General features: G+C 69.6%; 54 protein-coding genes and 1 tRNA gene (2 of these 55 running past the window's edge). 44 read left to right on the forward strand and 11 right to left on the reverse strand.

Annotation, left to right across the window (positions count from 1 at the left end):
• From ACIA5G_RS25010 to ACIA5G_RS25035, 6 genes are all read left to right on the forward strand, one after another.
• A protein-coding gene (locus ACIA5G_RS25010; protein WP_395927163.1) for a CD225/dispanin family protein crosses the window boundary here: on the forward strand, positions 1-451 show its 3' portion. The gene continues 14 nt to the left of window position 1, outside the view; the window shows 451 of its 465 coding nt (coding positions 15-465); its start codon lies beyond the left edge, outside the window; the stop codon is at positions 449-451.
• Positions 452-500: 49 nt separating this feature from the next.
• Positions 501-1262: a DNA repair protein RecO gene (gene recO, locus ACIA5G_RS25015; RefSeq protein ID WP_395927165.1), complete on the forward strand. Its 762-nt coding sequence runs from the start codon at positions 501-503 to the stop codon at positions 1260-1262.
• Between the two features lie 41 nt (positions 1263-1303).
• Positions 1304-2119 carry an isoprenyl transferase gene (locus ACIA5G_RS25020; protein ID WP_395927167.1) on the forward strand — a complete coding sequence of 272 codons (816 nt, stop codon included), beginning with the start codon at positions 1304-1306 and terminating at the stop codon, positions 2117-2119.
• A complete protein-coding gene (locus ACIA5G_RS25025) occupies positions 2116-2541 on the forward strand; it encodes a YbjN domain-containing protein (protein ID WP_395927169.1) in 426 nt (141 codons plus the stop codon). The genes ACIA5G_RS25020 and ACIA5G_RS25025 overlap by 4 nt, the downstream gene beginning before the upstream one ends.
• Positions 2542-2719: 178 nt before the next feature.
• Complete coding sequence (locus ACIA5G_RS25030; RefSeq protein ID WP_395927996.1) at positions 2720-3727, forward strand: permease; 1008 nt, start codon at positions 2720-2722, stop codon at positions 3725-3727.
• Positions 3724-4452, forward strand: a complete 729-nt coding sequence (locus tag ACIA5G_RS25035; protein WP_395927171.1) for a TIGR03943 family putative permease subunit — start codon at positions 3724-3726, stop codon at positions 4450-4452. The genes ACIA5G_RS25030 and ACIA5G_RS25035 overlap by 4 nt, the downstream gene beginning before the upstream one ends.
• Here the strand turns inward: ACIA5G_RS25035 and ACIA5G_RS25040 are convergent.
• Positions 4449-4862: a Fur family transcriptional regulator gene (locus ACIA5G_RS25040; protein ID WP_395927173.1), complete on the reverse strand. Its 414-nt coding sequence runs from the start codon at positions 4860-4862 to the stop codon at positions 4449-4451. The genes ACIA5G_RS25035 and ACIA5G_RS25040 overlap by 4 nt on opposite strands.
• Positions 4862-5227 (reverse strand): ArsR/SmtB family transcription factor, encoded by a 366-nt coding sequence (locus ACIA5G_RS25045; protein ID WP_395927175.1) that lies wholly within the window; start codon positions 5225-5227, stop codon positions 4862-4864. The genes ACIA5G_RS25040 and ACIA5G_RS25045 overlap by 1 nt, the downstream gene beginning before the upstream one ends.
• Before the next feature lie 285 nt (positions 5228-5512).
• Here ACIA5G_RS25045 and ACIA5G_RS25050 point away from each other — a divergent pair, with 285 nt between their 5' ends.
• The 12 genes from ACIA5G_RS25050 (at position 5513) to ACIA5G_RS25105 (ending at position 18162) form a co-directional block, all read left to right on the forward strand.
• A complete protein-coding gene (locus ACIA5G_RS25050) occupies positions 5513-6598 on the forward strand; it encodes a hypothetical protein (RefSeq protein ID WP_395927177.1) in 1086 nt (361 codons plus the stop codon).
• Complete coding sequence (locus ACIA5G_RS25055) at positions 6599-7237, forward strand: class F sortase (RefSeq protein ID WP_395927179.1); 639 nt, start codon at positions 6599-6601, stop codon at positions 7235-7237. It abuts the gene before it with no gap.
• A gap of 79 nt (positions 7238-7316) precedes the next feature.
• Positions 7317-7970, forward strand: coding sequence for a class F sortase (locus ACIA5G_RS25060; RefSeq protein WP_395927181.1), 654 nt, complete (start codon positions 7317-7319; stop codon positions 7968-7970).
• Positions 7971-8062: 92 nt separating this feature from the next.
• Positions 8063-9451 carry a glycine--tRNA ligase gene (locus tag ACIA5G_RS25065; RefSeq protein ID WP_395927183.1) on the forward strand — a complete coding sequence of 463 codons (1389 nt, stop codon included), beginning with the start codon at positions 8063-8065 and terminating at the stop codon, positions 9449-9451.
• Between the two features lie 94 nt (positions 9452-9545).
• Positions 9546-10478, forward strand: a complete 933-nt coding sequence (locus tag ACIA5G_RS25070) for an ABC transporter ATP-binding protein (protein ID WP_395927185.1) — start codon at positions 9546-9548, stop codon at positions 10476-10478.
• Complete coding sequence (locus tag ACIA5G_RS25075) at positions 10475-11215, forward strand: ABC transporter permease (protein ID WP_395927187.1); 741 nt, start codon at positions 10475-10477, stop codon at positions 11213-11215. The genes ACIA5G_RS25070 and ACIA5G_RS25075 overlap by 4 nt, the downstream gene beginning before the upstream one ends.
• A gap of 27 nt (positions 11216-11242) precedes the next feature.
• Positions 11243-12448 carry a sensor histidine kinase gene (locus ACIA5G_RS25080; protein ID WP_395927189.1) on the forward strand — a complete coding sequence of 402 codons (1206 nt, stop codon included), beginning with the start codon at positions 11243-11245 and terminating at the stop codon, positions 12446-12448.
• Entirely contained in the window at positions 12445-13050 is a 606-nt protein-coding gene (locus ACIA5G_RS25085; RefSeq protein WP_395927191.1) for a DNA-binding response regulator, read from the forward strand. Before ACIA5G_RS25080 ends, ACIA5G_RS25085 begins: the two co-directional genes overlap by 4 nt.
• 32 nt (positions 13051-13082) lie before the next feature.
• Positions 13083-13736, forward strand: a complete 654-nt coding sequence (locus ACIA5G_RS25090; RefSeq protein ID WP_395927193.1) for a YdcF family protein — start codon at positions 13083-13085, stop codon at positions 13734-13736.
• A gap of 34 nt (positions 13737-13770) precedes the next feature.
• The gene (locus ACIA5G_RS25095) at positions 13771-15048 is read left to right on the forward strand and encodes a deoxyguanosinetriphosphate triphosphohydrolase (RefSeq protein ID WP_395927195.1); all 1278 of its coding nucleotides are present in this window, start codon (positions 13771-13773) and stop codon (positions 15046-15048) included.
• A gap of 211 nt (positions 15049-15259) precedes the next feature.
• Positions 15260-16354 carry a serpin family protein gene (locus ACIA5G_RS25100; RefSeq protein WP_395927197.1) on the forward strand — a complete coding sequence of 365 codons (1095 nt, stop codon included), beginning with the start codon at positions 15260-15262 and terminating at the stop codon, positions 16352-16354.
• Complete coding sequence (locus ACIA5G_RS25105; protein WP_395927199.1) at positions 16351-18162, forward strand: glycosyl transferase; 1812 nt, start codon at positions 16351-16353, stop codon at positions 18160-18162. The genes ACIA5G_RS25100 and ACIA5G_RS25105 overlap by 4 nt, the downstream gene beginning before the upstream one ends.
• 4 nt (positions 18163-18166) lie before the next feature.
• Here the strand turns inward: ACIA5G_RS25105 and ACIA5G_RS25110 are convergent, their stop codons facing one another.
• Complete coding sequence (locus ACIA5G_RS25110) at positions 18167-18847, reverse strand: alpha/beta fold hydrolase (protein WP_395927201.1); 681 nt, start codon at positions 18845-18847, stop codon at positions 18167-18169.
• Positions 18848-18896: 49 nt separating this feature from the next.
• On the opposite strand from ACIA5G_RS25110, the gene ACIA5G_RS25115 reads away from it, so the two are divergent.
• Positions 18897-19436 carry a DinB family protein gene (locus ACIA5G_RS25115; protein ID WP_395927203.1) on the forward strand — a complete coding sequence of 180 codons (540 nt, stop codon included), beginning with the start codon at positions 18897-18899 and terminating at the stop codon, positions 19434-19436.
• A gap of 1 nt (position 19437) precedes the next feature.
• Here the strand turns inward: ACIA5G_RS25115 and ACIA5G_RS25120 are convergent, their stop codons facing one another.
• From ACIA5G_RS25120 to ACIA5G_RS25135, 4 genes are all read right to left on the reverse strand, one after another.
• Positions 19438-20856, reverse strand: coding sequence for a protein kinase (locus ACIA5G_RS25120; protein ID WP_395927205.1), 1419 nt, complete (start codon positions 20854-20856; stop codon positions 19438-19440).
• 98 nt (positions 20857-20954) lie between these two features.
• Complete coding sequence (locus ACIA5G_RS25125) at positions 20955-21344, reverse strand: VOC family protein (protein ID WP_395927207.1); 390 nt, start codon at positions 21342-21344, stop codon at positions 20955-20957.
• The gene (locus tag ACIA5G_RS25130; RefSeq protein ID WP_395927209.1) at positions 21337-21681 is read right to left on the reverse strand and encodes a VOC family protein; all 345 of its coding nucleotides are present in this window, start codon (positions 21679-21681) and stop codon (positions 21337-21339) included. The genes ACIA5G_RS25125 and ACIA5G_RS25130 overlap by 8 nt, the downstream gene beginning before the upstream one ends.
• Positions 21682-21733: 52 nt before the next feature.
• Positions 21734-22336: a TetR/AcrR family transcriptional regulator gene (locus ACIA5G_RS25135; protein WP_395927211.1), complete on the reverse strand. Its 603-nt coding sequence runs from the start codon at positions 22334-22336 to the stop codon at positions 21734-21736.
• 102 nt (positions 22337-22438) lie between these two features.
• Here ACIA5G_RS25135 and ACIA5G_RS25140 point away from each other — a divergent pair, with 102 nt between their 5' ends.
• On the forward strand, positions 22439-23122 hold the full coding sequence (locus tag ACIA5G_RS25140; protein ID WP_395927213.1) for a carboxymuconolactone decarboxylase family protein: 684 nt from the start codon (positions 22439-22441) through the stop codon (positions 23120-23122).
• On the opposite strand, the gene ACIA5G_RS25145 is transcribed toward ACIA5G_RS25140, so the two are convergent.
• Entirely contained in the window at positions 23119-23574 is a 456-nt protein-coding gene (locus ACIA5G_RS25145; protein WP_395927215.1) for a MarR family winged helix-turn-helix transcriptional regulator, read from the reverse strand. The genes ACIA5G_RS25140 and ACIA5G_RS25145 overlap by 4 nt on opposite strands.
• Positions 23575-23598: 24 nt before the next feature.
• On the opposite strand from ACIA5G_RS25145, the gene ACIA5G_RS25150 reads away from it, so the two are divergent.
• The 3 genes from ACIA5G_RS25150 to ACIA5G_RS25160 all read left to right on the forward strand — a co-directional run bounded on the left by ACIA5G_RS25150 (position 23599) and on the right by ACIA5G_RS25160 (position 26372).
• The gene (locus tag ACIA5G_RS25150) at positions 23599-24951 is read left to right on the forward strand and encodes an MFS transporter (RefSeq protein WP_395927217.1); all 1353 of its coding nucleotides are present in this window, start codon (positions 23599-23601) and stop codon (positions 24949-24951) included.
• Between the two features lie 21 nt (positions 24952-24972).
• The gene (locus ACIA5G_RS25155) at positions 24973-25539 is read left to right on the forward strand and encodes a carboxymuconolactone decarboxylase family protein (RefSeq protein ID WP_395927219.1); all 567 of its coding nucleotides are present in this window, start codon (positions 24973-24975) and stop codon (positions 25537-25539) included.
• Positions 25540-25601: 62 nt separating this feature from the next.
• Positions 25602-26372, forward strand: a complete 771-nt coding sequence (locus ACIA5G_RS25160) for a hypothetical protein (protein WP_395927221.1) — start codon at positions 25602-25604, stop codon at positions 26370-26372.
• On the opposite strand, the gene ACIA5G_RS25165 is transcribed toward ACIA5G_RS25160, so the two are convergent.
• Positions 26344-27297, reverse strand: a complete 954-nt coding sequence (locus ACIA5G_RS25165) for a sigma-70 family RNA polymerase sigma factor (protein ID WP_395927223.1) — start codon at positions 27295-27297, stop codon at positions 26344-26346. The genes ACIA5G_RS25160 and ACIA5G_RS25165 overlap by 29 nt on opposite strands.
• Before the next feature lie 41 nt (positions 27298-27338).
• On the opposite strand from ACIA5G_RS25165, the gene dnaG reads away from it, so the two are divergent.
• Genes dnaG through ACIA5G_RS25180 form a run of 3 tightly spaced genes read left to right on the forward strand, consistent with a single transcriptional unit; the run spans position 27339 to position 30581 of the window.
• A complete protein-coding gene (dnaG, locus tag ACIA5G_RS25170) occupies positions 27339-29246 on the forward strand; it encodes a DNA primase (RefSeq protein ID WP_395927225.1) in 1908 nt (635 codons plus the stop codon).
• A 3-nt stretch (positions 29247-29249) separates the two neighbouring features.
• Positions 29250-29771 (forward strand): hypothetical protein, encoded by a 522-nt coding sequence (locus ACIA5G_RS25175; RefSeq protein WP_395927227.1) that lies wholly within the window; start codon positions 29250-29252, stop codon positions 29769-29771.
• Between the two features lie 48 nt (positions 29772-29819).
• On the forward strand, positions 29820-30581 hold the full coding sequence (locus tag ACIA5G_RS25180) for a trans-aconitate 2-methyltransferase (protein ID WP_395927229.1): 762 nt from the start codon (positions 29820-29822) through the stop codon (positions 30579-30581).
• Here the strand turns inward: ACIA5G_RS25180 and ACIA5G_RS25185 are convergent.
• Positions 30578-30748 carry a hypothetical protein gene (locus tag ACIA5G_RS25185; protein WP_395927231.1) on the reverse strand — a complete coding sequence of 57 codons (171 nt, stop codon included), beginning with the start codon at positions 30746-30748 and terminating at the stop codon, positions 30578-30580. The genes ACIA5G_RS25180 and ACIA5G_RS25185 overlap by 4 nt on opposite strands.
• Before the next feature lie 168 nt (positions 30749-30916).
• On the opposite strand from ACIA5G_RS25185, the gene ACIA5G_RS25190 reads away from it, so the two are divergent.
• The 13 genes from ACIA5G_RS25190 (at position 30917) to ACIA5G_RS25250 (ending at position 51473) form a co-directional block, all read left to right on the forward strand.
• A tRNA-Asn gene (locus tag ACIA5G_RS25190) sits at positions 30917-30989 on the forward strand.
• Positions 30990-31473: 484 nt separating this feature from the next.
• Positions 31474-32928, forward strand: coding sequence for a DUF3375 family protein (locus tag ACIA5G_RS25195; RefSeq protein ID WP_395927998.1), 1455 nt, complete (start codon positions 31474-31476; stop codon positions 32926-32928).
• Positions 32925-33587, forward strand: coding sequence for a DUF4194 domain-containing protein (locus ACIA5G_RS25200; protein WP_395927233.1), 663 nt, complete (start codon positions 32925-32927; stop codon positions 33585-33587). Before ACIA5G_RS25195 ends, ACIA5G_RS25200 begins: the two co-directional genes overlap by 4 nt.
• Positions 33584-36985, forward strand: coding sequence for an ATP-binding protein (locus tag ACIA5G_RS25205; RefSeq protein ID WP_395927235.1), 3402 nt, complete (start codon positions 33584-33586; stop codon positions 36983-36985). Before ACIA5G_RS25200 ends, ACIA5G_RS25205 begins: the two co-directional genes overlap by 4 nt.
• Positions 36985-38166, forward strand: a complete 1182-nt coding sequence (locus tag ACIA5G_RS25210; RefSeq protein ID WP_395927237.1) for a Wadjet anti-phage system protein JetD domain-containing protein — start codon at positions 36985-36987, stop codon at positions 38164-38166. Before ACIA5G_RS25205 ends, ACIA5G_RS25210 begins: the two co-directional genes overlap by 1 nt.
• Positions 38167-38817: 651 nt before the next feature.
• A complete protein-coding gene (locus ACIA5G_RS25215; protein ID WP_395927239.1) occupies positions 38818-39705 on the forward strand; it encodes a hypothetical protein in 888 nt (295 codons plus the stop codon).
• The gene (locus ACIA5G_RS25220; protein ID WP_395927241.1) at positions 39705-44102 is read left to right on the forward strand and encodes a caspase family protein; all 4398 of its coding nucleotides are present in this window, start codon (positions 39705-39707) and stop codon (positions 44100-44102) included. The genes ACIA5G_RS25215 and ACIA5G_RS25220 overlap by 1 nt, the downstream gene beginning before the upstream one ends.
• A 101-nt stretch (positions 44103-44203) precedes the next feature.
• Entirely contained in the window at positions 44204-44353 is a 150-nt protein-coding gene (locus ACIA5G_RS25225) for a hypothetical protein (RefSeq protein WP_395927243.1), read from the forward strand.
• A 622-nt stretch (positions 44354-44975) separates the two neighbouring features.
• The gene (locus ACIA5G_RS25230) at positions 44976-45680 is read left to right on the forward strand and encodes an NUDIX domain-containing protein (protein WP_395927245.1); all 705 of its coding nucleotides are present in this window, start codon (positions 44976-44978) and stop codon (positions 45678-45680) included.
• Between the two features lie 24 nt (positions 45681-45704).
• Positions 45705-46841, forward strand: coding sequence for a purine phosphorylase (locus ACIA5G_RS25235; protein ID WP_395927247.1), 1137 nt, complete (start codon positions 45705-45707; stop codon positions 46839-46841).
• A gap of 242 nt (positions 46842-47083) precedes the next feature.
• Positions 47084-48856: a hypothetical protein gene (locus ACIA5G_RS25240; protein WP_395927249.1), complete on the forward strand. Its 1773-nt coding sequence runs from the start codon at positions 47084-47086 to the stop codon at positions 48854-48856.
• A gap of 192 nt (positions 48857-49048) precedes the next feature.
• Positions 49049-50737 (forward strand): tetratricopeptide repeat protein, encoded by a 1689-nt coding sequence (locus ACIA5G_RS25245; RefSeq protein WP_395927251.1) that lies wholly within the window; start codon positions 49049-49051, stop codon positions 50735-50737.
• Between the two features lie 292 nt (positions 50738-51029).
• The gene (locus ACIA5G_RS25250) at positions 51030-51473 is read left to right on the forward strand and encodes a hypothetical protein (protein ID WP_395927253.1); all 444 of its coding nucleotides are present in this window, start codon (positions 51030-51032) and stop codon (positions 51471-51473) included.
• 51 nt (positions 51474-51524) lie between these two features.
• Here the strand turns inward: ACIA5G_RS25250 and ACIA5G_RS25255 are convergent, their stop codons facing one another.
• The gene (locus tag ACIA5G_RS25255) at positions 51525-52370 is read right to left on the reverse strand and encodes an ANTAR domain-containing protein (protein WP_395927255.1); all 846 of its coding nucleotides are present in this window, start codon (positions 52368-52370) and stop codon (positions 51525-51527) included.
• Between the two features lie 225 nt (positions 52371-52595).
• On the opposite strand from ACIA5G_RS25255, the gene ACIA5G_RS25260 reads away from it, so the two are divergent.
• From ACIA5G_RS25260 to ACIA5G_RS25280, 5 genes are all read left to right on the forward strand, one after another.
• The gene (locus ACIA5G_RS25260; protein ID WP_395927257.1) at positions 52596-53486 is read left to right on the forward strand and encodes a universal stress protein; all 891 of its coding nucleotides are present in this window, start codon (positions 52596-52598) and stop codon (positions 53484-53486) included.
• A gap of 146 nt (positions 53487-53632) precedes the next feature.
• Positions 53633-54547: a hypothetical protein gene (locus ACIA5G_RS25265; RefSeq protein ID WP_395927259.1), complete on the forward strand. Its 915-nt coding sequence runs from the start codon at positions 53633-53635 to the stop codon at positions 54545-54547.
• A 4-nt stretch (positions 54548-54551) separates the two neighbouring features.
• On the forward strand, positions 54552-55229 hold the full coding sequence (locus ACIA5G_RS25270) for an SRPBCC family protein (RefSeq protein WP_395927261.1): 678 nt from the start codon (positions 54552-54554) through the stop codon (positions 55227-55229).
• Positions 55230-55697: 468 nt separating this feature from the next.
• Positions 55698-56573: a slipin family protein gene (locus tag ACIA5G_RS25275; protein WP_395927263.1), complete on the forward strand. Its 876-nt coding sequence runs from the start codon at positions 55698-55700 to the stop codon at positions 56571-56573.
• A gap of 124 nt (positions 56574-56697) precedes the next feature.
• On the forward strand, positions 56698-57671 hold the 5' portion of the coding sequence (locus tag ACIA5G_RS25280; RefSeq protein ID WP_395927265.1) for an Acg family FMN-binding oxidoreductase. 250 nt of this gene lie beyond the right edge of the window; the window shows 974 of its 1224 coding nt (coding positions 1-974); the start codon lies at positions 56698-56700; its stop codon lies beyond the right edge, outside the window.

The raw sequence follows: 57671 nt of genomic DNA on the forward strand, positions 1-57671 counted from the left end.
CGGCCAGCAGCCGCCTTACGGCCAGCAGCCGCAGCAGCCGCAGCAGCCCGGCTACGGCCCGCCCTCCGGCGGCATGCCGGCGCCCTACGGCCAGCCCGCACCGTACGGTCAGCCGGCGCCCTACGGCCAGCCGGCCACCGGCGGGTTCGGCGCCCCCGGCTACGGCATGCCCGGTGGTGGCGACATCAACCAGATCAAGGACTACAAGGGCTGGGCGATCGGCTGCATCTTCCTCTGCTGGATCCTCGCGATCTTCGCGATCATGAAGTCCAACGAGGTCCAGACGTACAAGATGCAGGGCAACTACATGATGGCGGAGCAGGCGTCGAAGACGACCAAGACGCTCTGCCTGGTCGCCTCCATCATCGGTGGCCTCGGCTGCGTGTTCGCGATCATCTGGATCATCATCGGGATCGCCGCCGCCAGCTCGTGTTACGGCTACTACTGCTGAAACCGGGTCGGTCCGCCCCGGCGTCGTCCGAAAGTGGGACGATGTCGGGGTGGTGAACCTCTACCGCGACACCGGGGTGGTGTTGCGCACGCACAAGCTGGGTGAAGCCGACCGGATCGTCACCCTGCTGACCCGGCGGCACGGCAAGGTCCGTGCCGTGGCCAAGGGTGTGCGGCGCACCTCGTCCCGCTTCGGCGCCCGGCTGGAGCCCTTCGGCCACGTCGACGTCCAGTTCTACACCGGCCGCACGCTCGACGTGATCACCCAGGTCGAGACCGTGGACGCGTTCGCGCTGCCGCTGGTCGCCGACTACCAGCGCTACACCGCGGCGAGCGCGATCGCCGAAACCGCGGACCGGCTCTCGGCCGAAGAGGGCGAGCCGGTGCTCAAGCTCTACCTCCTCGTCTGCGGCGCGCTGCGTTCGCTCGCCGCGGGGGAGCGAGACGCCTCCCTCGTGCTCGACGCGTTCTTCCTCCGCGCGATGTCCTACGCCGGCTGGGCGCCCGCGCTCACCGAGTGCGCCCGCTGCGGCCTGCCGGGCCCGCACGTCGCGTTCAGCGTCGCGGCCGGCGGGTCGATGTGCCAGGACTGCCGTGTGCCCGGCTCCGTGCACCCCGCGCCCGAGGTCCTGGACCTGCTCACCGCCCTGCTCCACGGCGAGTGGACGATGGCCGAGTCGACGTTGCCGGGCACCCGCCGCGACGCGAGCGGCCTGGTCGCGGCGCACCTGCAGTGGCATCTGGAGCGTCAGCTCCGGTCGCTTCCCCTGGTCGAGCGACGCGCCCGGGAACCCGTGGCGCGCGGGCAGTAGGGTCGAGCCTGATCGGTTTCACCCATCCAGGGAGGCTCGCTGTGCTGCGCAGGGGACGCGAGAACAAGGCGTCGCGATCCGAGCTGCGGGCCCCGGATCCGCACCCGTCGGGCGCGGTGCCGCCGGAGATCCCGCGTGAGCTCGTGCCCAAGCACGTCGCGCTGGTCATGGACGGCAACGGCCGCTGGGCCAACCAGCGTGGCCTGCCGCGCATCGAAGGCCACAAGCGCGGCGAAGCGGTGATGATCGACGTCGCCGCCGGTGCCGTCGAAATCGGCGTCAAGTGGCTCTCGGTGTACGCGTTCTCGACGGAGAACTGGAAGCGCAGCCCCGAAGAGGTCCGGTTCCTGATGGGCTTCAACCGCGACACCATCCGCCGTCAGGTCGACTACCTCGGCTCGATCGGCGTGCGCATCCGCTGGGCCGGGCGCCGGCCGAAGCTGTGGGCGTCGGTGATCAAGGAGCTGCAGGCGGCCGAAGAGAAGACCAAGCACAACACGGCGCTCAACATGACGATGTGCGTCAACTACGGCGGCCGCGCCGAGCTGGGCGACGCGATGCAGCGGATCGCGCGCGACGTCGCCGACGGCAAGCTGAACCCGGACAAGGTCACCGAGAAGACCATCGGCAAGTACCTGTACCAGCCGGACATGCCGGACGTCGACCTGTTCCTGCGGCCCTCGGGCGAGCAGCGGACGTCGAACTTCCTGCTGTGGCAGTCGGCGTACGCGGAGATGGTCTACCAGGACACGCTGTTCCCGGACTTCGACCGCACCCACCTGTGGCGCGCCTGCCTGGAGTTCGCGAAGCGGGACCGCCGCTTCGGCGCGGCGATCGACCAGGCGGCCTCTTCATGAGCGCGACGGAGGCGGCCGAGACCGCCGAACTGCTGACCCAGGCCAAGGAAGCCCTCGAGCGCTACCTCGAGGTCCACGTCGACGACGACGGCGCCCTGACCTTCTCCCACGGCGACGTCCCGTGCGTGATCCAGGCGACCCGCCTCGGCGAGGGGCTCACGGTGCTGACCCTGACCTGCGTCGTCGGCTGGGACCTGGCGGACGGCCCGGAGCTGTCGATCGCCGTCGCCGAGCGCGCGGGCCAGGGCCTGTTCGGCACGCTCGGCGTCGGGCACTCGGACAACGGCGTCGACGTGACCCTGCGGTACGCGTTCCCGGCGGCGGGCCTGGACGCGGCGGCGCTGGGGACGTTGCTGATGCTGGTGGTGTCGACGGCGTCGCAGCTGCGGACCGATCTGCCGGGGATCGTGGCCGGCGAGTAGCTCCTCGGCCGTTCATGACGTTGCCGGCCGGGTCCGGATCGGCCGTCGCGAGCGCGCCGAGGCGTGAATTTTCGGTGCGAACGGTGAATTCCGGTCCGAAACGGACTGCATCCGACCGTTCGCGCCCCGTGCGGGTCGTGGGCTGTCGGCCGGCCCTGGCATCATCGGCGACGTGAACATGGTTTCCACCTCCGCGACCGAGCGTGGCCGGCGCACCCGCCGGTTCCGGATCAGCTCGGTCGAGGTGCTGTGCGCGATCCTGCTGGTCGCGATCCTCGGCCAGGGCTGGCTGCAGCAGCTGTTCGACGTGCCCGCGCTGCGCACCGGGTCGACGGTGTTCGTCGCCGTCTGCGTGCAGGCGCTGCCGTTCCTGGTGCTGGGCGTGCTGATCAGCGGGGCCATCGCCGCGTTCGTGCCCGCGCGCGTGCTGGAGAAGGTGCTGCCGAAGCGCTCCGGTGCGGCGGTCGGCGTCGCCGGGCTCGCCGGGGTTGCGTTGCCCGGCTGCGAGTGCGCTTCGGTGCCGGTCGCGCGCCGGCTGATGGGGCAGGGCGTGGCGCCGGCCGCGGCCTTGACGTTCCTGCTGGCCGCACCCGCGGTGAACCCGGTGGTGCTGGTGGCCACCGCGGTCGCGTTCCCGGGCAAGCCGGAGCTGGTGCTGGCGCGCTTCGCCGGCTCGCTGGCCACCGCGATGGTGATGGGCTGGCTGTGGGCCCGCTGGGGCAAGCTCGAATGGATCACCGAACGCGCGTTGCGGCGCCTGCCCGACGTGGCGGGCGGCCGGCGCTGGCGCGTCTTCGCCGAGACCGCGCGCACGGATCTGGTGGAGGCCGGCGGTTTCCTGGTGCTGGGCGCGCTGATTTCGTCGGCGCTGAACGTACTGGTGCCGGCGAAGTGGTTCGGCGTGCTGGGTGACCAGCTGGTGCTGGGCGTGCTCGTGATGGCGATCCTCGCGGTGGTGCTGGCGCTGTGCAGTGAGGCGGACGCGTTCGTCGCGGCTTCGCTGACGGCGTTGCCGCTGCTGCCGAAGCTGGTGTTCCTGGTGGTCGGCCCGGCGGTGGACGTCAAGCTGTTCGCGTTGCAGGCGGGCACGTTCGGCAAGTCGTTCGCGGTGCGGTTCGCCCCGGCGACGTTCGTGGTGGCGGTGGCCTGCGCGGTCGTGGCCGGGATGCTGGTGGGGCTGGCGTGAAACGGGAAACCCAGAACATCCTGCTGCTCCTGCTCGGCGGCGCGCTGGTCAAGATCGCCGTCAACGGCGACTACCTGCGGTACGTGAAACCCGCGCAACAGCCGTGGATCATCGCCGGTGGCGCGGTCATGGTGCTGCTCGGCGCCGTCGCCATCGTGCGTGACCTGCTCGCCGCGCGCGTGAAAACCGCCCCGGACCACGAAGAAAGTCACGACCACGCCCACTCGGCCCGGCCGGCCTGGCTGTTGCTGGTGCCGGTGCTGGCGGTCTTCCTGGTCGCCCCGCCCGCACTGGGCGCCGACTCGGTGATCCGCACCGAAGCCCGGGTGCCCGCGAGCGCCGCCGCGGCCAACGCCGCCGCTTTCCCGCCGCTGCCGGCGGGGAACGTGGTGCCGCTCGCGGTGAACGAGTTCGTCAGCCGCGCGGGCTGGGACAAGGCGGGCACGCTCAACGGCCGCACCGTTTCCCTCACCGGCTTCGTCGTGCACACCGACGGCGGCACCCTGCTCGCCCGCCTGGTGATCAGCTGCTGCGCGGCCGACGCCTTCCCGGTGACGGTCCGGCTCCGCGGCGGCGAAGCCGACCACCTCGCGAGTGACGCCTGGATCCAGGTGACGGGCCAGGTCGTCCCGGGCACGGCGACCAGGGCCAACAGCTACACCCCGGACCTGACACCGGCGTCGCTCGCGAGCGTCCCGGCGCCGAAGGATCCTTACGAGTACTAGTGCTCCGCGCAGGTGCCGGTGATCTCCACGGTGTGCGAGATCTCCGAAAAGCCGTGCTCGGCCGCGATCTTCTCCGCCCAGCGCTCGACCGCCGGCCCTTCGACCTCCACCGTGCGGCCGCACACGCGGCACACCAGGTGATGGTGGTGGTGCGCCGAACACCGCCGGTAGATCGCCTCGCCGGAGTCGGTGCGCAGCACGTCGATCTCGCCGGCTTCCGACAGCGACTGCAGCGTGCGGTAGACCGTCGTCAGGCCGATGCCGTCGCCACGCTTGCGCAGCTCGTCGTGGAGCTCCTGGGCCGAGCGGAAGTCGTCGACAGCGCTCAACAGCTCGACCACTGCGGCCCGCTGGCGCGTCGATCGGCGCCCGGGCACCGGGGCCTGGCTGCGCGGTGCGACGGGAGTCATCACTTTCCTTCCTGCACGTGGGCGACGGCGTCGACGACGATGTGGGCCAGGTGGTCGTCGGCGAGCCGGTAGACGACCTCGCGGCCGCGGCGCTCACCCTGGACCACCCCGGCCGTCTTCAGCACCCGCAGGTGCTGGCTGATCAGGGGCTGCGCGACGTCGAGGGCGTCGACCAGCTCGTGGACGCACCGGTCGGCCGCGCGCAGCTGCAGCACGATCGCGATCCGGACCGGCGCCGCCAGCGCGCGCAGCAGGTCACCGGCGTCGGACAGGACCGCCGCCGTCGGGTGCGCCGGTGCTGCCGGCGCCACCGGGGCGCAGTCCGCGAGCCCCGGCTCGGCGCCACTCCCGGTCACCGTCGCCATTACCGCCTCCACCGCTCGTCGTCACTTGCGACTCGTCACCTGCGACCATGAATTCCGTAGTCATTGCCGATAACGGCGTCGCCCATCCTAGTGTTCCCCGGCCCGCGTCCCCCTCCGTCACCGGTCCTTGCGGGGTACGGCCGGTCGTATTGCTCCATTCGGGTGAGTTCGTGGAGAATTGGCTCTTCGACTTCGCAACTAGTGGCCGACGGTGCAAGGTGGTCGCGGAGCGTTTCGTCGCTTCTCGTACGCTGGCGACCCGCCCGAGCAGACCCGTGGGGAGACATGACCCGTTTCGTTTCCAAGGCAGCCGTGCTGACGGCCGTGCTGTTCCCGCTGGTCGGGGCCGGGGTGGCCGGTGCGCAGAGCCAGGCCGTCGACGAGAAGACCGGGCCCGTCTCGTTCGCGAACATCGCGTCGGTCCGCATCGGCCCCGAAGGCCAGAAGGGCGGCGCCCTCATCACCGAGACCCAGCGCTCGCCCCTGCTGCCCGGCCAGTCGAAGCTCGGCACGGACCGCGTCTCGGTGCCCAAGGACGACGGCGAGCGCGCCACCTTCGGCGGGCACTACCAGATCGACCTCGGCCGCTACAGCAACGGCAACCCGTACCCGTCGGGCGTCGCGAGCCGGGACCACAACGTCGTCGCCGCACTGCAGGCGACCACCGTGCCCACCGCCGTCGCGGAGACCAGCTACGCGCTGCGCGACACCTGGCAGGGCGGCGCGAAGCCGCTCGACAACACCGTGCTCGTGCTGGAAGGCGCCAAGACCGCGGTGGACTGCACCGGCCCGGCCAAGCTCACCGGCACGTCCTCGGTGTCGCGGCTGTGGGTGCGCCAGGCGGACGGCGGGCTCGGCATCGTCCCGATGCCCGGCGGCAACGCCGGCCTCCAGCTGAGCAACCTGCGCCTCGGCCCGCCGGGCGACATCACGAACGCCGGCAAGGACACCACGGTGTCCGACCTCAAGCTGACCCGCGTCGGCGCGTTCGACCAGCTGATCCGCCAGGACGGCTGGCGCGGGGGCGACTTCACCGCCGTCGCCGGCTGGCGGGTCGAGATCACCACCCACGTCAAGGACGCCTCGGGCGCCGCGCTGCAGGACGTCGTCACGAACATCGTGCTCGGCGGGGTCAGCTGCTCGATCCCGAAGGGGTTCGTCGCGAAGGCGGGCGGCCCGGCGGGCGGCACGAGCGCCACGCAGGCCGCGGTGCCGACGCAGGTCCCGGCCGGGTACCTCGGCGCGGCCGCGCCGGCCACCGACGGTGACGGCTCGCGCGTCCCGCTCGGCATCGGGCTGCTCTTCGGCGGGGTGTTCTTCGCCGCGGTCGCCCTGCTGCTCGGCCGGCGGCGCAAGCCCGGGACGGACTAGGTGCTCCGCACCGGGCTGGCCGCCGTCTCGGCGGCGCTGGCCGTGGCGGCCTTCGCAGCCGGCGTCATCCTGCTGACCTGGCTCCCGCCGACGGCCACCCAGGCCGCGGCGCCCCCGCCCGGCACGCTGCCGGGGGAGAACGCGGCCCCGGCCGTGCTGCCCGCGGACAGCGAGTCCGCCGCGCAGCAGCGCCCGGGCACGGTCCGGCTGCCCGACGGCGCCACCGCGCGGCTGGTCCGCACCGAGCTCACCGACACGGGGGTGCTGCCGATCCCGCGTGGCCTGGGTGACGCCGCCTGGTGGGGCGCGAAGCTGGGCGCGGCCCAGGGCGCTTCGCTGCTTTCCGGGCACGTGAACTGGGAAGGGCAGCGCGGGCCGTTCGACGAGCTCTGGCGGATGCGCGACGGCGACGACGTCAGCGTGGTCGACGCCCGCGGCGGCCGGTGGGTCTACCGGGTCGACGACGCCGTCACGCTGCCGAAGGAGCTGCTGCCGGCGCAGGCCGCGAAGTGGTTCGGGCAGACCGGCCCGCACCGGCTGGTGCTGGTGACCTGCGGCGGCGACTACGTCGGCGGCACCGAGGGGTACGACGAGAACCGCCTGGTCACCGCCACCCTGGTGACGCGCCCCACCGGCTGATCGAGTTCGGTGCAACCTCCGCCGCGGCCCACGGCATGTCTGCCTGTGCACTGGTCACGGAGCGAAGGAGCACAGGCGCATGCAGGAGCAGAACCCGGCGGAGCGGAAGAAGGCTGCCGGCCGCTGGTGGATCGTCGGCGTGGCCGGCGCGTTCGTGATCGCGGCCCTGGTCGCGACCCTGCTCGTGTTCACCGGAAAGGATGAACCTGCCGGCGCGAACGGCACCGGCGAGCCCGTCCCGGCCGCGAACCAGCCGGCGGCGCAGGGCACCCCTCAGGACACGGGGCAGGCCCCGGCGCAGCTGGCGCTGCCCGGCGGCGGCACGGCGAAGCTGATCCAGGAGGACCTCGACGCCGACGGCGCGCTCAAGATCCCCGAAGGCCTCGACGAAGCCGCCTGGTGGGGCGCGAAACTGGGCGCCGACCACGGTGTCGCGCTGCTGTCCGGGCACGTGAACTGGAAGGGCAAGAAGGGCCCGTTCGACGAGCTCTGGCAGGTCAAGCAGGGTCAGGAGGTCAAGCTGACCGACGCCGCGGGCGGCGCGTGGGTGTACCGGGTCGACACGACCGAGACCGTGCACAAGTCCGAGCTGGCCGGCCGGTCGGAGCAGCTGTTCTCCCCGGACGGGCCGCACAAGCTGCTCCTGGTCACCTGCGGCGGCGAGTACGTCGGCGGCAAGGAGGGCTACGAGGACAACCGCGTGGTGACGGCTTCGCTGGTGTCCCGGCCCTGACGAGGCTCACCTGCGCGGAAACCCGGTGGGCCCGGCGGATACCCTTGACGTTCTAGTCCGATAACCGTCCCCGCATGCTTCCGGAGCGTGGAGTGCCCACGAACACCATCGATACCGTAGTCAGCCTGTGCAAGCGCCGTGGTTTCGTCTTCCCCAGCGGAGAGATCTACGGCGGTACCCGCTCGGCGTGGGACTACGGGCCGCTCGGGGTCGAGCTGAAGGACAACATCAAGCGCCAGTGGTGGAAGACCGTCGTGCAGGGCCGTGACGACGTCGTCGGCCTCGACTCGTCGGTGATCCTGCCGCGCCAGGTGTGGGAGGCGTCCGGGCACGTCAAGGTGTTCACCGACCCGCTGATCGAGTGCCTCTCGTGCCACAAGCGGTTCCGCGCGGACCAACTGGCCGAGGAGTACACGGCGCGCAGCGGCAAGGAGACCACCGAGGACGACCTGTCCGACGTGCCCTGCCCGAACTGCGGCACGCGTGGCAAGTACACCGAGCCGCGGGCCTTCAACATGATGCTGAAGACCCACCTCGGCCCGGTGGAGACCGAAGAGGGCCTGCACTACCTCCGCCCGGAGACGGCGCAGGGCATCTTCGTGAACTTCCTCAACGTGCAGACGACGTCGCGGAAGAAGCCGCCGTTCGGCATCGGCCAGATCGGCAAGTCGTTCCGCAACGAGATCACGCCGGGCAACTTCATCTTCCGGACGCGCGAGTTCGAGCAGATGGAGATGGAGTTCTTCGTCGAGCCGGGTGAGGACGAGACCTGGCACCAGTACTGGATCGACCAGCGCACCGAGTGGTACAAGGACCTCGGCATCAAGGCCGAGAACCTGCGCCACTTCGAGCACCCGAAGGAAAAGCTCTCGCACTACGCGAAGCGCACCGTCGACATCGAGTACCGGTTCGCGTTCAACGCCGGGCAGGAGTGGGGCGAGCTCGAGGGCATCGCCAACCGCACCGACTTCGACCTGACCACGCACTCGAACCACTCGGGTGTGGACCTGTCGTTCTTCGACCAGGCGTCCGGCCAGCGCTACCGGCCGTTCGTGATCGAGCCGGCCGCCGGTGTCGGCCGGTCGATGATGGCCTTCCTCGTCGACGCCTACCACGAAGAAGAGGCGCCGACCGCGAAGGGCGGCGTCGAAAAGCGCGTCGTGCTCAAGCTCGACCCGCGGCTTTCGCCGTTCAAGGTCGCGGTGCTGCCGCTGTCGCGCAACGCCGACCTGACCCCGAAGGCGAAGGAGGTCGCCGCGACGCTGCGCAAGCACTGGAACGTCGACTTCGACGACGCCCAGGCGATCGGCCGCCGCTACCGCCGCCAGGACGAGATCGGCACGCCGTACTGCGTCACGGTGGACTTCGACTCGCTCGAGGACAACGCCGTGACGGTGCGCGAGCGCGACACGATGTCGCAGGAGCGCATCGCGATCGACAAGCTCGAGGCCTACCTGGCCGGCCGCCTGATCGGCTGCTGAACCACCCGGGGCCCGGGTACCCCTGACACCTGTCACGGCCAGGACGTGACGCACGGTCTGGGGTCCCGGGCCTCCCGGGCGGCAGCCTGGGGGCATGCGAGAAACAGACAGCCAGGCGGTGGCGGCGGGGGCCGCGGTCCACCTCACCGGCCTGCGGAAACACTACGGCGAGGTGCACGCGGTCGACGGTGTCGACCTGACCATCGCCCCGGGCGAGGTGGTCGCCCTGCTCGGCCCCAACGGCGCCGGCAAGTCCACCACCGTCGACATGATCCTCGGCCTGACCACCCCGGACACCGGCGACGTGCGGGTGTTCGGCCGGAAGCCGATCGACGCCGTCCGCGCCGGGCTGATCGGCGCGATGCTGCAGGGCGGCGCGCTGATGGACGACCTGACCGTCGGCGAGACCGTCGGCATGGTCGCGGCGCTGCACCGGGAGCCGATGCCGGTGGCCGAGGCCCTGCGCGCCGCCGGCATCGAGGAGCTGGCCGGCCGCCGCGCGAACAAGCTGTCGGGCGGGCAGAAGCAGCGTGTCCGCTTCGCCGTCGCCCTGGTCAGCGACCCGGACCTGCTGATCCTCGACGAGCCGACGGCCGCCATGGACGTCGGGACCCGGCGTGAGTTCTGGCAGTCGATGTACGCCTTCACCGAGTCCGGCCGCACGGTCCTGTTCGCCACGCACTACCTCGAAGAGGCCGAGGAGTTCGCCGATCGCGTGGTGCTGATGCGACGCGGCCGTGTCGTCGCCGACGGGAGTGTCGCCGAGGTCCGCGCGCTGGCCGGCGGCCGCACGCTGCGGGCCGCCGTTCCGGGCGCCACCGAAGCCGTCATCGCGGCGCTGCCCGGCGTCAAGGAGTTCGAGCTGCGCGGCGAGCGCGTCGCGATCTCCAGCGGCGACTCCGACACGACGTTGTGGGCGCTCAAGGCCGCGGTCCCGGCCGTGCACGACGTCGAAATCGGCGCCGTCGGCCTCGAAGGCGCCTTCCTGTCCCTGACCGCCGACGACACGGCGGAGGCCGTCCGATGAACTCCACGTACCTGCTCACCGAGATCCGCCGGAACTTCCGGGCGCCGCGGTTCCTGATCTTCGTCGTCGCCTTCCCGGTGCTGATGTTCCTGTTGCAGACCAACGTCTTCGTCAAGGCCGACGCACCCGACCACGCGCAGATCGCCGCCGTGATCATGATCAACATGATGACCTTCGGGACGTTCGCTGCGGCCAACACGAGCGGCGCCCGGCTCGCGCTGGAACGCGCGCTCGGCTGGCAGCGGCAGCTGCGGCTGACCCCGCTCACCGGGCCGGGCTACCTTGCCGGCAAGGGCTTGTCGGGGATGCTCGTCGGGCTGCCCGCGCTGATCCTCGTGCCGGTGCTCGCCGTGACCGTGGAAGGGGTGCACCTCGACGCCGGCGGCTGGGTCCGGATCTTCGCCGGGATCTGGCTCGGCACCATCCCGCTGGTGCTGCTCGGCCTGCTGATCGGGCAGTTCGGCACGCCGGAGTCGATGCAGCCGATCAGCATGCTGGTCACCCTCGGCATGGGCTTCCTGGGCGGGCTGTGGATCCCGATCGAGGGCATGCCGGGCTGGCTGCACGACGTCGCGCAGATCATGCCGACCTACTGGGTGCTGCAGCTGGCCAGGCCCGCGGTGACCACCGACCTGGTGGTGTCGCTGCCCCAGGCCGCGGGGGTGCTCGCGGCCTGGACGGTGGTGCTCGGAGCACTGGTGATCAGGCGTTACCGTAAGGACAGCGCCCGCGTCTGAGGGCCGGGCGAGGACGAGGAACGGGCGATGGCCGAGGACGACGTGAACCAGAGGTTCGGGCTGGGCAACCGGGAGACCTGGTGGGAGGACCCGCCGCGCGGCCGGCACGGGGGCGGGCCGGACAAGGTCCGGTGGCCGTTCCTGTCGATCGTGTTCACCCTGCCCTACCTCATCCCGGTGACGAAGTCGCTGCTGGCGAGAGATCCGGTGACCCCTTGGGTCGTGGTGATGTGGGTGCTCGTCTACGGCGTGGCGGTCTCCTACGCGCTCTTCCCGGTGGCGTTCGAGCGCAGCCGCCGGTTCCGCTTCGGCTACAGCGCGGGGATGCTCGTCCTCGGGCTCGCCGTGGTCGCCGCGACGGGGGCCAGCCCGTTCGTCCTGCTCTACGGCACCGCAGCCCTGGTGTTCCTGCTGCCGCTGGCGTGGGTGGTGATCTTCGACGGCGGGGCGCTGGTGCTGGCGGCCGGGGTCCTGCTGCTGGACGGCCGGTTCGCCGACAACTACGGCGACCTGATCACCGTCGGGTCGGTGACGATGGCGATGTTCTTCATGTCCAGCCTGGTCCGCGCGGTCCGGCGGCTGCAGCTGGCCAACGAGGAGATCGCCACGCTCGCCGTCACGAACGAACGCCAGCGGGTCGCCCGTGACCTGCACGACCTGCTCGGGCACAGCCTCACCACGATCACCGTCAAGGCGGGGCTGGCCCGGCGGGTGCTGGAGAGCTCGGGGGACATCCCGCGCGCCGTGCAGGAGATCCGCGAGGTCGAAAGCCTGACGCGCAGTGCGCTCTCCGACGTCCGGGCGACCGTGTCGGAGTACCGCGAGGTGTCGCTGTCCGCGGAGCTGGTCGGGGCCCGGGCGGCGCTGCGGGCCGCGGAGATCGACGCCGACCTGCCGAACGCCGTCGACAACGTCCGGCCGGAGTTCCAGAACACCTTCGGCTACGTGCTGCGGGAAGCCGTGACGAACGTGCTGCGGCACTCCGGCGCGAAGCAGGTGAAGGTGAACCTCGGCGACACCTGGCTGGAGATCGAGGACAACGGCACCGCCACCGACGTCGTCGCGGGCAACGGCCTGCGCGGGCTGGGCGAGCGGCTGGCCGCGGTCGGGGGGACGTTGCGGACGTCGGTCCGGCCCGGGGGAGGATTGCTGGTGCGGGCGGAGATCCCGCTGCCGGAACCGCGCGCGGCCGCCCCGGCCGTGCGGGCCGAACCCGCGGGAGGACTCGCTTGATCCGGGTGTTGCTGGCCGACGACCAGGCCATGGTGCGCGGCGCGCTGGCGACCGTGCTCGGCCTCGAGCACGACATCGAGGTGGTCGGGCAGGTCGGCTCCGGCGACGAGGTGGTGGCCGCCGCGCGTGAGGCCAAGCCCGACGTCGCCCTGCTGGACGTGCAGATGCCGGGCAAGGACGGCCTGGAAGCGGCGGCCGACCTGCGGGCCGCGCTCCCGTCGTGCCGCGTGATCATCTGCACGACGTTCGGCCGTCCCGGTTACCTGGCCCGCGCGATGGCGGCGGGCGCGGCCGGCTTCGTCGTCAAGGACGCCCCGCCCGAGCAGCTCGTCGAAGCCGTCCGGCGGGTCCACAGTGGACTCCGGGTGGTGGACCCGGCGCTGGCCGCGGAATCCCTCGCCACCGGCGCCAGCCCGCTTACCGGGCGCGAGCGGGACGTCCTGCGGGAGGCCAAGGACGGCAGCACGGTCGCCGACGTCGCCCGTGCGCTGCACCTGTCGGAAGGGACCGTCCGCAACCACCTGTCCGCGGCGATCGGCAAGACCGGCGCCCGGACGCGGGCCGAGGCGGTGCGGGTCTCGGAGGAGCGCGGCTGGCTCTGAGCGGCCGGTGGCCTTCTGACAAGATGGGCCGGGTGGGTACCGCTGAACGCACCAAACCGTCGCGCGCGAGCTGGGCACGCCGGATCGCCTTCGGCACGGTCCTCATGCTGCTCACGCTCGTCGGCGGCACGGCGTTCCGGATCTGGCAGGTCGCCCGCGAGAACGACCGGACGCAGGCCGACGTCATCGTGGTACTGGGCGCGGCCCAGTACAACGGCAAGCCGTCGGACATCTACGCGGCGCGGCTGACCAAGGCGAAGCAGCTCTACGACGCGGGGGTCGCGAAGACGATCGTCACCGCGGGCGGCAAGAAGGCCGAGGACAACTTCACCGAGGCGAGGGCCGGGCAGCTGTGGCTCACCCGGCGCGGCGTGCCGGCGACGGCGACGCTGGCCGTCGGGGAGGGCAGCGACACGCTGCGCAGCCTCCGCGCGGTCGCCCAGCAGGTCGAGGCCCGCGACTGGCACACGGCGGTGCTGGTCAGCGACCCTTGGCACTCCTTCCGGGCCCGCACGATGGCCGACGACCTGGGGCTGGACGCCTGGACCGCGCCGACGCACAGCGGGCCGATCGTGCAGGAGCGCGTCACCCAGGTGCGCTACATCATCCGCGAGACCGGCGCGCTGCTGTACTACCGCGTCACGAAGACACCGGCCGACGACCTGTTCGCCACGTTCCTCGGCTGACGTTCTTGTCGGTCCGCCCGCCTAAGCTGACCGGGTGGACGAGGGTTACACCGAGCACGACACCGCCCGCCTGCTGCCGGAGCCGGCGAAGGGCGCGGCGCTGCCCGGCACGCGCGCGGACGGGCGCAGCGCGTTTTCCCGCGACCGGGCGCGCGTGCTGCACTCCGCCGCACTGCGGCGGCTCGCCGGCAAGACCCAGGTGGTCGGGCCGGGCGAGGGCGCCGAAGTCACCGGCGTGCCGCGCACCCGGCTGACGCACTCGCTGGAGGTCGCGCAGATCGGCCGGGGCATCGCCGAGGAGCTGGGCGCCGACCCGGACCTGGCCGACACCGCGGGGCTGGCGCACGACATCGGGCACCCGCCGTTCGGGCACAACGGCGAACGCGCGCTCGACGAGGTGGCCGCGGCGTGCGGCGGCTTCGAAGGCAACGCGCAGACGGTGCGCATCCTCACCCGCCTGGAGCCGAAGCTACTGGGTGACGACGGCAGCACGGCCGGGCTCAACCTGACCCGGGCCTGCCTCGACGCGACCACGAAGTACCCGTGGGAGCGCAAGCCCGGGCAGGCGAAGTACGGGGTGTACGCGGACGACGCGCCGGTGTTCGCCTGGTTCCGCGAAGGTGCTCCGGCGGAGCAGACCTGCCTGGAAGCGCAGATCATGGACTGGGCCGACGACGTCGCGTACTCGGTGCACGACGTCGAAGACGGGGTGCTGGCCGGCCGGATCAAGCTGGGCGTGCTCGCCCGCCCGGACGAGCGCGCCGCCGTCGCCGAGGCCGCGGCGAAGCACTTCTCCGGCCAGTCGGTGTCCACTTTGGAGGGTGCGGCGACGGAGCTGCTGGCCCTGCCGGTGGTGGCGGCGCTGGCATCGGCGACGCCGGACGGCTCACCGGGCGCGCAGGTCGCCCTGAAGCGGCTGACCAGCGAGCTCGTCGGACGGTTCACGACGGCCGCGGTCACCGGCACGCGGGCGAAGTTCGGCGAGGGGCCGCTTCGCCGTTACGAGGCCCGGCTCGCCGTGCCGGAGCAGGTCGCGGCCGAGGTGGCCCTGCTGAAGGCGCTGGCCCTGCGGTACGTGATGAGCGACCGGCGCCGGCTGGCGATGCAGGAGGGCCAGCGCGAGCTGCTGGCGGAGCTGGTGCACGCGCTCGCGCGACGGGCCCCGGAGTCGCTCGACCCGCTGTTCGTCCCGGCCTGGAACGCCGCGAGCGACGACGCCGGCCTGCTGCGGGTGGTCATCGACCAGGTCGCTTCGCTCACCGATGCCCAAGCCCACGTCTGGTACTCCTGGCACGTCACCCGCCTGCACTGACCCGCGAGTCGTCCGTCCAGGTACGCGAACCGACCCTCCAGGTACGCGAGCCGACCCTCCAGGTACGCGAGTCGTCCGTCCAGGTACGCGAGCCGACCCTCGGGGGCTCCTAGCATCCGGCAGTGGGCCATCCGGTGGGGGATTTGTCACCGGTGGGCGGAGTTCCGCGTAGCCGGTCGACGGGGTCGGCCGTTCCGGTAGTCTCGCCCGCATGGCCACGGACAGCCACCTCCGGTTCGCCCTCGCCGTCCACGCGGCCCTCGGTGCCGAGGGCGGGAACTCCTGTTTCTCGCCGTATTCGGTGGCCAGTGCGCTGACGCTGGCCGCCCTGGGCGCGCGCGGCCGCACTCGCGAGGAGCTCGTTGCGCTGCTGGGCGACCCGGCCGAGCAGACCGCCCTGCTGCGGGACGCCGCCCAGCTCGTCGAAGAGGCTCGCGGCGCCGAACAGCCCGAGCTGGCCGTCGCGAACACGCTGTGGGCCGACGAGCGGCTCCCGCTCGAAGACTCCTTCAAGGCGGAGCTCGCCGGGTGGCCCGGGGCCGCCGTCGCGAGCGCGCCGTTCGAGAAGGAGCCCGAAGCCGCTCGCGCGCTGATCAACGAAGACGTCAGCCGCACGACGCACGGGCTGATCCCGCAGCTGCTGCCGCCGGGCTCGATCGACGCCGACATCGCGGCTGTGCTGGTCAACGCGCTGTACCTCAAAGCCGCGTGGATGAAGCCGTTCCGCGAGGCCAACACCTCGGACGCGCCGTTCCACGCGCCGTCCGGCACGCGTGACGTGCCGACCATGTGGCTCGGCGAAAGCGTGGGCTACGCGCACACCGGCGGCTGGCAGGCGGTGCAGCTGGCCGCGGCCGGTGGACTGCAGGCCGTCGTGCTGCTGCCGGACGCCGGCCTCGCCGAGGCCGAAGCGGCGCTCGACCAGGCCGCGCTGTCGAGCCTGCTCGGCGAAATCCGCTTCAAGCCGGTGGAACTCGCGCTCCCCAAGGTTTCGCTCGACATCCCCAGCTCGCTCACCCGGGTGCTGGGCGGCCTCGGCGTGCGCACGATGTTCACCGACGAGGCCGACCTGAGCGGGCTCTCCCCGGACCCGCGGCTGGCCGTGTCCGAGGTGCTGCACCAGGCCGTCCTGCGCGTGGACGAACAGGGTTTCGAAGGCGCCGCGGCGACCGCGCTGACCATGCGCCTGACCTCGATGATCGTCGACGAACCGGTTGCCGTCACGGTGGACCGGCCGTTCCTGCTGCTGGTCCGGCACGCCGGCACCGGGGCTGTCTACTTCCTCGCCAGGGTGGTCGAACCGTGAGCTTGAAGTCCGAAGCCGTGCCCGAGCTCGTCCCACCCGCCCCCGAGCCACCCGCCGGCCCGAAGCGCTGGGCGTGGCAGGACTCCGCGATCGCCGGCGGCTACCTGCTCTTCACGATCCTGCTCTACAACGGGCTGTGGTTCGACCTCAAGCGCGGCTACCTGTGGAACGGCGCGGCCGACCAGAGCCAGTGGGAGTGGTACTCGACGGTCGTCGCGAAGTCCGTCCTGCACTTCCAGAACCCGTTCACCACCGACCTGCAGAACTACCCGCTCGGCGTCAACATGGCGGCGAACGCGGCGATGTTCGGCCTCAACATCCCCCTCGCCCCGCTCACGCTGACCTTCGGTGCGACGCTGACCTGGGCGATCGTGCTCACCGCCGGGCTCGCCAGCACCGCGATCGGCTGGTACTGGGTGTTCTCCCGCCACCTGGTGCCGAACCGGACGGCGGCCGCGATCGGCGGCGCGTTCTGCGGGTTCGCCCCGCCGATGATCTCGCACGGCAACGCGCACCCGAACTTCGTCGTGCTGTTCGTGCTGCCGTTCATCGCGCTCAAGACGATCCAGCTCGCCCACGGCGAACGCCCGGTGCGCAACGGCATCTTCCTCGGGCTGCTCGTCGCGTGGCAGATCCTGCTGGGCGAAGAGCCGCTGGCCATCTTCGCGCTGACGTTCATCGTGTTCGCCGTCGCGTACCTGATCCCGCGCCGTGGCGAGATCCGCGGCATGCTGGCGCCGCTGGCCAAGGGGGTCGGCATCGGCGCGGTGGTCGCGCTGCTGATCGCCGGGTTCCCGCTGTACTGGCAGTTCTTCGGCCCGCAGAGCTTCCATTCGCTGCTGCACGGCCCGGCGGGCAACGACACGGCGGCGTTCACGCGCTTCGCGACGCAGTCGATCGCGGGCGCGCCCGAGGCCGCCGCCGACGTGTCGATGAACCGGACCGAGGAGAACGCGTTCTTCGGCTGGCCGCTGATCGTGCTCATGGTGGTGCTCACCATCTGGCTCTGGCGCGACGTGGTTTCGCGGGCGCTCGCGATCACCATGTACGTGATGGCGTTCCTTTCGCTGGGTGTCGAGATCACGGTGGCGCACGAAGACACCGGGATCCCCGGGCTGTGGAAGTGGCTGGGGCAGCTGCCCTTGCTCGACTCCCTGCTGGAGTCCCGGCTGGCGATGGGCTGCATCCCCGTGGTGGGCGCGCTCCTGGCGATCGCGACACACCGCGTCTGGACGGCCGCCGCCGAGCAGCCGGAGCCGCTCGAGGGCAAGCCCCGCTTCCCGCTGCGCATGATCTGGGTCGGCGCGCTGGTGGCGGTGCTGCTCCCGATCGCGCCGACCGAGCTGGTGACGCACGAGCGGCCGCTGTCGCCGTCGTTCTTCGCCGACGGCACCTGGCGCCAGTACGTCGCCCCCGGCGGCTCGCTCGTGCCGGTGCCGCTGCCGAGCACCGGCGAGGCGGAGCCGCTGCACTGGCAGGTCGACGCCGGCCTCGGTTACCCGATGCCGGAAGGCTACTTCGTCGGCCCGACGTCACCGGACGACCGCCGCGGCCGCTACGGCGCGGTGCCACTCCCGACGTCGGACCTGTTCGCCGAGGTCGAGCGAACCGGCCAGGCGGCGGACGTCACCGAAGCCGACCGGACGCAGGCCCTCGCGGATCTGCGGCAGTGGAAGGCATCGGTGCTCGTGGTGGGCCCGCGGCAGAACCAGGAAGCGCTGAAGTCCACTGTGGAGCTGCTGCTGCGGAAACCCGCGGAGTTCATCGGCGGGGTGTGGATCTGGGACGTCCGCGCGCTGACGGCGTGAGCGCTCAACCGGCCGCCACGAGGATCCGGGCCAGCTCTTCGGGCTGCGAGAACATCGGCCAGTGACCGGTGTTCATCTCGACCAGCTCCCAGCGTTCGCCGGCGAGCAGCTCGAGGACGTCCGGGCTCGGGGTCTCGCCGTCGAGCAGGCACTTGATGTAGGTGGCCGGGAGTTCGCCCAGGGGCCGGCTCAGCACCGCCGGTTCGGTCAGGGACGCCGCCGGGTGCGGGGTCGAGCCGTCGACGATGCGGGTGATCTGATCGTCCGAAAGTCCTTGCCCCGCGTAGTCTTCCGCCGTCAGGGGTGGCCAGAAACCGCTGTCCTTGAGGGCGGTCACGCGCTCCGTGCTCCAATACGTGGCGAACGCTTCGCCGTCGGCCGGGACGTTCGAGTCGACGAACACCGCGCGTTTCAGCCGGTCGCCGATCCGCTCGGCCGCCTGCCCGGCCGGGATGCCCGAGTAACTGTGCCCCACCACCACGACATCCCGCAGGTCGCCGCGCTCGACGACGTCGACGATGTCCTGGACGTGGATCTGCTGCCCGGCCGGCACCTCATGCCGCTCGGCGAGACCGGACAGGGTCACGGCATGGGCGCCGTGACCAGCTTTTCGCAGCGCGGGAACCACGTCGTCCCACGCCCACGAGCCGAGCCAGGCGCCGGCGACCAGTACGAATTCAGCCATGACCCGAACCTAGTGGAGGGCACCGACAATTTCGGTAGAGTCGGCGCCCGTGACCTCAGTGGACGAACAGGGCCGGCCCGAACCGCCCTTCGACGGTGACGAAGCCGCGACCCTCGTCGGGTTCCTCGACTTCCACCGCGCGACGGTGGCCTGGAAGTGCGCCGGCCTGGACGCGGCCGGCCTGCGCGCGACACTCGCACCGTCCACCGTGACGCTCGGCGGGCTGCTCAAGCACCTGGCCTACGTCGAGGACAACTGGTTCTCGCGGGTGCTGTTCGACCGCGAGCGCGCGGCTCCTTTCGACGCGGTGGACTGGACGGAAACCCCCGACTGGGACTGGGATTCCGCCGCGGACGACACACCGGAGCAGCTCCTGGCGCTGTGGGAGGAGGCCGTCGCGCGCTCGCGGGCGGCTTTGGTGGAAGCGCTGGCGAACGGCGACCTGTCCCAGCGCGCGCGACGTCCGTTGCGCGACGGCAGCACGCCGAGCCTGCGCTGGATCCTGGTGCACATGGTCGAGGAGTACTGCCGCCACAACGGCCACGCCGACCTCATCCGCGAGTCCATCGACGGCAGCACGGGCGAGTAGCTCAGCGGTTCTTGCCCACCGAATCGGCGTCGATGCACAGGTGGCCGTCCACCATCGCGATCCCGAGGACGTGCGTCTCGGTGACGGCCGCGCGGCCGTCGCGGTAGTGCAGCCGGATGCGCGCGGTCACCGCGCTGCCCGCCACCGCCGGCGTGCCGACGACCTCGGCGCCGCTGAACTTGCTCCAGAACTTGTCGTAGCTGTCCCGGGTCCGCAGGCGCAGGTTCGGGCCGATCAGGTCCCAGCCGGCGTCGGTGTCGGGCATCAGCCCGTAGTAGTGGACGACGAACCCGGCGACGTCACCCGGCGACGGCCGGCTCGCGCTCGCCGTCGTCACCGCGACCGGGACGGTGGTGCCGGCCGCCGGTGTGGTGGTGCGGACCGGGCCGGGCGCGGCCATCGGCGCCGACGTCGGTGTTCCGGCCGGGGTCCGTGACAGCAGGGCGGGCAGCGCGATCAGTGCGCCCACTCCGCCGAGCAGGACGACCAGCGCGAGCGTGAGCGCGACGGCGACACCGGTCTTGCGCCGCGGTGCGGCGTCCGGTTCGACCTGGGTGAAGGTCCGGGTCGGGGCCGGTGGCGCCGGGAAGCCGCTCCGTGTCGGCGACGAGCCCAGCGCGGCCTTCGCGCCGGCCGCGAGAGCCGTGGCGGTGGGGTACCGGTCGTCCGGGCTCTTCGCCATTCCCCGGGCCACCACGCCGTCGAGGGCCCCGGGAATTCCCGGGGACAGCTGGCTCGGGCGTGGCGGCGCCTGGTTCAGATGGGCGTTGAGCAGGGACGCCGCTGTCGCCGCGGCGAAGGGTTTGGTGGCGGTCAGGCACTGGTACAGCACGCACGCCAGGGCGTAGACGTCGACACGCTGGTCCGGCCGGGCGCCGGTGAACCGTTCGGGTGCCATGTAGTCGAGCGTGCCGATCGCCGCGCCCGCGCCGGTCAGCCCGGTTGCCGACTCCTGCGACCGGGCGATCCCGAAGTCCACCAGGTAGGCGAACCCGGTGCCGTTCAAGAGGATGTTCGACGGCTTGACATCCCGGTGGACCAGGCCTTCGGCGTGCGCGGCGGTGAGGGCCTGCGCGATCTGGCCGACCACGTCGACGGCTTCGGCAGGTTCCATCGGCCCGCGCGTGGCGAGCCGCGTCGCCAGGTCTTCGCCTTCGACGAGCTGCATGTCCAGGTAGAGCCGGCCGTCGATTTCCCCGAACGAGTGAATCGGCACGATGTGCGGCTCGCGCAGCCGGGCCGCGGAGTGCGCTTCGCGGCGAAAGCGTTCGCGATACTCCTCGTCCGCGGCGAGGTGGGGCGGCAGCACCTTCAAGGCGACAACCCGGTCGAGCCGCGTGTCGTAGGCCCGCAGGACCTCGCCCATGCCGCCGCGCGCGATCGGCCGTTCGATCCGGTACGGCCCGAATTCCGAGTTCACGTGACTCCTTCGCAGGCGGATTACCCCCGGAGTCGCGGCCCGACCGGCACCGCGTTACACGTCGGTCATTCCCGGAATCCGTTCGGGGTACGGCGAAGTCACCCGACGAAGATGCAGAACGGGTGGCCCGCCGGGTCCGCGTACACGCGCAGCGGCTCCTCCGGATCGTCCGCGTGGTCGGCCAGCAACCGCGCACCCAATGACTTCGCGCGCTCGTGCTGTTCGTCCAGCTCGGCGACCGTTTCCACGGTCAGGTCCAGGTGCAGCATCTGGGGCCGCGGGCCGTCCGGCCAGGTCGGCGGTGGGAGCGACTCGACCTGCTGGAACGCCAGCCGCGGGACGCCGGACGGGTCGTTGAGGACCACCCAGTCGTCGCCGTCGCCCGGGCGGTACGAGAAGCCCAGCAGGCGCCGGTAGAACTCCGCCAGCGCGCGGGCGTCCGTCGTGTCGAGGACGACCTGGCGCAGCCGGGGCACGCGGTCAGCCACGCCGGTGGGCGACCTGGAAGACGTTGCCGAACGGGTCGCGGACCATCGCGCGCCGGTCGCCGTAGGGCATGTTCGCCGGCTCCTCGAGGCTCGTCGCGCCGCAGTCGAGGGCGCGGCGGTACGTCGCGTCCGCGTCGGGGACGTAGACGTGGAGGAACGCGGGGAAGAGCTCACGCTCGCCTTCGGCGGAGACCAGCACGAGCGAGTCGCCGATGCGGATCTCGGCCGGCCGGCCGCTCTCGGCCTCGCCGGTGGCGCCGAACACCGTGCGCAGGAACGCGACGGTGGCGACAAGATCACGCACCACCATCCGCGGGATCACCGTCTGGTTGCCCATACCGGCCCACCCAAGCCCGTTCCGGCCCCGGGCACAAGTCGCCGGGCACAAGTCAGAGCCGCAGGCCGACCAGCTTCACCAGGAACCGGTCGACCTGCTCGAGCGCGGGCGGCCAGGGCAGGTCGGGCTCGTTGATGCGCTGCGCCAGCATGCCGTTGACGGCCGTCCGCAGGTCTATGGCGACGGTCGCGGCGTCGTCCTCGGGGGCCAGGCCGGCAGCCATGCAGGCCCGCACCGCCTCGACCGTGCGGGCGACCATGACCTCCTTGAACGGCATGCCGAGCCGCCGGTGGACCTTGCTCTCGTGCAGCACCTTGTAGAGCCCGGGGTGCTCGCGCGCCCACGCGGCCTGCGCCAGGATCCGCCCGCGCAGCGCGGCCGCCGGGTCCGGGGCGGCCGCGGCGGCCGCGTCCCCGGTGCCGACGAGGTCTTCGTGGCAGCGCTGCATCGCGGCCAGGACCAGCGCGTCGCGGTCCGGGAAGTGCAGGTACACCGACGTCGCCGCGATCGACACCTCGCGCGCGACGGCCCGCAGCGAAAGCGCCTCGTCGTCGGCCAGTTCGTCGAGCATCCGGACGGCGGCCGTGACGATCTCTTCGCGCAGCAGGTCACCCCGGCCCCGGGCGTTGGGGCGGCGGCGGGGGGTCTCGTCCATGGTCGGGCCAGTGTAGCTGGACACCCATTGCGCTACAGGTGTAGCTTAATTCGCACTACAGCTGTAGCGCTACAAACGTTCATCCACTGAGGGAGCGCAACCTTGACCACCACCGCTGTGTCCACGGACCTCGATCCCGTCTTCACGCAGATGGCCGGAGCGACCGCGGAGTTCGCCCGGGCGATCCCGGAGTTGACCGACCGCGAGAAGACCTTCCTGTGCGTCACGGCCGATGTCTGCCAGGGGAGCCTCGGCCTGGCGTTCACCGCGCACGTGCGGGCCGGACTGGCCGCCGGAGTGTCCACTTCGGACATTCGGGAGCTGCTGCGGTTCGTCTCGTACGACTGCGGTTACCACGCGGCGACCGCGGGCATCGAGCGGATCGCCGAGCTCGAAGCCGAGCTGGGCATCCCGCGCCCGGACGCCGAACCCCTGGCCGGCACGCTGGTTTCGACCGGTCCGGACGCTGCGCCGAGCCCGCTGCCGGACGCGGTCCGCGCCCGGCTGACCGAGCTGGACCCGCACTTCACCACGTACTTCGACCTGCAGTCCCGCATGCGGACCGGGCACGGGCCGGGGACGTTGAGCGAACGCGAGCGCGGCCTGGTCAGCCTGAGTGTCGACGTGCACTACCAGACGCTGGCCGACACCTTCCGCATCCACGTCGGGCGCGCGCTGCGGGGCGGGGCGACCCCGGAAGACGTCCGCGCCGCGCTGCGGTTCATCGCCCAGTTCGGGGTCACGCGGGCTTGGCACGCCTGGGAAGCACTGAACGCGATGGGCTAGCCGAGGACCTCGTCCGCCAGCCGGCTGAGGTAACCCGCGAACCGTTCCCGGTCTTCCTCCGCCCAGTCGCCCACCAGCGCCTCGAACGCCTGACGCTGGTGGGCACGCGAAGCCTCGAGAAACTCCCTCGCTGCGTCAGTGAGCGTCAGCACCGCCCGGCGTGCGTCCCGGGTCGACGTCGCACGCACCACAAAGCCGTCGCGAACGGCTTCGCCGACCATCCGGCTGGCCACCGAGCGGTCGATGCCCAGCTGGTGCGCGACGTCGGCGACCGTCACCTCTTCGGCCGCCGTGCCGGCGATCGCCTGGATGACGAACAGGTTCGGCACCGTCCACGCCGGTGGGGCGCCGGCCGCGAAGCGCTCGACGACGTCCGGAGCCCACTGGCGCGCCCAGTGGCGGACGAGGCGGAAGAGCGCCGGGCCGCCGTCGAGAGGGCTTGATGCGTGCATAACGCACACTATAACGTGTGCTTTATGCACGCATCTCGGAACCTCGCTTTTGCCGGCCTCCTGCTCGGCATGGCCATGGCCCAGCTCGACGGCCTGATCGTCACCGCCGCCCTGCCCTCGATCGGCGCCGACCTGCACGCCCGCACCGGGCTCGTCGCGGTCACCGCGGCCGGCCTGCTGACCCTCACCGTCGCGACACCGCTGCACGGCAGGCTCGGCGACCTGTACGGCCGCCGGACGTCCTTCGCCGGATCGGTCCTCGTGTTCGCCGCGGCCTCGGCGTGGTGCGCCGCCGCACCGGACGTCGGCTCGCTGATCGCCGCCCGCGCCCTGCAGGGGCTGGGCGGGAGTGGCCTGATCGTGACGGCGATGAGCGCGCTCGGCGAGCTGTTCGAACGCGACGAACTGCTGCGCCGCCAGGGCTGGCAGACGGCCGTGTTCGCGGCCGCCACCCTCGGCGGGCCGCCGCTGGGCGGGCTGCTGGCGGCGGGCCCGGGCTGGCGGTGGATCTTCCTGGTCAACCTGCCCCTGTGTGTGCCCGCGCTGGTGCTCGGCCTGCGCGGGCTGCCCGCAAAACCGCGTCCCGCCAAGGCGAAGTTCGACGTCGGAAGCAGCGTGCTGCTCACCGTCGCGGGATCCGCGGTGGTCGCGCTCGGCACCGTCGACGCGCTCGCAATGAGTCCACTGTGGACGCCGATCCTGGTGGGAACCGCCGCCGCGGCGGGAATCCTCTTCGTCCGTCGGCAGCGGCGCACACCGAGCCCGCTGATCTCGCCGAAGGTGTTCGCGGACGCCGTCCTGGCGCGCGCGGTCGTGGTCAACGGCCTCGCGGGCGCCGCGCTCTACGGTACGTTCACCTACGTCGCGCTGGTCGCCGCCCTCGGCGCCGGCGCGGCCGGGACCGGTCTGCTGCTCGTCGCCATGACCGCCGGGCAGCTCGCGCTCTCGGTGTCTTTCGCCGCCCTGGCGCGAAAACGACCCGACATGACGGCCTGGGGCCGGCTCGGCTGCGCGCTCGGGGTCGCGGGCCTCGCCGCGATCGCCGTGGCCGCGGGCGGGCTCCGCTGGCTGCTCGTGCCGGGGCTGTTCGCGATCGGAGCCGCGTTCACCGTCTGCACGTCCGCCTACACCGTCCTGGGCCAGACGCGGGCGAAGCGCGAGCTGATGGGCGTCACGATGGGCTCGCTGACCTTCGCGCGGCAGGCCGGCGGGCTGGCCGGGGCCGCGGTGTTCGGCTGGCTCGCCCTGGCCACGACCGGCGGGCTGGGTGCGGCGGGCCTGACCGTCGTGTTCGCCGCGGCGGCCACGACGATGCTGGTGGCGTGGCTCACTTCGCCGCGTGTCACGTCTCCGGACGCCGTCTCGTTCCCTTCCTGACCGAGACGAAGGAGACCGGAAATGCCTCGCATCGCCGCGAAGAAGACCACCGAAGCCGGGCTGTTCCTCAAGCTGTTCTACCGGATCGCGGGCCGCCGCTACGGCGCGGTGCCGGAGCCGATGGCCGTCGCCGCGCACCACCCGGGCCTGCTGCGGGCCAACGCCGTGCACGAGCTGATGGTGGAGCGCGCGTCCAAGAAGCTGCCCTCGAACGTGCGGGAGCTCGCCGTCTACCGGGTCGCGACGCGCATCGGCTGCTCGTGGTGCGTCGACTTCGGCACCATGCTGCAGAAGCACGAAGGCCTGGACATCGAGCGGCTCAAGAAGATCGACGACTACGCGACGTCACCCGCGTTCAGCCCGCCGGAGCGGCTCGCGATCGCCTACGCCGACGCGATGTCCGCCGACCAGGTCACCGTGACCGACGAGCAGGTCGCCGAGCTCGAGCGCGAGTTCGGCCGTGACGGGGTCATCGAGCTGACCTACCAGATCGCGCTGGAGAACTCCCGGGCCCGGATGAACAGCGCGCTCGGCATCGTCGACCAGGGCTTCACCTCGGGCGACGCCTGCCGGATCCCGCTCCCGTAGGACCCCGGGAATCGGACCCCGGTGGGACGCGCCACCGGGGCCGCTCGCGGGACCGTTCCGGCATGCACCTCGTCGCCAGTGAACGTGTCAAGCTCTTCAGCATCGCCACCCCCTGGGTGTGCGCCCTCCTCGCGCTGGCCGCCCTCGTGGTGCCGGCCGTGCTCACTGCCGCCACGGCCACCGAGTCGGCCCTGCCGCCGACGGTGGCGAGCACCCAGTTCGGCGCGCCGTTCGGGTTCGTCGCCGCGCTGGTCCTGGGCGCGCTGGCGGTGACGAGCGAGTACCGCAGCGGGACGATCCGCACCGCCTTCCAGGCCCTGCCGAGCCGGACGCCGGTGCTGCTGGCGAAGGCCGCGGTTGTCGCCGGGTACGCGTTCGCGCTCGGCGAGGTCGTCGCCTTCGCGGCGTGGCTGGTGGCGCGGCTCGTCGCGCCCGGCGCCGACCTCGCGCTCGACAGCGCCGCGGACTGGACGATCGTCGCCGGGACCGGCCCGGTGTTCGCGTTGATCGCGGTCTGCGGGGTCGGCATCGGCCTGCTGGTGCGGCACACCGGCGGCGCGGTCGCGCTGCTCGTCGCCTACCCGCTGGCGGCCGAGAACGTGATCGCGCTGATCCCGGACGCCGGTCCGGCGATCCACCGCTGGCTGCCGCTCAACGTCGTGGCGAAGTTCCTGAGTGGCACCGGCGGCGCCAACGGCGGGCGGGACGGCGGCAACGCGGCCGTCCTGTCCGACTCGCCCCTGAGCGCCGGCTGGGCGCTGGCCTACTTCGCCGCCTTCGCCGCGCTGGCGCTCGCGGCCGGCGTCACGGCTGCCCGGCTCCGGGACGCGTGATCCGGGTCAGCTTGTCCGGGTTGACGACGTCGTAGATCGCGACGATCTTCCCGTCGCGGACGCTCACCGACTGCACGTGCTCGTCGAGGGCGAGGAAGCCGTCGCGGCCCGGCATCGGCGCCAGGTACATCCCCAGGTCGCCGTTGACCAGCACCGGCGCGCCGCGCTCGACCATGCCGGGCGCGTACTTCCGCACGAGGCCGAGGAAGAACCGGGCGATCTTGTCCGGGCCGAGGATGAGCTGGCGCGTGGTGCGGCCCTTGCCGTTCGAGTCGCCGATGAGCACGACGTCCGGGGCCAGCAGCTCGGTCATCGCCCGGATGTCGCCCTGCTGCAGCGCGGTGACGAACTTCTCGAGGATCCGCGCCTGGTCCTCGAGCGGCGCGCGCGGCGGCGGGTCGGCGTCGGCGAGGGCCTTGCGCCCTCGCGAAGCGTGCTGCCGCGCGGCCTCGACCGAGACGCCGAGCGCGTCCGCGATCTCCGAGAACGGCACCGAGAAGGCGTCGTGCAGCACAAAGGCGACCCGCTGCTCCGGGGTCAGCTTGTCGAGGACGACCAGCGCGGCCATCCGCAGGCCGTCGTCGCGGACCGCGACCTCCAGCGGGTCCTCGCTCACCGGCTGCCCGAACGGCGTGACGACCGGCTCCGGCAGCCACTGGCCGACGTACCGCTCGCGCTGCGCCGCGGCCGACTTCAGCCGGTCGAGGCAGATCCGGCCGACCACCGTGGTCAGCCAGCCCCGCAGGTCGCGGATCGCCGCGCGGCCGGCGTCGTCCAGCCCGGCCAGCCGCAGCCACGACTCCTGGACCGCGTCCTCGGCGTCGGCGCGGGTGCCGGTCAGCCGGTAGGCGACCCCGATCAAGTGGCCGCGGTGCCCGGCGAACTCCGTGGCGAGGGTGTCCTGGGCGGTGGGCGTGGAGACCATGCCCCGAGTGTGCCGCAAACGGCAAGACTAGAGTGGGTGACGTGGCAGGACGGATTCGGGAGAGCGACATCGCGGAGGTGCGCGAGCGGAACCGGATCGACGAGGTCGTCGGGGAGTACGTGGCGCTGCGCCGCGCCGGTGGGGGCAGCCTGAAGGGCCTCTGCCCGTTCCACAACGAGAAGACCCCGTCGTTCAACGTCCGCCCGACGCACGGCACCTTCCACTGCTTCGGCTGTGGCGAGGGTGGCGACGTGATCAAGTTCGTCCAGAAGATCGACCTGATCACGTTCGTGGAGGCCGTCGAGCGGCTGGCCGACCGGGTCGGCATCCGGCTCACCTACGAAGGCGGCGGCGCGACGATCCAGCGCGACCGCGGCAGCCGCAGCCGGCTGATCGAGGCGCACCGCGCGGCCCAGGAGTTCTACGCCGAGCAGCTGGTCACCGACGAGGCGCGCACCGCGCGGGACTTCCTGTCCGAGCGCGGCTTCGACGCCGCCGCGGCGAAGACGTTCGGCTGCGGGTACGCCCCCGGCGGCTGGGACAAGCTGACCAAGCACCTGCTCACGCGTGGTTTCGAGGTCAAGGAGCTGCTGACGGCGGGGCTGTCCAAGGAGGGCCAGCGCGGCCCGATGGACCGCTTCCACCGGCGGCTCGTCTGGCCGATCCGCGACGTCGGCAACGAGGTGGTCGGCTTCGGCGCGCGGCGGCTGTTCGACGACGACCGGATCTCGGCCAAGTACCTCAACACCGCCGAGTCGCCGATCTACAAGAAGTCCCAGGTCATGTTCGGCCTCGACCTGGCCAAGCGCGAGATCGCGAAGCGGCACCAGGTCGTCGTGGTCGAGGGCTACACCGACGTGATGGCGATGCACGCTGCGGGCGTGCCGACGGCCGTGGCGTCATCGGGCACGGCGTTCGGCGAGGACCACATGAAGGTGCTTCGCCGGCTGATGATGGACGACGACGCCTTCCGCGGCGAAGTGATCTTCACCTTCGACGGTGACGAAGCGGGCCAGAAGGCCGCGCTGAAGGCGTTCGAAGGCGACCAGACGTTCGCCGGCCAGACCTACATCGCGGTCGCGCCGGACGGCATGGACCCGTGCGAGCTGCGCCTGGCCAAGGGCGACAGCGCGGTGAAGGACCTAGTCGCGCGGCGGACCCCGCTGTTCGAGTTCGTCATCCGGAGCACGCTCAAGAACTACGACCTCGACTCGGTCGACGGCCAGGTCTCGGCGCTGCAGAAGACCGTGCCGATGGTCGCGGCGATCAAGGACCGCGCCGCCCGCGACGGGTACGCGTCGAAGCTCGCCTGGTGGGTCGGCTGGCAGGACGTCGCGCAGGTGGTCAACCGGGTCCGCGGCAGCGCGGGCGCGACCGACAAGCGCGGGGGCGCGCCGCTGCGCCAGCCCGCGCGTGTGGGCGCTCCCGAGGTCAAGGCCCCGGAGGCCGACATCGCCCGCCCGGCGCCGAAGGACCCGCGGTTCGCCGTCCAGCGCGAGGCCCTGAAGGCCGCGCTGCAGCAGCCCGCGATCGCCGGGCCGGAGTACGACGCGCTGCCCCTGGAAGCGTTCACGCACCCGGTGTACGTCGCGGTGCACGAAGCCGTGCTGAAGGCGGGCGGCGCGGGTTCGGGCCTGACCGGCCCGGCGCTGCTGGACGCGGCCGCCCCGCACTGTCCGGAAGGGACGGTCCGGCGGGTGCTGTCGGAACTGGCGGTGGAACCGTTGCAGGCCAAGGACGAAGTCGACTCCCGGTACATCTCGTCGATCCTCGCGCGGCTGCAGGAGGGCCTCGTCGGCCGGCAGATCGCGGAGATCAAGGGAAAGCTGCAGCGGCTGTCGCCGGTCGAAGCGCCGGACGACTACCGCGCGCTGTTCGGCGACCTCGTCGCGCTGGAGCAGTACAAGAAGTCGCTGGGCGAGCAGGCCGCCGCCGGCGCCTGGGGCTGAGCCATGGGTTTCCTGCGCCGGTTGCTCGGCGACCGCACGCCCGAAGACTTCTCCGGCTCGCTCTCGCCGGGGGAGGACGTCGTCGACAGCGTCCCCGTCGAGGGCGGCGGACACCTGGTCGTGACACAGCTCGGGCTGTGGGTCCCGGCCGAGGGTGGCGCGCGGCGCATCGGCTGGCACCTGATCGGCAAGGCGGCGTGGGCGGACGGCGTCTTCACGCTGACGGAGTCGGCCGAGGTGAGCACCGCCGGTGCGGCCGTCGTTCTGGCCGACCTGCCGCCGGTGCGTTTCCGGCTGGCTGCGCCGGGCAAGGTGCCGAAGCAGGTCTACCTGCGCGTCGAGGGCTCGATCCGGTCGCGGCACCGGCAGGAGATCGGCGCCGGCGGAGCGTGGTTCGTGCAGCGCAAGGTGCCCGGCCGCGACGGCAGCGTCCTGCAGGTCCGGCCCGATCCGGGCACCGACGCCGAGCTGGTGACGGCCATCGCCGAGCAGGCCGCCGCGAAGCTGGTCAACCCCGCCGAGTAGCAGTACGCTCGTACTCAGTACAGGCGTACTGTTTGCTGGGAGGCGGCCGTGTGGGATCCGGAGAAGTACCTCGACTACGCCGACCTGCGGGCCCGGCCGTTCCACGACCTGATCGCCCGCATCGGCGCCGCCTCACCGCGTCGCGTCGTCGACCTCGGCTGCGGCCCGGGGAACCTGACTGTCTCCCTGAAGGACCGTTGGCCCGGCGCGGTCCTGGAGTGCGGTGACAGTTCACCCGAAATGGTGGAATCCGCACGCTCCCGCGGTCTGGACGCTTCGTTGCTCGACGTCCGCGACTGGACGCCCGCGCCCGACACCGACGTGGTGGTGTCGAACGCCGTCCTGCAGTGGGTCCCGGGCCACGAGTCCCTGCTCCGCCGCTGGGTGTCCGAGCTGCCGGCGGGCGCTGTCGTCGCGATCCAGGTGCCGGGCAACTTCAACGCGCCTTCGCATGCGCTGACCCGCGAACTGGCGGCGTCCCCGGCCTGGGCGTCCCGCCTGGCCGACGTCGTCCTGCGCGAGGACGACGCGGTCTTGAGCCCCCTCGGCTACGCGAACCTCCTGGCCGACGCCGGCTGCGGTGTGGACGCCTGGGAGACGACGTACATGCAGCCCCTGCGCGGGCCGCGCGCGGTGCTGGAATGGATCACCGGGACGGCGTTGCGCCCGGTCCGGGCGGCGCTGCCGGACGAGGAGTGGGAGCAGTTCCGCGCCGAGCTGGCCCCGCGTCTCGACGAGGCGTACCCGACCCGGGCCGACGGGACCACGTGGTTCGAGTTCCGCCGGGTGTTCTTCGTCGCCCAGGTCTAGCGCTTGGTCTTCTCGCTGATCTTGGCGCGCGCGATCCCGGCGGCCCCTTGGACCATGGGGTGGTCGACGACCCGGCGGTAGGTGCGCACGAGCTGCTCGTACCGCCCCCGGCCTGCCTTGGCGCCCAGCACGTAACCCAGGCCAGCCCCCAGCAGGAACTTCTTCATCCGCGTCCACGCCTTCCGTTCGATAGGTCGTCCGACTGTCCATTGTCCAGGAAAACCGCCCGGGCGGGGGCGGTTGCGCCAAGTGGGGGGTGGTGCGAAGTCGGTTGCGGGCATGGGTTAAAGTTCTTCTTGTCGGTCGGAGAGACCGGCACCGGAAGTGAGCAACATTCCCCTGTAGCTCAACTGGCAGAGCATTCGGCTGTTAACCGGAGGGTTCTTGGTTCGAGTCCAAGCGGGGGAGCAAAGCCCAGGTCACTGACCTGGGCTTTTTTGCTACCCCTAAGTAGGGGCGATTTAGTGTCTATCTTGACGATCGTCCAGTGATCGATCGTCGTCAGATGGGGCTAGGCCGCAGACGGCGGCGGAGCGCGTCCGTGGCTCGTGCCAGCACCGACCGACGGCTTGAGCCGGGGGTGCCCCCTTCGAAGTTCGGAGCATTGATGTTGGCGGCAGAGGCGCCTGGCCGTTCTCTGCATCGCCCGCCCACGTTGGCCAGGGAGTCGAGGCCAAGGTTCTCCGAACAGTCACCTGCGGCCCGTTCATCATGCCCACGATGGGACGGGCGGTCTCCTGGCTTTCGCCAGCAAGTAGAGCCGGCATGCCACCCTGAGTAACAACTCAGCCGGCGGCGGCGACCCCGGTGTTGAAGCGGGCAATTTTTGTCGGTGCTGTCAGCAAGACTGTCGGGAGCTGACTCGGGAGGTGAGGCCGTGGACGCTGGCGGAGTGACACCGGAGGAGATCAGGAGCGCGCTGTCGAGCAATGCGACGTTGAAGCTCCTGAACGCCTACAGCCGCGATTGGGTTCTCCCGCTGTTTGCCGAGCACCTCGAACCGGTCGACGGTTCGGTGTCCGCCGAGTGGTTCCACGAGCGCGTCACCGAGGCGCTCGGTCGCATCCCCAACTGGCAGGGTGACCGATCGCCGGCGGAGCACTGCCGCAGGTGGGTCGAGTCCCGCTGGCTCGAAACGGAGACAGACTCCGGAAGGTTACGGTACCGGCTGTCCCCGCACTCGCTTCGCGCTTTGCGAATCGTGAAGGAGATAGTCGAAGGCGAAAGTAGCGTCTCGGGTGCCCGGTTGGGCAGCATCGCACACGCGGTCCGTCGGCTGGCCGACATGACCAACCCGGATCGCGAGGTCCAAGTGCGCCGGATCGACGAGCAGATCGAGGAGCTGCGGCATCGGCGTGACGCGGTCGCCTCGGGCCAGGCTCGGCTGGCGACCCTCGACGAGATGCAGCAACAGCTCCGTGAGGTCCTCGCGATGACCCGCTCTCTGCCAGCGGACTTCCGGCAACTCCGCACGCTGGTCGAGGACCGGCACCAGAAGGTCGCGCGCCACGCGATGACCGACGGCCCGGCGAAGGCCGATCTGGTAGAAGACTACCTCCACGAGAACGGCCTGCTGACAAGGACTCCCGAGGGCCTGGCCTACCTCGGCTTCTCCCGGATGCTCGCCTCCTCCCAGCAAGCACGCACGATCCGGGAGGACGTCGACCAGATCCTCGCGCAGGACTTCGCCCACGATCACATAAAAGCGAACCAGCGGGCACAGCTGGAAACGATGTTCTCCACGCTGCTGGCGGCCGAACTGCGTGTACAGGAGAGCTACGTGCGGTGGACTGCCTCGTTGCGCCGCTTCTTGACCCGCTCCGCGCACGGTCGTCACCGGCGCCTGCTGAGCCTCGCCGACCGCGCCTTGCACACCGGAGCGACCTGGGTCGAGCAGGACCCCGGCGCACGGTTCCTGGACGGCGACGTCCTGGGCATCGGGGTGTTCGCGTTCACCGACGTCTCGCAGATTCAGCTGTGGCGGGACCTCGGTCCGCAGACGGTGGTGGTCCAGGTGCAGCAGGACGCCCTCCCGCTGCCGGAGCTGGACCGGGCGGCGCTGCGCCTGGCGGCCGGGACGAGCCGCCGCGCGGTGTCACGGACCATCAACACCCTGCTGAAGGACCGGCACGTCGTCACCGGGACGGAGGTGTACGAGGCGACACCCGCCGAGTTCCAGCGGCTGGGCGCGCTCGTAACCTTGCTCGATCTGGCGGTCACCCACGGCCGGGTGGAAGTCGCGGCCTGCGAGCGGGTGACCATCGGTGGCGATCGGAGACGCGCGTTGTACGTCGAGTTCCCCCACATCGTCTTCGACAGTCCCGTTGAGGCGGGTGAGGACTCATGAGCGTGGAAGAAAGCAACACCGACCAAGAGCTCGATGCATTCGGCGAGGACGACTCGGCCGGCCTTCCCGACGCGGCCCGGCGTGCCCTGACAACGCTACTGACCGCCCGTTTCATCACTCGGGCCCGGAACCGCCAGGCTTGGGACTCGTTGCTGGCGTACGAGCACGAAATCCGTGAGCACCTCTCCGACCTGTTCCTGGAACTGGTCGTGGACCGGGACCTGGAAGTGGCGTTCAAACGGCAGACGCTCGCCGAGGACGCACCGCGGGTTCTGCGGCGTGAACGGCCGCTGTCTCGGGACACCTCTTTCCTCCTGGTGTTCCTCAGGCAGGAGTGCGCCTACACCGACGCCGCTGACGGTCCGGTCGTGGTCAACCGCGCACAGCTCGAAGAGTTCCTCCGCGCCTACCGAGAGGACGGCGACGGCGACACGGCGCGCTTCGAACGCCGCGTCGACACCGCCATCCGCGCGCTCACCGAGTTGCGCCTGCTCACCGCAGATCCGGACGCCGGCTACCTCTTCACGGTGTCACCGGTTGTGGTCCCGCTGATCGGCGCCGACGAACTCATCAGGCTCGAAGACGCCTACCGCCAAGGCGTGGAACTGCGTGAACCGCCCCGAACGGACGACCGAACCGAGGGGGAGGTACCCGAGTGACTCCGGAAGCCGTCCCCGGACAGTTCCGCATCGAGAAGGTCCAAGTCCTCAACTGGGGCGCGTATTCGGGCTTGCAGGTCATGCACGTCGGGCGCTCCGGTACCGCCATCCTGGGCCCGTCCGGCCGGGGCAAGTCGACCTTGCTCGACGCGATGGCGTCCGTGATCATGCCGAACCCGCAGGAATTCAACCAAGCCGCCAGAGACGACAAGGGCCGCAAGCGCGAACGCACGACCTACAGCTACGCCCGCGGGCACACCGACCATCGCCGCGACGAGAACAGGCGCTCGGGGACGACCACCTACCTCAGGCCACCGGGGAGTGACGGCTTCGCCAGTGGCACCGCGATCACGTGGTCGGATGGTGTGGCCGCCCGGGTCACCGCGTTTCGGCTCGCCTGGGTGGCCCCGGACACGACCGGGGCGGAGATGATCGGCACGAACACGGTGTACGGGTTCGTGCACGACGATTTCGACTTGGCAGGCCTCGACGGCTTGTCCGGTGTGCGGGCCGGCACTTCGCCGCTGTCGAAATCCTCTCTGGGCACCCTCGTCGACCCCGACCGCGGAGACGTCGTCGATCCGTCTCAGAGCCGGATGCACGCCAAGATGCGCACCGCCATGTCCATGGGACGCACCGACGAATCTCAGCGGCTCGCCATGCAGCTCCTGCGCCGCGCCCAAGCGTCCAAGGGCATCTTCAACATCAACGCGCTCTTCAAAGAATTCGTTTTGACCGAGCCGCTGGCGATGAGCAGGTGGGACACGGCGCTGGCGGCCTACCGGGAAGCGAGCCTGCTGTACGACGAATTCGAATACGCGCGAAAGCGGTTCGACGCGCTCGCCCAGCTGCCCGCGCTCGCGGAGCGGTACGCCACAGCGGGAAGTGATTACGTCGCCAAGCAGCGGCTGCGGCAAGAGCCGGACACCGGCGGTCCGTCCCGGCTGCAGGTCTGGCACGCGGAGAAAGTGGCGGAGTGGGCGGCCCGGGAAACCGACACCAACCGGATCGAGCACGCGGAGGTCGACGAAGAGGTCCAGTCCGCCCGCCTGAACGCCAAGACAGCCAAGGACGCCTTCGACGACGTCATCACCACCCTCACGGCCGTCGGCGGTGACCCGACCAAGACACTTGCGCTGCAGCTCGAAGGCGCCCGCAAAGAACTCGACAACCTTGAGGAGGCCCGAGCCGAGCTGACCGCGCAGCTCGCCGAGTTCGGCCTCGTGCTGCCCACTTCTCAAGGCGATCTGACGCTCCTCCAGGCCAGCATGGCGGAGATCCACGCGAAGTTGACGGCCGACCAAGCCGAGCTCGACCGACAAGCGCACGAGAGACAGGCCGATCTGGCGCTCTTGAAGCGCCGCATCGCGAAGCTGACCAAGGAGATCGAGCAGCTCAAGCAGCGCCGCGGCAACATCCCCGAAGAAGCGGAAGGCATGCGCAACCGCATCGCGCGAGCCACGCGACTGCCCGCTGATCGTCTGCCGTACCTCGGTGAGCTGCTTCAGCTTAAGCCCGAGCACCGACGCTGGGAGCAGGCAGTGCTGAGCGTCCTGCGTGGACTGGCACAGCAACTGGCCGTCGCCGAAGCGGACTTGCCAGTCGTACGCCGCCATGTCAACGACAACGACATGGGAGGCGCGATCACGCTGGTTCGAGTCCGGACTCCCGGGTCAGTTCCCGCGCCGATCGCCAACACCGTCCCGGCACTGCTCGACATCGCGGATTCGCCATATCGCGATTGGCTTGTGCGCGAACTGGTCGAGCACTTCTCCTACTGGTGCGTGGAGCACGACAGCGCACTGAGCGAACCACGGCCGCCCGGCACCATCGGCTCCGTCACCCTCGCCGGCATGCGCACAGGTGCGCGCGACCGGTACGTGAAGAACGACCGAAAGAGCCCCTACAAGTGGATCGGCTGGGACAACCACCAGCTGCGCGCCGACCTCGCCGAAGAAGCCAGCTCACTCCGGAGTGAGCTTCCGTCGACCGAGCTCAAGGCCGACCAAGCCGGCGCGGCACGCGACGCGTGCCGCGACAGTATCCTGCGGCTGAAAGTGCTGCAAGAAGGCATCGCGTGGACCCGCATCGACACCGCACCCGTGCTCCAGCGGATCAGCGCGCTCGAGGAACAGCTCAAGCGCGCCGACACCCCGGAAATCCGCGAGCTGCGGAGACGGTTGGACCTCGCCCACGAAAAGATGCGCAAGACCGGCCTCGTCGTCGGCAAACTCGAAGACAAGCTGGTCGCGATCGGCGACGTCTGGGGTCAGCTCGTGGATGTGCGAGACACCGCCACCAGGACGATCGACGACGAGCCAGCGCTGACGGACGAAGAGCGCGCTGCACTGGCAGGGGTGCCGTTCGCTGCCCCAGTCGGCCCCGAGATAGCCGCCATCAAACAGAGCAGGTTGACCGCCGAAGACGATCTCAGCCACCAGATCGAGCAGCACAAGAAGGACCGCGAGTCACACGAACAGATGATTCTCGTGACCATCCGGGCGTACCGGAACATCGACGAGCGCACGGCCCGGGAGCTGGATGAAACCATCGAAAGCCTTCCCGCTCTCCTCGACCTGCACACCCAGCTGGTCACCGACGACCTTCCCCGCGCGAAGCACAAGTGGCTGCGCAAGGTTGATCAGGAGATGAACACCCAATTGCGCAGCCTGCTGGTGCAGATCGACGAGGACGGCCGGCAGATCAGGCGCGGTCTGCACCCGATCAACTCGGTGCTCGAAGGCGTCCCGTTCCGCGAAGGCTCCGTGCTGACCATCGAGACCGTCGACCGGCCCAGCACGGACCTCAAGGAGTTCCGCGACCTCATCACCCGCTATACCAGCAACACTCTGCTGCAAGACGTCAGCCGTGACGCCAACGAGATCGAAGCGGCGTTCGTTCGGCTGCGCAAAGGCCTCGCCCGCCTCGACGATCCCACACGCTACGGCGAGGGCTGGCGGCGGCGGGCGTTCGACGCCCGAGAGCACGTGGAGTTCCGCGCCATCGAGACGCGAACCGATGGCGCGGAAATTGTCCATGAAGGCGTCGCCGGGATGAGTGGCGGCGAAGGTCAGGAGCTGATCGCCTTTATCTTGGGGGCCGCGCTGCGCTACAGGCTCGGTGAGGGCAGTGAAGCACCACCGATCTACGCTTCGATCGTCCTCGATGAAGGCTTCGTCAAAGCCGACAGCGAGTACACAGGGCGTGCTCTCGCCGCACTCCGCGCGCTGGGCTTCCAGCTCATCGTCGGCGCACCGCGCGAGAAGGCGACGGCGTTCGAAGAGCACATCGAGACGGTCGCGTACATCAACACCGATCCCCGCAATCCCACGGCCGTGCGGATCTACCCGATGACCATCGAACAAGCTCTCAGCGTCGATGGCGAGGAAGTCCCTTGATGCGCTCGCCGGGGGAGATCCTCGCGCAGATCCGCACTCGTTACTCGAGCGGCTGGCGCGACTGGCTCGTCTCACCACCGGACAGATTCTCGTTCCCCCTCGCGGCGCCGGACGCCACCACAACGGCGCGTGAAGCAACGAAGGTGAGCGATTGGCTGCGCGCGTGGCGGACTTGGGCCAGCGAACACCCCACAGCCAGGCTGCGCAGCACGACCCGTCGCACGCTCATCGGCACACAGGACATCTACACCCACGTCGAGGTGGACGACGTCGATGCCTTGGCGGCCCTCTCTCCCGAGACGGCGGCGCACTGGGCGAGAGCGCAACAACGTTATCCACAGCTGGTTGCGCCGCATCTCCGGCTCAAGCCCAGGCTCGCCGAAATCGTCGATCTCGACGACCACGATTTCGGCCTCCTACTGCGCGCCGCGCAGTGGTTCGCCGAGCATCCGCAGTCCGGGCTGACCATGCGTCAAGTACCGATCCGCGGCCTGCACACCAAATGGCTCGCGCGCCACCGCCGGCTCGTTCTGGCTTTGCTGGACCTCGATCCTTCGCCGTCGTCGCCTGAAAGTGACGACGAACTCACCCCCGAAGACGTTGACCTGCTCGGACTGCGGCCGCTGCCGCGCCAGGTCGACATCATCCTCCTCGACCCGGACGACCGGCGCTCACTAGCCGGGCTTCGCCACCTCCGCGCCCCGCTGGGCGAGATCGCCGCGCTCCCCCTCCGCCCCCGGCACGTCCTCGTCGTCGAGAACAAGGAGTCGGCACTGCCGGTCCCCGACCGGCCCAATGCGGTGGTCATCCACTCGCTCGGGAACTTCCTTTCAGCGCTCGACGCGCTCTCTTGGATCTCCAGTGCGTGCGTTTGGTACTGGGGTGATCTGGACCGTGCGGGCCTGACGTTGCTATCTCGCGCTCGGACCGTCCACCCGGAAATCAAGTCCGTCCTGATGGATCGCCGCACCCTCGAGCGGCACCACGATCTGACGGTCGAAGATCCCACCAGCAGGGTCGACGCCCCCGATCCGACCCTCACCGCTGCCGAACTGGAGACGCTCGCACAGCTGGCCGACGGTGACGGATACTTGCGCCTCGAGCAGGAACGCTTGCCCTGGGAGTACGTCTTACCGCACCTGTCAAGAGCGCTGGACGATGGCGACGACCGCAATCACTGAACGGGTTCTGCGTGCACGTACTGGTGGTGGTGCGCCAGTTCGGGCCTGCTTCAGCTACCGAGCGGCAGTTGGACTCCTTCGTGGCGAACTCGGAAATCTGCCGAGACTAAAAGCCGACCCGTCTGGATCTCTGCTCCCAGTGGGCGGCGTTCGCTACTGCGGAGCTAAGGAAGCCGAACCCCTGACCCTCTCACTGCCAGTGAGGGTCGATCATGGCTCTGACCTGCGGCGATAGAGAATCGCCTAGTCAAATGATGCGCTTCGGTGCCGCTGCTGGCAACTGTGTGTTGTTGAGTGCGGTTATGACAGGGGGTTTGCCCCAGCTGTGCCCCAGTGAAATTAGTGAGAGGACTGGGCCACGCGCGTGTCGAACATCAGGCGGATCCGGCAGGCGACGTGGGCTTGGATCCAGCCGATCGGGATCCCTCAGGCGGTTGTCGTGCAGCGGGACCAGTGTCATGAGTGACCTTGGCTGACGAGCCCGTCCCGAGTCGAGGTGCTGCTGAGGATGGCTAGCCAGGGCGCACGCTATGCGGCATGAGAGTGCGTTGACGTAACACGGTCGTTGGCTGTGACGACATGCGTGGGTCGACTGCGTTATGTGCTGGAACCGGGGGAGCTGTGTCTGCGCGTGTAGTAGTGGTCCATGGGGTGGGTCAGGAGTTTCATGGTCCGGAGCTGATGTGTCAGCTGGTGGGGCCGGCATTGCGTGATGGTGTTCGCCTGTCCGGCGGGCCGGCGCTAAGTGCCGGCGATGTGGCGTGCGCGTTCTACGGTGATGTGTTCCTCGAGCCGGGAGCTCGGGGAGGGGACGTCCCGCCTTGGGACGAGTTCGACGTCGAAACCGGTTTCGAGGCCGAGTTGTTGGAGGCGTGGTGGGAGTACGCCGCGTCGGTAGATTCCCGAGTCGAAGGACCTGACGAGCAGGGGGCTCGCGGAGCGGTGGGATACGCAGCGTCGCGTCCGCTGCTGAATAGGCGGGTGCGGGCGGCGTTGAACGCGCTGACCGGGTCGCGGTTCTTCGAAAAAGTCTCGGACCGATTGCTGATCTTCGCGTTAAAGCAGGTCCGTCGGTACATGACGGAGCCGGGTGTGCGCGCGGCCGCGCGGGAACGGGTGGCCAAGGCGGTAGGTGCGGAGACGCGGGTGATGGTGGCGCACTCGCTGGGTTCGGTGGTCGCCTACGAGGCACTGTGCGCGAATCCGCAGTTGCCGGTGACGGATTTTGTGACGGTGGGGTCGCCGCTCGGCTTGCGGTCGGTGATCTTTGACCGTCTCGACCCGGCACCAGTGGACGGGTGGGGGTTGTGGCCTGCGGGTGTGCAGGCGTGGACAAATATCGCAGATCCAGGTGACGTCGTAGCGCTGGCCGGGGTGTTGGTGGACCGATTCGGCGACCGGGTGAGAGATGTCACGATCACGAACGGCGCGCGGATGCATGACCTGCTTAGATATCTGACAGCGCCAAGCGTGGGCACTGCGATCGCCCGTGGGGTAACTGACGCGAACGGTCTCGGCGAGGCGGAGGCGCTGACTTGATGGATGAGTCGACGTCGGCTGGGGCGCAGCGCAAGTTCCTGATCACGATTGGTGTGAGTACCTACCGCGATAGCCAGATTTCGGATCTTCCCGGTGCAGCCAAGGACGCGGAGCGAGTGCGACGCTTACTCGTGCCGATGGGATATGAGGTGGTGCTGTCGGATCTGTCGGCAGAGTCTGCCCGAAATGTACCGGTCGCGGTGGAGCGGTGGGCGGTAAAAGAGAAGCTGAGCGCGCAGGATGTTGTGGTGGTGTACTTCGCCGGTCACGGTGTGGCGGAGGAAGATCGTCACTATCTGCAGTTCAGCGATACCGAGGACGGGCTGGCCAGCACGGCCTTAGCGAGCGAGGAGCTGGCGCGACCATTGATGCGCAGCCAGGTGGGACACCTGCTCGTCATGCTGGACACGTGCTACGCCGGGGCGGGAACCAACGACGTAGCCCGACTGGCCGGCGGCCTGATCCGCAGCCAGCCGACTGCCGCGGGGCGGTGGATGTTGGCCGCGGCTCGCGGTAAGCAGACGGCCCGCGACACTGCGTTCGTCGACGCGCTGACTGCGACGCTCGCCCATCCCCAGGCTGGTGCACGTCAGGAATTTCTGTCGGTGCGTGAGGTCACCACGAGGATCAACGCCTACTTCAAAGACAACGCATTAGTACAGCGGGCCTCGCACTCGGTCGTGGATAGCGACGGGCAGGTCTCCTTCTTCAACAATCCGGCCTACATCCCCAATTTACCCGCGGGGGATCTCGACGTAGCGACCTTGGCCGTGTTGCGCAAACGTGTTGACAGGCATTTCCTTCCTCGCGCACGAGGCGTCGAGCACGCCGGTAACCTTGGCGACTACTTCGCTGCTCGCACCGCTGCGTTGCGCGAGCTGACCGCATGGCTACGTGCCGATCGGCACGATCGTCTGGCTCGGGTCGTCACCGGTCGCCCGGGTTCGGGAAAGTCGGCGTTGCTGGGACGGCTGATGCTGCTGGCTGACCCAGACGAACCAGCCCGCGCCCGCACCAGCCCGGACGCGTTGCCTCCGGCAGGGCTGGAGATCGTGCCGCTACACGCGCGCCGCGCTACCCGTGATTCGCTCACCCGAGACCTGGCCGCCACACTCGATACTCCCGCGGCCGACCTGGACGAACTTCTGCAGATTCTCGCCGAACGTTCGGCGCCGTTGGTGATCGTTGTGGACGCCCTCGACGAAGCCGGCACCGCCGGTGACCCGAACGAGGGCATGCGGATCGGTCGTGAACTGCTGCGACCGATGACCTCCATGCCCACGGTGCGGTTGATCATCGGAACCCGCGACCCCCTCATCCGCACCTTGGGCCGAGCCATCGTCGTTCTGGACCTTGACGACCCCCGCTATATCGACACGGGCGATGTAGCGGGCTACGCCCGTGATGTCCTCCTGGACGTCCACGACCCTGACAGTCGCTCCCCCTACTGCGGCAATCCCACTGTGGCCGCCACTATCGGTCAGGCAATCGCCAGCCGCGCCGGAACATCGTTCCTGGTCGCCCGCATGACGGCTGCCGCCCTGGTTCAGGGGCAGATCACGATTGACACCACTACGCCAGGCTGGCGTGACACGCTGCCCAGCGACGCCACGGAAGCCTTCGCCGCCTACCTTGCCCGGTTCGGCCAACACCGCTCGAAAGTCGAACGGCTCCTTCGCCCCCTCGCTTACGCCCAAGGCGCGGGTTTGCCCTGGTCGACGCTGTGGGGGCCTCTCGCCGAAGCCCTCTCCGGCGTCCCCTGCCCTCGCGACGATCTTCGCTGGCTACAGGAACACGCCGGCGCCTACCTGCTGGAAAGCACTGCTCACCACGACTCGGTGTTCCGGCTTTTCCACGAAACCATGGCCGAACATCTCCGCACCCCCGGCCACGACCGCCAAGCCCACCACGCCATCACCACCACGCTCCTCGAGCATGTCCCCCTCGACCCGATCACCGGTCGTCGCGTCTGGGCCAATGCCCACCCCTACATCCTCGATCACCTCGCCACCCACGCCGCCGCAGCATCACAACTCGACGACCTCATCACCGACCCCCTCTACCTCGTCTATGCAAACCCCGACCAACTCCTCGTCGCCCTCCACACGTTGACCACCAACCAGAGTCGGCTCACCGCAGCGATCTATCGGCACTCCGCCACCATCCACCGCCACCTCACTACGCGCCGCCGACAACGACTGCTCGCTATCGACGCTGCCCGCTTTAACTCATCCCACCATCAGCAAACCTTCAGCCAGGGCCTCACGTGGATTCCCCGCTGGGCAACCGGACAACAAACTTCCATTGCACTTCGCGCCACCAGCACCGGCCACACCAGCTGGGTGAATGCGATGGCGGTGAGCGAGGTCGACGGCCGTGCAGTCGCAGTGACTGCCAGCAACGACCGGACGGTGCGGGTTTGGCACTTGGATGACGGGTCGGAACGCACCACATTCGCCGGCCACACCGAGCCGGTGAATGTTGTGGCGGTGGCTGAGGTCGGCGGTCGGCCGGTCGCAGTCAGCGTCAGCGACGATGGGGCGGTGCGGGTGTGGCATTTGGATGATGGGTCGGAACGCACCAGCACCTCCACCGACCACACCGACTGGGCGGTGGCGGTGGCGGTGGCTGAGGTCGATGGTCGGCCGGTCGCAGTCAGCGTCAGCGACGATGGGGCGGTGCGGGTGTGGCATTTAGATGATGGGTCGGAACGCGCCACATTCGCCGGCCACCCCGATTCGGTAAATGTCGTGGCGGTGGCTGAGGTCAGCGGTCGGCCGGTCGCGGTCACTGCCAGCGCCGAAGGGGCGGTGCGGGTGTGGCATTTAGATGATGGGTCGGAACGCGCCACCCTCATCGGCCACACCAACTCGGTGGAGGTGGTGGTGGTGACGGAGGTCGACGGCCGAGAGGTCGCAATCACTGCCAGCGCTGACCGGACGGTGCGGGTGTGGCATTTGGATGATGGGTCGGAACGCACCACATTCGCCGGCCACACCGACTCGGTAAATGTTGTGGCGGTGGCTGAGGTCGACGGTCGGCCGGTCGCAGTCAGTGCTGGCGACGACGAAGCTGTGTGGGTATGGAACCTGGACGACGGCTCAGAACGCACCGCCCTCACCGGCCACACCAACTCGGTGAGGGCGTTGGCGGTGACCGAGGTCGACGGTCGGCCGGTCGCAGTCAGTGCTGGCGACGACGAAACCGTGCGGGTATGGAACCTGGACGACGGCTCAGAACGTACTACCCTCACCGGCCACACCTACCCGGTGAGGGCGGCGGCGGTGACCGAGGTCGACGGTCGGCCGGTCGCCGTCAGCGTCAGCGACGACGGGACGGTGCGGGTATGGGACTTAGCCATGTTGGCCGAAGAACGCGAACGAGACGGTCATACAGCCGACATCAATCAAATCGTCGCAATATCGAAGGCGAACCAAGCGTGGCTAATTTCTGCTAGCAGGGATAGCACGGTGCGGGTATGGACCCTGGATGACGGGGCGGAGAGCGCCGCCTTCACCGGCCACACCGACTCGGTGAGGGCGGTGGCGGTGGCGGAGGTCGACGGTCGGCCGGTCGCCGTCAGCGTCAGCGACGACGGGACGGTGCGGGTATGGCACGTGGAAGACGGGTCGGAACGCGCCTCCTTCACCGGGCTTGCCAGCTCGATGAGGGGGGTGGCGGTGGCTGAGGTCGACGGTCGGCCGGTCGCAGTCGGCGTCAGCGCCGATGGGGCGGTGCGGGTGTGGCATTTGGATGATGGGTCGGAACGCACCACCCTCACTGTCCACAACGACTCGGTAAATGCGTTGGCGGTGTCCGAGGTCGACGGTCGGCCGGTCGCAGTCGGCGTCAGCGCCGATGGGGCGGTGCAGGTGTGGCACTTGGATGACGGCTCAGAACGCGCCGCCTTCACCGGCCACAACGACTCGGTAAATGCGTTGGCGGTGTCGGAGGTCGACGGCCGAGCGGTCGCAATCACCGCCAGCGCTGACCGGACGGTGCGGGTGTGGCACTTGGATGACGCGTCGGAACACACCACCCTCACCGGCCACACCAACTCGGTGGAGGCGGTGTCGGTGACCGAGGTCGACGGTCGGCCGGTCGCAATTAGTGCCAGCGAGGATGGAACTGTGCGGCTATGGAACTTGGACGACGGCTCAGAACGCTCCGCCCCCACCCACCGGGTGAGGGCGGTGTCGGTGACCGAGGTCGACGGTCGGCCAACCATGATCACTTCCAGTCGAAACAGGACTATCAGCGTGTGGGATCTGACCACTGACACCGAAATTGATGTAATCGACTATTCCGGGCACCCGACCGCGGGTCTAGTTATAGGACCAGGTTCCAGGCTCGCCTTCGGAGCAGGTTGGGACGTGATTGTTCTAGCCGCAAAGTAAGCAACTAACTCGGTGGATTCTTGTGTCTGCTCAACTTTGCCGCCGCGCGATCAGTCTATGGCCGCTCATCGGCAGAAGAGGACGTTTGTGCGGACGGGGCGGTGGGGTCGGTGCCGGGCCGCGAGTCGTCGGCGACGCCGTTGGGAGAGACCACGGCGCTGGATGTCGACAAGTGGGTCGAAGAGTCACGGGAGGCTGGCTACGCGACGGCGACGGTCACGAGCTGGGTGGAGCTGCTGTCGATGATCTGAGTGACCAAGGTGGGGCGTTGCACGCGTCGCGAGGGAGGCTGATCGTCGGAGGTCGCGCAGGCTTGGGTCAGCACCTGCCGAACCGGGTCGTGGAGGTGTATCCGCATGAGGCGCCGGAGGGGGAGACCCGGTTGCTTGCCGATCTGCAACGCCGTTGGCAGAAGGCCACCCGCAGCCCCTATCCGAAGGGGCCGAAGCTGAGGTCGGCATCAAGAGCTGGCCGCGGACGGCTCCGCCGATGAAACGAACCCGAAACGCAGAACCCCTCTGGCCAGCCCGGAAGGCTGAACCGAAGGGGTCCCGCGAGAGAGGGGAGCTAGGAGGACTCGAACCCCCTGACCCCTCACTGCAGTTGACCTGCGACGATAGAGGATCGCCTGATAAGACTGATGCTTCTCGGTGTTGTTGATGGCAACTGTGTGTGACGCTTTGCGTCATGCGCAGTTCGGTCGGCAACGGCGCCGTTCCATCCGGCGTCCCCGCCGCCGCGTACGCGGCAACCGCATGACATGAAGCGACCCTGAAGTCACCCAGACGGCCCCACGTTCTCGCACGCACAGTCACCTCGGAACCGACGAATTCATCTTTACTGTCTATCTGACAGTAATATACGGTCTGAGGCGTGGCAGACAACGATTGGACCCCCCCTCCGGTACTGCTGGCCGTCGATCTGGTGATCTTCACGCTTCGCGACGCCGTTCTCCACGTGCTGCTGGTCGAGCGAGGAGTGGATCCGTTCCGGGGAGCACTGGCACTCCCGGGTGGGTTCCTCGAACACGACCGGGAGGGTGTGCTCGCTGCCGCGCGCCGGGAACTGCAGGAGGAGGCCAACCTCGACGCGTCGCAGCTGCACCTGGAGCAACTGGGCGCCTACGGCGCCCCCGACCGCGACCCTAGGGGCCGCGTCGTTTCCGTGGCCTATCTCGCCATCGCGCCCGGTCTTCCCGAGCCGCTCGCGGGCAGCGATGCCGCCCGAGCCTCTTGGACGCCGGTTCCGGACGTCCTCGCCGGACGAGCCAAGCTCGCGTTCGACCACCGGGACATCCTCGACGACGGTCTGGAACGCGCGCGCTCGAAACTCGAGTCTTCCGCTTTGGCCACCGCTTTCTGTGCGAACACCTTCACCATCAACGAACTGCAGCGAGTTTACGAGGCGGTGTGGGGAGTCGAGCTGGATCCGCGGAACTTCTACCGGAAGGTCCAGGCGACGAACGACTTCATCGTGCCCCTTGGCAACGAACGCCGAGCCGGCCGAGGCCGCCCAGCCCGTCTTTTCAAAGCCGGAAACCAGACCACGCTCTATCCACCGCTCGTACGCCCCAACTGAACCGTCGCAACCGAAGGGGAACGCATGACCGACGACCTGGTGGTGATGCTCACCGCCTTCAACGACGAATACAAAGCAGTCTGCGAAAGACTGGCCGATACAAAGATCGTTCGTCACGACAAAGGCACCCGCTTCGAAATCGGCACCATCCGGGGCACGTCGCGCCGCGTCGCGCTCAGCCTCACCGGCAAGGGAACGCATGCCGCCGCCGTCCTCGCCGAACGCGCGATACAGCACTTCTGCCCGGTCGCACTCATTTTCGTCGGGGTTGCGGGCGCGTTGTGGGACACCCCGCTCGGCGACGTCGTCGTCGCCACGCATGTCTGCGCCTACCACGGCGGCACCAGCGAGGACGACGGTCTCAAGGCTCGCCCGCGGGTATGGGAGATCGCGCACGAGGTCAGTCAAGTAGCCCAGCACGTGGCCCGGACCGGCGAGTGGGCCCGGGACACCCCTCCGGGCACCAAGGCACACTTCGGGGTCATCGCCGCCGGCGAGATCGTGCAGAACTCACGGTTGTCCGCCGAAGCGCGCTGGATCCGCGATCACTACAACGACGCCCTGGCAATCGAAATGGAAGCGGCGGGCGTCGCGCAAGCCGGTCATCTCAATGGCGCTCCCATCGCGGTCGTGCGGGGAATCAGCGACCTGGCCGACGGCACCAAGTCCACCAGCGCGGACCGGAAGTGGCAGCCCGCGGCCGCGGCCAACGCGGCGGCATTCGCCGTCCAGCTTGCCAGTGACCTCATCAACGAACGGGAGCTCCTCGCCATGGACGACAACGCCACCCAAGATCCTCACGGCACTGTGTACAACTACGCGACCGGACCGGTCGGCATCCAGGCCGGCTCCGTCACCGGGAGCACCGTCTGGCAGAACACATCCCCGGTTGGTCCCGCCGCGACCGATTTCGCTGCGGAACTGGCCACCCTGCGAGCCGAACTGAAGCGGGAACGCTCCCGCGGACAGCTCGACAACGCGACTTATGAGGCGGCCCGCAACGAACTCGACATCGCCGACGAGGCTCTGGAGTCCCCGACGGCCGAGAGCAAGAAAACGTTCCTGCTGGCGCTCAAGCGGCTCGGCGGCCTGATCGGGGACCTTGCCGGGCTGGCGGCGAAGATCGCCGCTCTCATAACGGCGGCGAAGGGATTGTCATGACGGACAGTGGCCCGAAGACCGAAAACACCGCCACCGGCGGATCCCACGTCGGCATCCAGGCCAACGAAGTCCACAACTCGAACGTCTATCTGCTCGACTCCGACGCTTCGCCCGAAGAGAAATACCGGGTAGGCCTCGCCTACCTCCGAGACGGCGTCCCGTCCGAAGCCCGCAGGCTCATCGACGACGCCAGGGCACGCGGTCTCGACAGCGCCGAGATCCGGTTCCACTGGATCCTCGCCATGCTCAGCAAACGTTCGTACCGCGATCTGAACACCGGAGAGCGCGAACGGCTGGCGGCCATGCCTCTCACCTGCGCGGAGCTGCCTGAGGACGAGTGGACGCAATCGCTGGATGCCTTGTGCGAACTGCTCGACTACTTCGGCAAAACGGGAGGCGACCCAAGTCACGCGCTCAAGGAGCTCGCCAAGTTGCCGATGGCTCAGCGCGAGGTGATCGTGCGCCACCTCGACCTCGTGCTCACCGGCAGCCTGAGAGACAACTTCTGGGCTGAGACCCGGCAGAACGCGAAACGGATGCGGTTCGCCGACGGGCGGAAGGACTCCGTCTGGGCCTACTTCCAGCCCGAGCCCATCCCGCCGCGGGCGCGCCGTCCCGCGCCGAGTACCACCACGCTGGGGGATCGCGCGCGGGCCGCGATCGGCACCCTGACCGGGGGTCTCGCCACCGCATACGTGATCATGACGATCATCCAGAGCGGGCGCCCCGTGCCGATCGTGGCCTGCCTGCTCGCCGTCGCAACCGCGTACGTCGCCGCCCACAGCGCCCTGAACTGGGGATACCGGCGCGGACGCTTCGCTGCCAAGGAGCGGCTCTACTCTGTCAGGCGAAGCGCCGATCTCGATCCGGCTCCGGGGTTCACCCGCGATGTGGCTCGCTCGTTCGACTACTACTTCGTCAAATACGGCCCCAAGGGCGCGGACGCGGACAAGGAACGGAGGAAGTGGATGTCCGAAACCAAACGCGTCCGGGCCGCGCTGTGCGACGAGATCGCCGTTCTCTACCGCGAGGAGCGGATCGGCGTCGGCCGCGTCAAGTGGCTCATCCGCTACCTCACCAGGGGGACCTACAGTCACTGGACGACCGGGACGCTGTTCCCCCATCGTGGGCGGTACCGCGTCTCCCGGTCGATGAAGGCCCGCTGCGTGGTGTCCACGACCGCTTTCCTCGCCCTCACCATTTATGTCGTCTCGGCGGCGGTGGACATCGCACTCATCCCCAGCACGGCGGCCGTCTTCATCGCGGTAGTCGGGACTTGGGCGGCCGGCGCGGGGTGGTCGCGCATCCTCAACGAACGCCGTCGGATCAAGGAGAGCTGGCAGGAGCACGACGAGGTGCTGGCCGCCCGGCGAGTCGAATACGAACGCTGGGTGCGGAAGCTGGAGGCCACGCGTCCGACGGAGACCCAGATGGAAAACTGGCTCACCGCCGACAAGACCATGGCCCTCGACTGGGCGTTGAAGCACTACCGGCTCGCCTGGCGCGATGTCCTCGCCCACGCGTTCCTGCAAACTCCCGGGGCGTCGTGCAAACGAGCGCGGGACCGCTTCGGGCCGTGGCGGTACTCGAAGTACGACCTCCGCATCTTCCTGCTCACCCAGGAAGGCGTGCGCGAGATCGGCACCGAGATCGACTTCGAGCACGGCGTGCACAAGGAGCAGGAACGGAACAACTTTCGCTTCGACGCCGTTTCTTCGGTCCATGTCGCCACGACCACCGACCTCAGCTACACCTTGGAGCTGAGCCTCATGAACGGCGAGCCGCGGAACATCCGGGTCACCGACCCGGCCGGAGACAAGACCGATGCGGGCAAGGACGCCTATGCTCTGGCGAGGATGAGCCTCCACGCCGCCGGCTTCGCTCACACGCTGCACATCCTGGAGGGCATCGCGGCGGAAGGGAAGAAGTGGATCGAGCGCGACCCGTACATCAACGCGCAGGCAGCCACCGGCCTCGACTCCGACCTCCAGCCTCCTGAGTTCGACGAATCGTGAAACCGTACGGGCGGCGATCGTGCCTGGGCGAATGCACCACGACGCCTGTCCAGACGAAGGGCGGAGTCAGCGCTTTCCGCAGGAGGTTCCCGGCGCCCGGCCAGGTCGGCGTTCATCGGTTGGGTGAGGATCGCGTCCAGCGCGGCCAGAGTCTCGTCGTCAAACACGATGCGTTGTCCTCGGAGTGCCCTTGTGGCCGCCGATATCGTCGCGTCGTGCGGGCAGCTGCCGCTGGCGGTCCGTGTCGCGGGGGCGCGGCTGGCCACCCGCAGGCAGTGGACGCCGCGCCTGCTCGCCAGCCGGCTGACCGACGAACGGCACCGTCTCGACGAGCTCTCCGCCGGTGACCAGCGGATCCGGGCGAGCATCGAGCTGAGCGTGCACGGCCTCGAACCCGCCGGGCAGACCGCGATTCGCAGGCTCGGACACCTCGGGCTCCCCGACTTCCGGTCATGGGTGGTGGCCTACGCCTTGGACGTCGACATCGACGTGGCCGAGCAGGTGGTCGAGCACCTCGTCGACCACCACCTCGTCGACTACACCTTCGTCGACGACACCGGCCAGGTCCGCTACCGGCTGCACGACCTGGTCCGCATCTACGCCAAAGAGGAGGCCGACCGGCGCGAGTCCCAGGCTGACTTCGCCGCCTCCACCGCCCGCATCGTCGGCGGCTGGGCAGCGGTGCTCAATGTGCTGTGGGAACACATCGGCGACAACGTGTACTCCGGCGCGATTCCCGTGACCACACCGGCGATGGGTGACGACGTCGCTCCCGAGGTGCTCGGTACGGCGCTCATCGACCCCCGCGGTTGGCTGGACATTGAGCAGGCGTCGCTGGTGCTCGGCGTGGAGCGGGCGGCCGAGCTGGGCCTCCATGAGCTGGCATTGGCCGTCGCGTCGGTGCTGTGCATGTCAACATATGCGCTGAACAATGTGCAGGACCTGTGGGACCGCGCGCACGGCGCCGCAATGACCGCCGCCCACGCGGCGGGTAACGCACGTGGTGAGGCGATCCTGCTGGCCGAGCTGGGGCAGCTGCGGTACGAGCAGGACAGGTTCGCCGACGCGCGCCAGCACCTGACCGACGCCGTCGAACGCTTCCGCGAACTGCACGATCGGCGTGGCGAGGCCAGTGCATTGAGCGCGCTCGGGCTGGCGTGCCGCGACCAGGGGTGTCTCCCGGAAGCGGAACACTTCCTGAGCCGGGCCGCGGCTGTGTGCCGGGACCTGGCGGACGACCGCGCGACCGGCCACTGCCAACGGCTCCTCGGCTCGGTGCACCTGGAACGCGGCGACTTCGAGGCCGCCGACACGGCGTTGGCCGACGGGCTCGCCGCATACCGCAGGGCAGGCAGCCGGCGCGGCGAGGCGCTGACACTGCGCACGATCGGCCTGACCTACCGAGCCCGCGGCAGGCTCGCTGACGCCGAAGAGGCGTTCACCGGCGCGCTGGCGATGTTCCGGCAGCTGGAGGACGCCAGCTTGACCGCACTCTGCCTGCGGGGACTGGCGAAGACGTACATCCGCATGGGCAGGCTCGACGAGGCACGGGAGCCGCTGGAGACCGCGCTGGCCACGCACCGCAGCGAGCGAGACGGCTGGGCGGAGGCAATGGCGCTGCGGACGATGGGAGAGCTGGAGCTGGTCGCTGGACGGCTTGACGCGGCGGAGAAGTGCCTGACGAGCGCGTTGGACATGTTCCGGGCGCAAGGCGCGACGTTGTGCCGCGCCCGCACGCAGCGCGACCTCGCCCGGCTTGTGCTTGCCCGAGGCGACGAGACGACGGCGAGGGCGATTCTGCTCGAGGCGATCGAGACGTTCCGGACCTACGGCTCGCGGGAGTATGGGGAGCTCAAGGCCGCTGTAATCCCATTGCAGTGATAGTAAAGAGGCATGAGCCACGGTTTCGTCGTGGAACGTCTACCGCCGCATGGACTGCTGTCCGACCCCCGTGTCTCGCCGCGGTTCCCATCCGAGACAGCGAGGAGGTACGGGTCGACGTGCAGACGTCGGCGCCGCTGCGTGTCGCCGGCCCGACGTGTCTCCAGTACAGCGAGGCAGGTGTCGGACGTCTGCCGGGATGCGGATCTCGTAGTCCGTCTCGAGCTAGAGCATGCTGTGCTCACCGAACAGCTCGATGCGGTTGCCGCGAGATTTAGCATGATCGGGTGGAGTGCAGTTCCCCATCACGACCAAGGCGAGCAGCTTCGCCGATGTGAGGCGCAAGCTCAGCGCGCTGGTGCTGCCTGATTTCTGGGCGGCAATCGAAGCACTGCAACCCTTTCACGGTGGCGACCGGGCGCACACCTCGCCGCTGGAAGTGCTTCGCTGGCTGTCCAACCTCGACAAGCACCGCGCCGTCCACATCGTCGGTCGCATCTATTTCGACCTTGCGCCGGTTGTCATCCGCTCCGCGGCACCGATCAAGGTTGTCGAGGAGCGGCGCCACGAAGGACCCATCGACGGCGACAACAAAGCCATGCTCTTCCTCAAGTTCGAGTGCCCGCAGGGGAACGTGCCGATCGACGTCGTCCCGACCTTCGCCTTCTCGCCCTCGATCCAGATCAGCGACGATCCGATCGAGTACCGGGCGCTCGCCTGCGCGATGGAAGTATGACCGACGGCGTCCTAAAGGTGCTGACCTACTGCACCAGCTCACTGGGCTTGCCTATGCCCGACATTGACTCGCTCGAGCTGGGAGAGGAGCACGATCTCGTCGCGGCCGACCTGGCTGGCGACGTTCGGACCAGGTCGCTCGGTCGAAGGGGTGACCGAGGACAAGGTGCTTCGCTTCGTGCAGAACGGCTGCGACGACCGCTTCATCGTCGAGGTTCGGTTCGGCGCGGCTAGCAGAGGCGACCACCACCGTGGCGACGTCGTGCAGCCCGACGTTGGTGTGCTGGGAGATCTCCATCAACGCGGCGAACGCCTTACCCGCGGTCCAGCCGCGGATCAGCATGAACATGCCCTTGGCCTGCTCGATGACGGGCTGGGTGTCGAGGGCGTCTCGCAGCTGGTCACGCTCAACTTCGACAGCGGTTTGGTCATCCTCGGTTTCCATGCATTGACCCAACCTGGTTGGTCGAACCGAGTGCGATCCCGCAGCGCCCTTGGCTCCGGCCGTGGAGGATGAGCTTGACCGGCTCGGCTTGAGAGCGACACCGAGCAGGAGGGCGACGCCGAGGCCGAGCAGCGCCAGCATGAACAGCCAGTCGGCCCAGCCGGCGCCGGCCCAGTCGCGCAGCATCGACTGCATCGGGCCGACCTGGACGTGGCCGAGGAATCCCTTGGTCGGGGAGCCGCCGCTGATCCAGGCCTGTGCCGAGCTCGTGGAGTAGCCGAGCCCGAACATCTTGTCGAGGAAGGCCCAGAGGAACGTCAGGCCCATCACGATGCGCAGGACGGCCAGTGCCGGGCCGCGGGCGGAGGAGACAGGCCACTCGGCCGTCCGTGCTTCCGGCTGTTCGGGGATCAAAGGGTTGGTCAGAGACGGGCCGCGGTCCTGGACTGACATCGTGGGCTCCTTTTCAGTTGTGCCCGGAGCATGGACCGTCGTGCGGGCCGGACGATGGTGCCGAAGTCGCCGGATCGTGGTGACTTTGGTGCACGGTCCGGTCGGTCGCGCGCCGGAAAGCAGGGAAGAAAGTCACCGGGAAACGCGGTGGAATCCTCTAGTGCCAAGCTTGTTCGGAGGAACAGGCTCAAGCTCCACCAGTTCGTGACCCTCGGGGAGCTCCTCATGGCCTACAACACAACCAGGCAGCACATCGTCGTCGGCGTGGACGGATCGGCTTCGGCGCTGCAGGCCGCGCGCTGGGCGGGCGACGAGGCCGCGCGCCGGCATCTGCCGGTGCGGATCGTGCACGCCGTGTCGGTGCCCGCGCTGTCCTACGGCGCTGGTGTCCGGCCACCGGACGGATTCTCCGACGTGCTGGAAACGCAGGGCCGGAAGTGGCTCGCCGACGCCGAGGCCGCGATCCGGTCGGCCCATCCCGACCTGGAGATCGACACCGACCTGGTGACGGGCAGCCCGGTGACCGAACTGCTCGAGGCGTCGGGTGACGCGCGCCTGGTCGCGCTCGGATCCCGGGGGCTGGGCGGGTTCAGCGGCATGCTGACCGGGTCCACGGTGGTGGCGATGGTCGCACGAGGCCGGTGCCCGATCGTGGTGGTCCGTGGCGGCGGCCGGGAGAACGGCCCGGTGGTGCTCGGTATGGACGGCTCCCCGGCGAACGAGCCCGCGATCGCGGTGGCCTTCGACGAGGCCTCGTCGCGAGGCGCGGACCTGGTCGCCGTACACAGCTGGCTGTCGGTCTCCGCGGGCACCGCACACACCCTCGGCCAGCAGCTGCTCGACGACTTCCGGGCGATCGAGGAGAACGAACGCGAACTACTGGCGGAGCGGCTCGCCGGCTGGGAGCAGAAGTACCCGGACGTCACACTTCGGCGCGTCGTCGCGCGAGACCACCCGGTGCGCTGCCTGCTCGACCACTCCGCCGACGCCCAGCTGCTCGTGGTCGGGAGCCGGGGCCTCGGTGGCTTCTCCGGCATGCTGACGGGGTCGACGAGCCAGGCGCTGATCCATCACGCCACCTGCCCGCTTCTGGTCGTCCAGTCACCTACGCCGTGAGCTGAGCAGACCTCGGACGCCGCCGACCGCGTCCCGGAACCAGGGTTTCGGCCGGTCGACGCCGGAGACAGAAAGGAGCGGGAGACCCGAGCCCGAGGGACCAAGGACTCTTCAGTGAGCAGGGCGTGCGGTCGCAGAGTTCAGCCATGACACTCGCCGAAGGCCGGAGTACCCGGACCGGCGCGTCGCACGGGCCGGTCCTGCCCCGCCCCGCCCGCGCGGCCTACCTCTGCTCCGGTGGGCTCGCCGTCGTGGCTACGGCGGTCGCGGTGCTGAGCCTGACGTTGCCTTCGCTGCTCTCGGGCGTCGAGGCCGCCAAAGGGAGCCTGCGGGGCACGGCGTTGGTCATGGTCTGTGTCGCAGTCCCGGTACTCGTCGTCGCGATGTCGCTGACCGCACGGGGATCCGCGCGGGGGCTCGTGGTCTGGCTCGGAGCGGCGGCCTACCTGCTCTACCAAGCGGTGCTCTTCTGCTTCGCGACGCCGCTGAACAACCTGTTCCTCCTCTACGTCGCTTACCTCGGGCTGGCTTTGTGGAGCCTGGTCACCGTGCTTCACGCCGCGGATCTGCGAGCGTTCGGGGCGCGGCTGGCGCCGGCGATGCCGGTGCGGTGGATCACGGGGTTCGCGCTCGTCCTGGTCCTGCTCAACGCCGGCGCGTGGCTCGTCCAGATCGTTCCCGCGGTCTTCAGCCGGAACCCGGCTTCCCTGCTCGACGGCACGGGTCTGCTGACGAACCCCGTCTTCGTGCAGGACCTGGCGGTCTGGCTGCCGCTCTTGGCAGCGGCCGCCTTCGCCGGCCGTCGTCGCGCGACCTGGGGTTTGCTGGTCACCGGTGCGATGCTGGCGATGTTCGTGCTGGAGGGGGTCGGGGTCGCCACGGACCAGTGGTTCGGTTCGCGCGCCGATCCCGCGTCCGGGATCGCGTCGAGTTCGATGGTGCCGGTGTTCGCCGTGGTCGCTCTGGTCGTCGCGGTGCCGCTGGCCTGCTACCTGCGCAACGTCGACCGGGATCCGCACGCTGCCGAAGGAGACGACCGTGACGCGCCATCCTCACGATGACTCGGTGACAGCACCAAAAAGCCGGCTGCGGTTGGCCGGTGCGCTCGGCACGTTCGTGCTCGCGGCGCTGGCCGCCAGGAAGTGGCAGCTGCAGTGGGGCGCCGATCCTCGCGAAGTCACCGCGGACCTGGCCGGGGACGATCTCATCGCCGAGCCCGATCTCGTGGCGACCCGGGCCATCACGATCTCCGCACCCGCATCGGAAGTGTGGCCGTGGCTCGCTCAGCTGGGCCAGGCGCGTGGCGGCTTCTACAGCTACGACGCCTGGGAAAACCTGGTGGGCTGCGAGATCCACAGCGCTGACCGCGTCGTTCCGGAATGGCAGCACGTCGAGGTGGGCGACGAGGTGAAGCTCCACCCGGACGTCTCGATGGCCGTGGCCGGCGTCGACGAGGGCCGGGCCTTGGTGCTGCGAGGCGCTGTGCCGATAGGAAAGGCGGCAGCGCCCTACGACTGCACCTGGGCCTTCGTCCTGCGTGACCGACCGGACGGCTCGACGCGACTGGTGATGCGGGAACGGTACGGCTACACCCGTCGCTGGGCGGGCCTGCTGATCGAGCCGGTCGAGGCGGTCAGCTTCGTGATGAGCCGGAAGATGCTCATGGGTGTCCGGGACCGCGCCGAAGCCGGGCGCGCTCGGCACGAACCGACGAGGACAGGAGGCCGGCATGCGGGCGCATGACGACGAGAGCTGGCGACGGAGCACCCTGCACATGGATCACCCGCCCGAGGTCAAGGCACTCGTCGACGAGCTGTCCGAGACGCTGATCGCGCCTGGGCGCGGCGGCTACGAGGCCATGATCACGGGGGAGCACGCCGAGCCCGGCGAACAGGTCACCTACAGCCCGTGCGGTGGTGGTGTCCTCGCCACGATCGCCATGCCCGAGCGCGGAGGAAGGACGTTTGCGCTCGACTCGTCTGGGCTACGGCGGCTGCACCACCCACGAGATCCGGCAGGACCTGGTGGCTCGTGGCCTGGGCTCGCTGGCCATCACCTGGGTGTATCCACCGGACGCGGTTCTCGACGCGGCCGGACCAAGATCCTTCGGGTGCACCACGGTGTTGCAGCCGGCGCGGTCGACGACTGCCGACGCGCCACGAACCGCCGGAGGACTTCCGGCGGGCAGTTTCACCAACGTTGGGAATCATCATGAATGGCTGGATCATCGCCGCGATCGTCGTGGTCGTCCTGCTGCTGCTGGGCTTGTCGGTCAAGATCGTGAAGCAGTACGAGAAGGGTGTGCTGTTCCGGCTGGGCCGGGTCATCGGCATCCGGGAGCCGGGGTTGCGATTGATCATCCCGATCGTCGACGTCCTGCGGCAGGTGCCGCTGCGGATCGTGACGATGCCGATCCAGTCGCAGGGGATCATCACCCGGGACAACGTGAGCGTCGACGTCTCGGCCGTCGCGTACTTCCGCGTGGTCGATGCGACCAAGTCGGTCGTCGCCATCGAGAACGTGTACTCCGCGATCGACCAGATCGCGCAGACCACCCTGCGGAAGGTCGTCGGGCAGCACACCCTCGACGAGACACTGTCCGAAACGGACTCCATCAACTCCGACATCCGCCAGATCCTCGACGTGACGACCGTCGAGTGGGGTGTGGAGGTCACGTTGGTGGAGCTGAAGGACATCCAGCTGCCGGAGTCGATGAAGCGGGCGATGGCCAGGCAGGCCGAGGCCGAGCGGGAGAAGCGCGCCAAGATCATCAACGCCGAAGGCGAGTCGCAGGCCGCGGCGGCACTGGGCGACGCCTCGGACACCATGATGGCGCACCCGCTGGCGTTGCAGCTGCGCAACCTGCAGAGCCTGGTGGAGATCGGTGTGGACAAGAACACCACCGTGGTGTTCCCCGCGCCGTTGATGAGCACCATCGGCGAGCTCGGGTCGTTCCTCGCCCGCGAAGCCGCATCGGCGACCCCGCCGGTCCCGGCTCTGCCGGACGCGGTGGTCGCGCCCCCGGCTCCGGTCGTTCCCCGGCCGGAAACGCCGGTCAACGGCGGGCCGGTTCCGGCCTCGGCCTAGACACCCGGCCCGGCTCGGATGATCAGCGCACCGGTGCACCGGGGATGAGTGCTCGGCACTCTTTCCGGTGCACCGTGGAAACGTTTCCGACAAGGCGAACAAGGCATTCCTCAGGGAGATGGCCGTGGCGACGAACATCGAACCCCGTGCGGCGCAGAACGACGGCTCGCCGCCTCCGCCGGTCCGGACCCGCAGGTCCGCGCTCAAGGTTCTCGGCGCCGGCGGAGCCACGGTCCTCGTGGCGGCGACCGGCGTCGTCAGCTACCGGGCGTTCGACAACGGCGTCCTCGACGCCGGCTCGGGCGCTCCCTATGACGCGTGGTCGCACTGGCAGGAAGACGACAGTCCGGTGGGCGCGGTCGGCGCGGCGATCCTCGCCGCGAACCCGCACAACACCCAGCCCTGGCGCTTCCACGTCACTACCACCAGCGTCGACGTGTTCGCCGACCCGGCGCGGGACATGCCCTTCGTGGATCCACTGCGTCGTGAACACCACGTCGGCCTCGGTTGCGCCGTGGAGAACCTCGTCCTGGCGCTGGTCGCCCGCGGATTCCGGCCGACCGTGAGCCTGATGCCCGATCCCGCCGACCAGTCTCATGTCGCATCACTGGCGCTCGCGCCGGCACCGGCGAGTACGTCGCCGCTGCACGACGCGATCGGTGCGCGTCACAGCAACCGCGGCCCCTATCTCGCCCGGAACATCCCTGCCGCCGTGCTCGACGAGCTGACCGCCCATGTCGCGGATCTGGCCGGAATCGGGACACGGTGGTTCACCTCGGCCGAGGAGAAGGCAGCACTCAGCGCGGTGATCATCGCCGCGACGGAAGCGTTCATCGCCGACCCGCAGCAGTCGCAGGAGGCGTTCGGCTGGTTCCGCAACAGCCGCGACGACATCGACCAACACCGCGACGGGCCGACACTCGACGCGCAAGGCCTCAGCCCCGTCACGTTGACCCTGGCCAAACTGCTCCCCGCGTCCTCACGGACCGCCGGCGACGCGTTCTGGCTGGACCAGACCCGCACCGTGCACACCGCGACCGCCGCCGCGTACGGCGTCATCACCGTCGCGGACACCGACGACCCGGCCACTCGGCTGAC

Origin of the sequence: Amycolatopsis sp. NPDC051758 (assembly GCF_044453095.1) — a bacterium.
Classification (GTDB): Bacteria; Actinomycetota; Actinomycetes; order Mycobacteriales; family Pseudonocardiaceae; genus Amycolatopsis.

Coding starts and splice junctions, on each gene's coding strand:
- ACIA5G_RS25025 (WP_395927169.1), top strand. CDS start 2,116: ATGAGCGCGACGGAGGCGGCCGAGACCGCCGAACTGCTGACCCAGGCC.
- ACIA5G_RS25030 (WP_395927996.1), top strand. CDS start 2,720: ATGGTTTCCACCTCCGCGACCGAGCGTGGCCGGCGCACCCGCCGGTTC.
- ACIA5G_RS25040 (WP_395927173.1), bottom strand. CDS start 4,862: ATGACTCCCGTCGCACCGCGCAGCCAGGCCCCGGTGCCCGGGCGCCGA.
- ACIA5G_RS25045 (WP_395927175.1), bottom strand. CDS start 5,227: ATGGCGACGGTGACCGGGAGTGGCGCCGAGCCGGGGCTCGCGGACTGC.
- ACIA5G_RS25050 (WP_395927177.1), top strand. CDS start 5,513: ATGACCCGTTTCGTTTCCAAGGCAGCCGTGCTGACGGCCGTGCTGTTC.
- ACIA5G_RS25060 (WP_395927181.1), top strand. CDS start 7,317: ATGCAGGAGCAGAACCCGGCGGAGCGGAAGAAGGCTGCCGGCCGCTGG.
- ACIA5G_RS25070 (WP_395927185.1), top strand. CDS start 9,546: ATGCGAGAAACAGACAGCCAGGCGGTGGCGGCGGGGGCCGCGGTCCAC.
- ACIA5G_RS25075 (WP_395927187.1), top strand. CDS start 10,475: ATGAACTCCACGTACCTGCTCACCGAGATCCGCCGGAACTTCCGGGCG.
- ACIA5G_RS25080 (WP_395927189.1), top strand. CDS start 11,243: ATGGCCGAGGACGACGTGAACCAGAGGTTCGGGCTGGGCAACCGGGAG.
- ACIA5G_RS25100 (WP_395927197.1), top strand. CDS start 15,260: ATGGCCACGGACAGCCACCTCCGGTTCGCCCTCGCCGTCCACGCGGCC.
- ACIA5G_RS25110 (WP_395927201.1), bottom strand. CDS start 18,847: ATGGCTGAATTCGTACTGGTCGCCGGCGCCTGGCTCGGCTCGTGGGCG.
- ACIA5G_RS25130 (WP_395927209.1), bottom strand. CDS start 21,681: ATGGGCAACCAGACGGTGATCCCGCGGATGGTGGTGCGTGATCTTGTC.
- ACIA5G_RS25135 (WP_395927211.1), bottom strand. CDS start 22,336: ATGGACGAGACCCCCCGCCGCCGCCCCAACGCCCGGGGCCGGGGTGAC.
- ACIA5G_RS25145 (WP_395927215.1), bottom strand. CDS start 23,574: ATGCACGCATCAAGCCCTCTCGACGGCGGCCCGGCGCTCTTCCGCCTC.
- ACIA5G_RS25150 (WP_395927217.1), top strand. CDS start 23,599: ATGCACGCATCTCGGAACCTCGCTTTTGCCGGCCTCCTGCTCGGCATG.
- ACIA5G_RS25155 (WP_395927219.1), top strand. CDS start 24,973: ATGCCTCGCATCGCCGCGAAGAAGACCACCGAAGCCGGGCTGTTCCTC.
- ACIA5G_RS25160 (WP_395927221.1), top strand. CDS start 25,602: ATGCACCTCGTCGCCAGTGAACGTGTCAAGCTCTTCAGCATCGCCACC.
- ACIA5G_RS25165 (WP_395927223.1), bottom strand. CDS start 27,297: ATGGTCTCCACGCCCACCGCCCAGGACACCCTCGCCACGGAGTTCGCC.
- ACIA5G_RS25175 (WP_395927227.1), top strand. CDS start 29,250: ATGGGTTTCCTGCGCCGGTTGCTCGGCGACCGCACGCCCGAAGACTTC.
- ACIA5G_RS25185 (WP_395927231.1), bottom strand. CDS start 30,748: ATGAAGAAGTTCCTGCTGGGGGCTGGCCTGGGTTACGTGCTGGGCGCC.
- ACIA5G_RS25200 (WP_395927233.1), top strand. CDS start 32,925: ATGAGCGTGGAAGAAAGCAACACCGACCAAGAGCTCGATGCATTCGGC.
- ACIA5G_RS25210 (WP_395927237.1), top strand. CDS start 36,985: ATGCGCTCGCCGGGGGAGATCCTCGCGCAGATCCGCACTCGTTACTCG.
- ACIA5G_RS25220 (WP_395927241.1), top strand. CDS start 39,705: ATGGATGAGTCGACGTCGGCTGGGGCGCAGCGCAAGTTCCTGATCACG.
- ACIA5G_RS25235 (WP_395927247.1), top strand. CDS start 45,705: ATGACCGACGACCTGGTGGTGATGCTCACCGCCTTCAACGACGAATAC.
- ACIA5G_RS25240 (WP_395927249.1), top strand. CDS start 47,084: ATGCTCAGCAAACGTTCGTACCGCGATCTGAACACCGGAGAGCGCGAA.
- ACIA5G_RS25255 (WP_395927255.1), bottom strand. CDS start 52,370: ATGTCAGTCCAGGACCGCGGCCCGTCTCTGACCAACCCTTTGATCCCC.
- ACIA5G_RS25260 (WP_395927257.1), top strand. CDS start 52,596: ATGGCCTACAACACAACCAGGCAGCACATCGTCGTCGGCGTGGACGGA.
- ACIA5G_RS25265 (WP_395927259.1), top strand. CDS start 53,633: ATGACACTCGCCGAAGGCCGGAGTACCCGGACCGGCGCGTCGCACGGG.
- ACIA5G_RS25275 (WP_395927263.1), top strand. CDS start 55,698: ATGAATGGCTGGATCATCGCCGCGATCGTCGTGGTCGTCCTGCTGCTG.